52 protein-coding genes (1 of these 52 cut by a window edge) are annotated in these 53,931 nt (G+C 40.5%); 28 read left to right on the top strand and 24 right to left on the bottom strand.

The window, feature by feature from the left end; translation table 11 throughout:
- Window positions 1–135 precede the first annotated feature (135 nt).
- Window positions 136–1,425, bottom strand: coding sequence for a M16 family metallopeptidase (locus tag BMY70_RS23845; RefSeq protein ID WP_090339125.1), 1,290 nt, complete (start codon window positions 1,423–1,425; stop codon window positions 136–138).
- A 185-nt stretch (window positions 1,426–1,610) separates the two neighbouring features.
- Between BMY70_RS23845 and BMY70_RS23840 the strand changes: the two genes are divergently transcribed.
- Entirely contained in the window at window positions 1,611–2,609 is a 999-nt protein-coding gene (locus tag BMY70_RS23840; RefSeq protein WP_090339122.1) for a glycosyltransferase family 9 protein, read from the top strand.
- Between the two features lie 34 nt (window positions 2,610–2,643).
- Here BMY70_RS23840 and BMY70_RS23835 read toward each other — a convergent pair whose 3' ends face one another.
- From BMY70_RS23835 to BMY70_RS23795, 9 genes are all read right to left on the bottom strand, one after another.
- Entirely contained in the window at window positions 2,644–4,050 is a 1,407-nt protein-coding gene (locus BMY70_RS23835) for a tetratricopeptide repeat protein (RefSeq protein ID WP_090339120.1), read from the bottom strand.
- Between the two features lie 78 nt (window positions 4,051–4,128).
- Complete coding sequence (locus BMY70_RS23830) at window positions 4,129–5,127, bottom strand: NAD-dependent epimerase/dehydratase family protein (RefSeq protein ID WP_090339117.1); 999 nt, start codon at window positions 5,125–5,127, stop codon at window positions 4,129–4,131.
- Window positions 5,128–5,259: 132 nt separating this feature from the next.
- Window positions 5,260–5,829: a carboxymuconolactone decarboxylase family protein gene (locus BMY70_RS23825; RefSeq protein ID WP_090339114.1), complete on the bottom strand. Its 570-nt coding sequence runs from the start codon at window positions 5,827–5,829 to the stop codon at window positions 5,260–5,262.
- 90 nt (window positions 5,830–5,919) lie between these two features.
- Window positions 5,920–7,068: a DUF3179 domain-containing (seleno)protein gene (locus BMY70_RS23820; protein WP_090339111.1), complete on the bottom strand. Its 1,149-nt coding sequence runs from the start codon at window positions 7,066–7,068 to the stop codon at window positions 5,920–5,922.
- 84 nt (window positions 7,069–7,152) lie between these two features.
- A complete protein-coding gene (locus BMY70_RS23815; RefSeq protein WP_090339105.1) occupies window positions 7,153–8,403 on the bottom strand; it encodes an MFS transporter in 1,251 nt (416 codons plus the stop codon).
- Window positions 8,404–8,419: 16 nt separating this feature from the next.
- Window positions 8,420–11,185, bottom strand: coding sequence for a TonB-dependent receptor (locus BMY70_RS23810; RefSeq protein ID WP_090339103.1), 2,766 nt, complete (start codon window positions 11,183–11,185; stop codon window positions 8,420–8,422).
- 33 nt (window positions 11,186–11,218) lie between these two features.
- Window positions 11,219–11,779 (bottom strand): carboxymuconolactone decarboxylase family protein, encoded by a 561-nt coding sequence (locus tag BMY70_RS23805; protein WP_090339099.1) that lies wholly within the window; start codon window positions 11,777–11,779, stop codon window positions 11,219–11,221.
- A gap of 3 nt (window positions 11,780–11,782) precedes the next feature.
- Window positions 11,783–12,322, bottom strand: coding sequence for a carboxymuconolactone decarboxylase family protein (locus tag BMY70_RS23800; protein WP_090339097.1), 540 nt, complete (start codon window positions 12,320–12,322; stop codon window positions 11,783–11,785).
- 205 nt (window positions 12,323–12,527) lie between these two features.
- The gene (locus tag BMY70_RS23795; protein WP_229209750.1) at window positions 12,528–13,085 is read right to left on the bottom strand and encodes a hypothetical protein; all 558 of its coding nucleotides are present in this window, start codon (window positions 13,083–13,085) and stop codon (window positions 12,528–12,530) included.
- A 182-nt stretch (window positions 13,086–13,267) separates the two neighbouring features.
- On the opposite strand from BMY70_RS23795, the gene metG reads away from it, so the two are divergent.
- Window positions 13,268–15,340 (top strand): methionine--tRNA ligase, encoded by a 2,073-nt coding sequence (gene metG, locus BMY70_RS23790; RefSeq protein ID WP_090339091.1) that lies wholly within the window; start codon window positions 13,268–13,270, stop codon window positions 15,338–15,340.
- 78 nt (window positions 15,341–15,418) lie between these two features.
- Here metG and BMY70_RS23785 read toward each other — a convergent pair whose 3' ends face one another.
- The 4 genes from BMY70_RS23785 to BMY70_RS23770 form a co-directional block, all read right to left on the bottom strand.
- On the bottom strand, window positions 15,419–15,757 hold the full coding sequence (locus BMY70_RS23785; RefSeq protein WP_090339088.1) for a hypothetical protein: 339 nt from the start codon (window positions 15,755–15,757) through the stop codon (window positions 15,419–15,421).
- A 278-nt stretch (window positions 15,758–16,035) separates the two neighbouring features.
- Window positions 16,036–16,440, bottom strand: coding sequence for an Hsp20/alpha crystallin family protein (locus BMY70_RS23780; protein WP_090339085.1), 405 nt, complete (start codon window positions 16,438–16,440; stop codon window positions 16,036–16,038).
- A 334-nt stretch (window positions 16,441–16,774) separates the two neighbouring features.
- Window positions 16,775–17,050: an Rdx family protein gene (locus tag BMY70_RS23775; protein WP_090339083.1), complete on the bottom strand. Its 276-nt coding sequence runs from the start codon at window positions 17,048–17,050 to the stop codon at window positions 16,775–16,777.
- Window positions 17,051–17,136: 86 nt separating this feature from the next.
- Window positions 17,137–17,553: a hypothetical protein gene (locus BMY70_RS23770; RefSeq protein WP_090339081.1), complete on the bottom strand. Its 417-nt coding sequence runs from the start codon at window positions 17,551–17,553 to the stop codon at window positions 17,137–17,139.
- A gap of 555 nt (window positions 17,554–18,108) precedes the next feature.
- Here BMY70_RS23770 and BMY70_RS23765 point away from each other — a divergent pair.
- From BMY70_RS23765 to BMY70_RS23745, 4 genes are all read left to right on the top strand, one after another.
- Window positions 18,109–18,495, top strand: a complete 387-nt coding sequence (locus BMY70_RS23765; protein ID WP_090339079.1) for a hypothetical protein — start codon at window positions 18,109–18,111, stop codon at window positions 18,493–18,495.
- A 709-nt stretch (window positions 18,496–19,204) separates the two neighbouring features.
- On the top strand, window positions 19,205–20,065 hold the full coding sequence (locus BMY70_RS23755; RefSeq protein ID WP_090339073.1) for a sensor histidine kinase: 861 nt from the start codon (window positions 19,205–19,207) through the stop codon (window positions 20,063–20,065).
- Between the two features lie 4 nt (window positions 20,066–20,069).
- The gene (locus BMY70_RS23750) at window positions 20,070–20,726 is read left to right on the top strand and encodes a response regulator transcription factor (protein WP_090339071.1); all 657 of its coding nucleotides are present in this window, start codon (window positions 20,070–20,072) and stop codon (window positions 20,724–20,726) included.
- A gap of 199 nt (window positions 20,727–20,925) precedes the next feature.
- Entirely contained in the window at window positions 20,926–21,606 is a 681-nt protein-coding gene (locus BMY70_RS23745; RefSeq protein WP_090339069.1) for a type 1 glutamine amidotransferase domain-containing protein, read from the top strand.
- Between the two features lie 50 nt (window positions 21,607–21,656).
- Here BMY70_RS23745 and rfbC read toward each other — a convergent pair whose 3' ends face one another.
- Window positions 21,657–22,199, bottom strand: a complete 543-nt coding sequence (gene rfbC / locus BMY70_RS23740) for a dTDP-4-dehydrorhamnose 3,5-epimerase (RefSeq protein WP_090339067.1) — start codon at window positions 22,197–22,199, stop codon at window positions 21,657–21,659.
- Window positions 22,200–22,307: 108 nt separating this feature from the next.
- Here rfbC and pyrF point away from each other — a divergent pair, with 108 nt between their 5' ends.
- Together pyrF and lysA are read left to right on the top strand one after the other, a co-directional pair.
- Entirely contained in the window at window positions 22,308–23,135 is an 828-nt protein-coding gene (gene pyrF, locus BMY70_RS23735) for an orotidine-5'-phosphate decarboxylase (protein WP_090339063.1), read from the top strand.
- A 54-nt stretch (window positions 23,136–23,189) separates the two neighbouring features.
- The gene (gene lysA, locus BMY70_RS23730) at window positions 23,190–24,425 is read left to right on the top strand and encodes a diaminopimelate decarboxylase (protein ID WP_090339061.1); all 1,236 of its coding nucleotides are present in this window, start codon (window positions 23,190–23,192) and stop codon (window positions 24,423–24,425) included.
- Between the two features lie 82 nt (window positions 24,426–24,507).
- On the opposite strand, the gene BMY70_RS23725 is transcribed toward lysA, so the two are convergent.
- The 5 genes from BMY70_RS23725 to BMY70_RS23700 all read right to left on the bottom strand — a co-directional run bounded on the left by BMY70_RS23725 (window position 24,508) and on the right by BMY70_RS23700 (window position 30,024).
- On the bottom strand, window positions 24,508–25,890 hold the full coding sequence (locus tag BMY70_RS23725; protein ID WP_090339059.1) for an aldehyde dehydrogenase family protein: 1,383 nt from the start codon (window positions 25,888–25,890) through the stop codon (window positions 24,508–24,510).
- Between the two features lie 14 nt (window positions 25,891–25,904).
- A complete protein-coding gene (locus BMY70_RS23720) occupies window positions 25,905–26,678 on the bottom strand; it encodes a glucose 1-dehydrogenase (RefSeq protein WP_090339056.1) in 774 nt (257 codons plus the stop codon).
- A 277-nt stretch (window positions 26,679–26,955) separates the two neighbouring features.
- Window positions 26,956–28,335, bottom strand: a complete 1,380-nt coding sequence (locus BMY70_RS23710) for a glutamine synthetase family protein (RefSeq protein ID WP_090339050.1) — start codon at window positions 28,333–28,335, stop codon at window positions 26,956–26,958.
- Between the two features lie 13 nt (window positions 28,336–28,348).
- A complete protein-coding gene (locus BMY70_RS23705) occupies window positions 28,349–28,972 on the bottom strand; it encodes a DUF4230 domain-containing protein (RefSeq protein ID WP_090339047.1) in 624 nt (207 codons plus the stop codon).
- 44 nt (window positions 28,973–29,016) lie between these two features.
- Complete coding sequence (locus BMY70_RS23700) at window positions 29,017–30,024, bottom strand: bile acid:sodium symporter family protein (RefSeq protein ID WP_090339044.1); 1,008 nt, start codon at window positions 30,022–30,024, stop codon at window positions 29,017–29,019.
- A gap of 213 nt (window positions 30,025–30,237) precedes the next feature.
- Here BMY70_RS23700 and BMY70_RS23695 point away from each other — a divergent pair, with 213 nt between their 5' ends.
- The 7 genes from BMY70_RS23695 to BMY70_RS31020 all read left to right on the top strand — a co-directional run bounded on the left by BMY70_RS23695 (window position 30,238) and on the right by BMY70_RS31020 (window position 37,219).
- Entirely contained in the window at window positions 30,238–31,053 is an 816-nt protein-coding gene (locus BMY70_RS23695) for a glycoside hydrolase family 16 protein (protein ID WP_090339041.1), read from the top strand.
- A gap of 237 nt (window positions 31,054–31,290) precedes the next feature.
- Window positions 31,291–34,722: an isoleucine--tRNA ligase gene (ileS, locus tag BMY70_RS23690; RefSeq protein WP_090339039.1), complete on the top strand. Its 3,432-nt coding sequence runs from the start codon at window positions 31,291–31,293 to the stop codon at window positions 34,720–34,722.
- A gap of 168 nt (window positions 34,723–34,890) precedes the next feature.
- Window positions 34,891–35,331 carry a DUF6934 family protein gene (locus BMY70_RS23685; protein ID WP_090339036.1) on the top strand — a complete coding sequence of 147 codons (441 nt, stop codon included), beginning with the start codon at window positions 34,891–34,893 and terminating at the stop codon, window positions 35,329–35,331.
- 26 nt (window positions 35,332–35,357) lie between these two features.
- Entirely contained in the window at window positions 35,358–35,522 is a 165-nt protein-coding gene (locus BMY70_RS31025; RefSeq protein ID WP_177197125.1) for a hypothetical protein, read from the top strand.
- Window positions 35,523–35,543: 21 nt separating this feature from the next.
- On the top strand, window positions 35,544–35,729 hold the full coding sequence (locus tag BMY70_RS23680; protein ID WP_090339033.1) for a hypothetical protein: 186 nt from the start codon (window positions 35,544–35,546) through the stop codon (window positions 35,727–35,729).
- A 26-nt stretch (window positions 35,730–35,755) separates the two neighbouring features.
- Window positions 35,756–36,535, top strand: a complete 780-nt coding sequence (locus tag BMY70_RS23675) for a 3-hydroxyacyl-CoA dehydrogenase (RefSeq protein WP_090339030.1) — start codon at window positions 35,756–35,758, stop codon at window positions 36,533–36,535.
- Between the two features lie 528 nt (window positions 36,536–37,063).
- The gene (locus BMY70_RS31020; RefSeq protein WP_177197124.1) at window positions 37,064–37,219 is read left to right on the top strand and encodes a hypothetical protein; all 156 of its coding nucleotides are present in this window, start codon (window positions 37,064–37,066) and stop codon (window positions 37,217–37,219) included.
- Here the strand turns inward: BMY70_RS31020 and BMY70_RS23665 are convergent.
- Window positions 37,216–37,965 carry a DeoR/GlpR family DNA-binding transcription regulator gene (locus BMY70_RS23665; protein WP_090339022.1) on the bottom strand — a complete coding sequence of 250 codons (750 nt, stop codon included), beginning with the start codon at window positions 37,963–37,965 and terminating at the stop codon, window positions 37,216–37,218. The genes BMY70_RS31020 and BMY70_RS23665 overlap by 4 nt on opposite strands.
- 121 nt (window positions 37,966–38,086) lie before the next feature.
- Between BMY70_RS23665 and BMY70_RS23660 the strand changes: the two genes are divergently transcribed.
- From BMY70_RS23660 to BMY70_RS23650, 3 genes are all read left to right on the top strand, one after another.
- On the top strand, window positions 38,087–38,626 hold the full coding sequence (locus BMY70_RS23660) for a 5' nucleotidase, NT5C type (RefSeq protein ID WP_090339020.1): 540 nt from the start codon (window positions 38,087–38,089) through the stop codon (window positions 38,624–38,626).
- Between the two features lie 93 nt (window positions 38,627–38,719).
- Window positions 38,720–38,935, top strand: a complete 216-nt coding sequence (locus BMY70_RS23655) for a hypothetical protein (protein ID WP_090339018.1) — start codon at window positions 38,720–38,722, stop codon at window positions 38,933–38,935.
- Complete coding sequence (locus tag BMY70_RS23650; RefSeq protein WP_090339015.1) at window positions 38,922–39,221, top strand: type II toxin-antitoxin system RelE/ParE family toxin; 300 nt, start codon at window positions 38,922–38,924, stop codon at window positions 39,219–39,221. Before BMY70_RS23655 ends, BMY70_RS23650 begins: the two co-directional genes overlap by 14 nt.
- 25 nt (window positions 39,222–39,246) lie before the next feature.
- On the opposite strand, the gene uvrB is transcribed toward BMY70_RS23650, so the two are convergent.
- Together uvrB and BMY70_RS23640 are read right to left on the bottom strand one after the other, a co-directional pair.
- Window positions 39,247–41,265: an excinuclease ABC subunit UvrB gene (gene uvrB, locus BMY70_RS23645; protein WP_090339012.1), complete on the bottom strand. Its 2,019-nt coding sequence runs from the start codon at window positions 41,263–41,265 to the stop codon at window positions 39,247–39,249.
- Between the two features lie 77 nt (window positions 41,266–41,342).
- On the bottom strand, window positions 41,343–42,197 hold the full coding sequence (locus tag BMY70_RS23640) for a cupin-like domain-containing protein (protein ID WP_090339010.1): 855 nt from the start codon (window positions 42,195–42,197) through the stop codon (window positions 41,343–41,345).
- 434 nt (window positions 42,198–42,631) lie between these two features.
- Here BMY70_RS23640 and BMY70_RS23635 point away from each other — a divergent pair, with 434 nt between their 5' ends.
- The 8 genes from BMY70_RS23635 to BMY70_RS23600 all read left to right on the top strand — a co-directional run bounded on the left by BMY70_RS23635 (window position 42,632) and on the right by BMY70_RS23600 (window position 50,011).
- Window positions 42,632–43,441 carry a helix-turn-helix transcriptional regulator gene (locus tag BMY70_RS23635; RefSeq protein ID WP_090339008.1) on the top strand — a complete coding sequence of 270 codons (810 nt, stop codon included), beginning with the start codon at window positions 42,632–42,634 and terminating at the stop codon, window positions 43,439–43,441.
- A 67-nt stretch (window positions 43,442–43,508) separates the two neighbouring features.
- On the top strand, window positions 43,509–43,892 hold the full coding sequence (locus BMY70_RS23630) for a VOC family protein (protein WP_090339006.1): 384 nt from the start codon (window positions 43,509–43,511) through the stop codon (window positions 43,890–43,892).
- A gap of 51 nt (window positions 43,893–43,943) precedes the next feature.
- Window positions 43,944–44,510, top strand: coding sequence for a DUF1003 domain-containing protein (locus BMY70_RS23625; protein ID WP_090339003.1), 567 nt, complete (start codon window positions 43,944–43,946; stop codon window positions 44,508–44,510).
- Window positions 44,511–44,538: 28 nt separating this feature from the next.
- Entirely contained in the window at window positions 44,539–44,877 is a 339-nt protein-coding gene (locus tag BMY70_RS23620; protein WP_090339001.1) for an avidin-fold protein, read from the top strand.
- Between the two features lie 34 nt (window positions 44,878–44,911).
- On the top strand, window positions 44,912–45,442 hold the full coding sequence (locus BMY70_RS23615) for a YceI family protein (protein ID WP_090338998.1): 531 nt from the start codon (window positions 44,912–44,914) through the stop codon (window positions 45,440–45,442).
- 204 nt (window positions 45,443–45,646) lie between these two features.
- Complete coding sequence (locus tag BMY70_RS23610) at window positions 45,647–47,911, top strand: TonB-dependent receptor (RefSeq protein ID WP_090338994.1); 2,265 nt, start codon at window positions 45,647–45,649, stop codon at window positions 47,909–47,911.
- A gap of 32 nt (window positions 47,912–47,943) precedes the next feature.
- Window positions 47,944–49,326, top strand: coding sequence for an HmuY family protein (locus tag BMY70_RS23605; RefSeq protein ID WP_090338992.1), 1,383 nt, complete (start codon window positions 47,944–47,946; stop codon window positions 49,324–49,326).
- 82 nt (window positions 49,327–49,408) lie between these two features.
- Window positions 49,409–50,011 carry an HmuY family protein gene (locus tag BMY70_RS23600; protein ID WP_229209749.1) on the top strand — a complete coding sequence of 201 codons (603 nt, stop codon included), beginning with the start codon at window positions 49,409–49,411 and terminating at the stop codon, window positions 50,009–50,011.
- A gap of 95 nt (window positions 50,012–50,106) precedes the next feature.
- Here BMY70_RS23600 and BMY70_RS23595 read toward each other — a convergent pair whose 3' ends face one another.
- The gene (locus BMY70_RS23595) at window positions 50,107–51,147 is read right to left on the bottom strand and encodes a GNAT family N-acetyltransferase (RefSeq protein WP_090338989.1); all 1,041 of its coding nucleotides are present in this window, start codon (window positions 51,145–51,147) and stop codon (window positions 50,107–50,109) included.
- Window positions 51,148–51,406: 259 nt separating this feature from the next.
- Here BMY70_RS23595 and BMY70_RS23590 point away from each other — a divergent pair, with 259 nt between their 5' ends.
- Both BMY70_RS23590 and BMY70_RS23585 read left to right on the top strand, forming a co-directional pair.
- Complete coding sequence (locus BMY70_RS23590; RefSeq protein WP_090338987.1) at window positions 51,407–53,146, top strand: ABC transporter ATP-binding protein; 1,740 nt, start codon at window positions 51,407–51,409, stop codon at window positions 53,144–53,146.
- A protein-coding gene (locus tag BMY70_RS23585) for an ABC transporter ATP-binding protein (RefSeq protein ID WP_090338984.1) crosses the window boundary here: on the top strand, window positions 53,143–53,931 show its start. The gene runs 1,026 nt beyond the window's last position; 789 of the gene's 1,815 nt are visible here — the first part of the coding sequence; it begins with the start codon at window positions 53,143–53,145; its stop codon lies off the right edge, out of view. The genes BMY70_RS23590 and BMY70_RS23585 overlap by 4 nt, the downstream gene beginning before the upstream one ends.

Below are 53,931 nucleotides of genomic sequence, written 5' to 3'. Positions count from 1 at the left end.
AATGTACGTTCCAATCGGAACGTTTCGTGAGGTCATTTCATGAGTTGTCACCAATAAATTATTTCTATTTTAAGAAAAAAGTCATCCGTCGAAACGAATGACTTTTTAGATCAATATTCTTAAAAAGACCCCGAATTATTCGGGAATAAATGTCAGATAACTAAAATTCTCAGGATTAAACATTTCCTGTGCTATCGATTGTAATTGTTCCGAAGTAATTTCCTGAATCTCTGTAAATATTTCCGGTAAAGAATCCACGCGACCGGTATCAAGCAAACTTTTGGCCATCATCAGCATGAAACTCATATTACTCTCTTCCGACATCGCCAATTGTCCCATCAGCTGGACTTTCGTCTGATGAAGCTGAGAAGTTGTCAATGGAATTTCCCGGATTCTTTTTAATTCTTTATTGATCAAAGAAATACTTCTGGCCAGTTGTTTTTGCTCTGTTCCGAAGAATATCCCTAAAAATCCGGTATCAAGATACGGCGTGTAATTCGCCTCGATTGAATAAACAAACCCGTATTTTTCACGCAAGGATAAATTAAAGCGCGAATTCATTCCCGGCCCGCCAAGCAAATTCACCAACATAAAAAACGGCAAACGCTTATCGTCACCCAGCGCATACGCAGGTTGTCCCATAGCACATTGTGCCTGCGTGATCGAGCGTTCTTTCTCCTGAATAATAGGTGTGTAAAGACCGGGAGCCTGACGAATTCTCGTTGTTTTTTTATGAGGAATATTACCAAGATATTTTTCTGCAACACGAACTACTTTTGCAAAAGGCAAACGGCTTACAGAAGAAACAACAATTTGTTCTGTATCGAGATTTTCATTTATAAACTGGAAAAGCTCTTCGCGCCCAAAGGAATTAACGGTATCCGGTGTACCAAGAATGTTATTCCCAAGCGCGTGATTCGCGAAAACCAGCTGATCAAAGTCGTCCTGGATCGCATCTTCCGGAGAGTCGTTATACATCGACATCTCTTCAATAATCACATTTCGCTCCCGCTCAATCTGTTTGTCCGGAAAAACTGAATGGAAGGCAATATCCGCTAATAAATCCAGCGCTTTGTCAAAATGATCATCCAGAACAGACGCGTGAAAACAAATTTTTTCTTTGGTTGTATACGCGTTAAGTTCACCGCCAACATTTTCAAGACGGTTGATAATATGATATGAACTACGTTTTTCAGTCCCCTTGAAAGCCATATGTTCCCAAAAATGAGCCAGTCCCTGTTGATGAGGCTGTTCATCGCGGCTTCCGATATCAAGCATGATTCCTACGTGCGCAATCTGCGTGTAAGGAACTTGTTTATGTGCAATGCGAATCCCGTTGGCTAAGGTGTGTAATTTATATTCTTCTGTCAGCGCTAATGAGGGGGCTTCGGCATTCACATGTTTACGCATATTATTTCTCTTCATTCCTTATGAACACAAATTACCTGTCAATAATTTTCGGTGATGTCTGCAAAATTACAGACTTTTGTTTGAAAGACATTTTTTTTAGACCCGTCGGCAAAAAGCCTTCTTCTAAAAAAGAAATAAAATATTGAAAATCAATTACTTATTAATTTTAGCTAAATAATTTAATTTCTGACTCCAAGAATATGATTCCCAGGCGCATACTCGTTATTCAAACTGCCTTTATCGGCGACGTAATTCTTGCGACCTCGTTATTGGAGAACCTTCATCAGGGTTTGCCGGATGCCAAAATCGATTTTCTGGTTAGGAAAGGAAACGAAGGTCTTTTTGAAAATCATCCCTATTTAAACGAGGTGCTGATCTGGAAAAAGAAAGAAGGCAAGTTCAAAAGCCTTTTCCAGTTATTAAAACAAATCAGAAAATCGGAATACGACTGGGTTATCAATTTACAAAGGTTTGGCGGAACTGGTATGCTGACGGCGTTTTCAAAGGCTCCAAAGACTACTGGTTTTGATAAGAATCCATTTTCTTTTCTTTTTACCAATAAATTTCCACATAGAATTGAAAACGGAATCCATGAAACAACCCGCAATTTCGAACTGGTAAAAAATGAGATCGCAGGTAAACTTCTAAAACCGAGGTTGTATCCTTCGCCAGATGATTTCAATTTTGTAAAACCATATCAATCAAAATCTTATATCTGTATTGCGCCGGCCTCTGTTTGGTTTACAAAACAATATCCTGCGGAAGGCTGGATTAAGCTTATCAGTCAACTTGTAGATCGATATCAGATTTTTCTTCTCGGCGGGCCAGGGGATAATGAACTAGCGAGGACTATTCAGGATCAATTCCTATCAAAAGAAAACGTCCAGAACTTCTGCGGAAAACTATCATTTCTGCAATCTGCCGCTTTGATGAAATCTTCGGTCATGAATTTTGTCAACGATTCTGCACCGATGCATATCAGCTCATCCGTGAATGCTTCTGTGACAGCTGTTTATTGCTCAACAGTTCCGGAATTTGGCTTCGGCCCCCTGTCTGACAATTCACATATTGTTGAGGTTTTGGAGAAATTGACCTGCCGTCCCTGTGGACTTCATGGGTATAAGGCTTGTCCGCAAGGTCATTTTAAATGTGCAGTGGATATAAAAACAGAACAGTTTCTTGAAGTTCTACCTCAGTAGATTCAGGAAACTGTCTATCTTTTATAATCCAATACTACTTTTCGCGGTACTGCTCGATAATCCGGAACAATGCTTTTTGTTTTTCCAGTTCAGGAAAAAAGTCAAACAACTGTAAATGAGCATCGTAATCAAGCGTCAAAGCAACTTCAAGATTAACCAAAGCCTCGCGGTAATCTCCGGAATGAATCTGATAAACCGCCATACGATAATATAGATCCGCTTCTTCCGGCATCTCATCAATCGCAGCCTGTAAAAGGTCGCAAGCACGGGGATAATTTCCTTGTTCAAAAAGAACGAAGGACCATTTAAGCCAGATATCGGGATTTGATGGTTCAATTTCCGCCGCTTTTTCAAACGCTTCAAACGCAGAAATTACATTTCCAACACGGAATTCGGTTTCCGCCAAAGCCAGCCAGTAATCAGGATTTAATTCTGTGATCTGAATTGCCTTTCTTAAAAAACCCACTGCCTCATACCAGCGTCCAAGCTCGCTGAAACAGATTCCCAGACCATACCAGCCATCATCCCACTGACTATCCAGTTTTACAGCCTCGCGGTAATATTTTATTGCTGTTTCAAACTCACCAAGTTTCTCATAACAAGTTCCCAGACAGCAGCACGTTTCTGTCTGTTTGCCTTCCAGCTCAATCGCCCTGAGATATTGAATTTTCGCCTGCTCATATTGTTCCAGGCTCATGTATGAATTTCCAAGCTGAAAAAAGGCAGATGCAAAATCGTCCTTTACGAGCGTGGCATATTCGTACGCATTCACCGCATCCTCAAAGCGTTCAAGTTTGCTGAACGCGATCCCCAGGTTATACCAGGCATGATGCGAAAACGGATCGCGATCTACTAACTCGTGATAATAAGCAAGATGACTTTCCAGCTCGCCAATCAAATCCAGACAATGTGCGAGCTCGTATAAAGCACTTTCATTATTCAGATTATTGCGCAGCGAAAGCTTGTAATTTAAAATTGCATCATCATATTTACCCCAATTCTGGTAAGTCTGACCGATCTGAAAATAGATTTCATCTTTGTCTTCTACCTTGTTCAGCAAACCTTCCAGAATCGAAATGGCCTCTTCATATTCCCCCATCATATTGGCAATTCCAACCTGCATAAAAGAAATTTCAACGTCTCCGGGATGAAAAAGAGAGGCGCGCTCCAATATTTCCATTGCCAGGTCATGTTCGCCGCGATTGGCATGAAGCTGAACTTTGTTAAGCAATAAATCAAGTGAATATGGAAAATCTGCCAAACCTAACTCGCAAGCCTGATAAGCCTTGTCCCAATCCCCTTTTTCCAAATAATACTCCGTTACTTTCTCGTATGTATCCAAATCGAAAAACTCTGACTCATTGGTTTTCAACATTCTTTCAAACCTGAGCAATGTTTCTTTCATGTAATCTTTTCTTTCCCCGAAGTTTTTCTCCATCATACGAATCAGTAGGTTAGAGTTGAGGGTAAATTTACCACTAACTATAATAAAAGAAAGTTAAAAATAAATCCGGTCTATTCAAATCTTGCCAATTAAACTTTCACTCACCCGAGCGATCGTTTTTTCAATAGGCTGAAACTCAAACCCGATTGCTTTTTTTATTTTTCCGTTGTTATAACGGAATCGCCTCGCACTCGATTGTGCAGTCTCTTTTGTGATCAGCGGCTTCGTACCCATTAACCAGGTACGTATAGCTTCGACCCTCCAGATTACACCTGCTAATCCCGGACCAACTTTGAAAGAAGGTCGTTTTTTGCCCATCGAGTCGGCAATACTATTAAACAAAGATTGATAGGAAATGCTCCCCGCATTCAACAAAAATCTTTCTCCTGTGATATCCGACGAAAGTAATTGAACGACAGCCTTTGCCACGTCCTGGACATCAACATAATTCGCAATACCTTCGGTATAAAATGGTTTTTCCTGGTAAACATATCTGAAAATCTGAGTGCTGCTTTTGGACCAGTCACCCTCACCAAGAATTAACGTCGGATTTACAATCACAGCGTTCAATCCCTCTTCGATACCCCGCCACACTTCCAGTTCCGCCAGGTACTTCGATTTTGCATATTCGGAGTTTTCGGGAGATTCTTCCCAGCGCTGTTCCTCGTCAATAACCATGTCCTGGCCGTCAATGATTTTTCTGGAATCAGGTCGGCCTAGTGCAGCAATACTGCTCACATGACAGAGTTTTTTTATATCCGATTTCAGACAAACATTGACAACATTGGCAGTGCCTTCCATGTTGACTTTGTACATCATTTTCCGGTCTTTGGGAATAAAGGAAACAACCGCAGCGGTATGGACCACATATTCAACCTGCTCCATCGCTTCCTCTAATGACTTGATATCCAATATATCACCTTCAATCCATTGGATATTTTTTTCAATATCATCGAGAAGACTTCTGTCGGAACCTGAACGAACAAGTGCAAAAACAGTATGATTTTCTGCCAAAAGTTGTCTTGCAACGGTGCTTCCAACTAAACCTGTGGCTCCGGTAATAAGGATTTTCATGTATGTAGAACGAACAGTTGTTCACCAAAGTTCGCCGTAAAAACGGACATCTTGATAATCCGCTGCCAATATTAATCGGAATATAATTTTTCCTTAAAATTAACCCTATCGATTTGCCTGTAAACCAGCATTTTATTTTACCAAACTCTTCATCGGATCATAAGCCGCATACCCTTCTTCCACAATCCTCTTTCCTCTCGGAATGTAACTTTCCGGATCCTTAGAAGCCCAGGTTCCCAGACCATCCACGTAGCGATTAAACATGCAAAATGCTGCTGCGATCAAAACTGTGTCGTGTATCTCAGAATCTGTGGCTTCGTGATTTCTTGCCATTTCAATTTGTTCCGGCATGACAAACTTTCCGCCTTTTTGAACGCTTGCCGCAATAGACAGTAAACTTTTCATTTTATCAGAAATCGGAGCATTATCATAATGCTGCTTAACCTGATTTATCAAAGTTCCATCATCTTCCAAATAACATTGCGCTGCGGCTCCGTGTATACTTTGGCAAAATAAACAATCGTTAAGATACGATACATAAGTGGCTATCAACTCCCGATCACCTTTGGACAAATCGTTATCAGTTTTCCTCAATAAGGCCTCAGCCAGTTCATTTAAATGTTTGGCAGTTTCCGGACGGAAAGCCATCAGACCGCGAATACCAGGTAACTGCTCTTCTTCCGGAATTTGGATGTATGCCATTTTTTAAAGAAAGTTGATAATGAAAGTAAAATTTCGGCCGCCCGAAAACAGGCGACCGAGTTAAAAAGTCATGGCTAATAAATTTTATTTTTAATACTTCTCTGTTTTGGGGTGAAAAGTCTGCCAGCTATGCCAGAATTCCTGGTAGGCGTTTACAGGTTTTAAATTGTTTGAAGAATCAGTTGAAATGTTTTTCCCAAGTAAGTTATATCGTTTGTCTGCGCTAAACAGTGTGTCGTTTCTCATTGTGAAAATCTCTTGTTTCGAAGATCGTTGGAAAGCAAAGAAACTTTTGTCATCTGCTGCCAAAACCAGTACTGTCGGAGTATCACCGACTTCGCTATTGATGACTCTTTCTTTTTTTAAACGGTTCCAGTCGAAAGCCTTACTATCTGTATTAATCTGAATTCCAACCACCCACGATTTTTCTTTCCAGGAAAGAGAATCTGTTTTCGTCAGCGTAGACTTTCCTTTCCCACTTTCGTACTTACTCATGGAATCATATTTCATTTGAAAAGCAGGATCAGGCTGCATAATCTGGCTGTTTGGGTGAAGTTTCAGCCATTCGCCCAAAGATGTTTGTGTGCTTCGTACCTCCGGTAATGTTCGTCCTTTTAATGGACCGGCAATGGCTTCGCCATTTGCCTGCCTCCACCAGCTATGTGTTTTCCCATCTTCAAACATGGCGTTGAAGTGATCCATTCCGACTAATCGAAATTCATCTGGCTGATTATTTACAATTGGCTCAAAAACTCTTCCCGTCCTGCAAACGGTGCAATAAGTGACAATGATCGGCTTCCCATTCAATTGATCCTGGACCTGATGATGGTAACCTATAAACTGAATTGGATATGCCTTTGCCTCGCCATTTTCTTCGACGCCGATGACTAATCGGTCTTTTTCAACCTTATTATCGCTGGCGTTTTTTAGCAATAGCATTTTCGGTTGGTAAAACATGGTATCTGCCGCCATTTCAAAATTAGCAGCGTAGGCCACTCCCGCGACCAGCAATATCATCAAAGCCGGCAACCATTTTTTTCTGGTCTTAAGAACAGACGCAGAGCCCAGCAAAATGAGTAACATAAACAAAATCCTGAACGTCCATCGCCATGTATGTAGAAAGTAAGCGAGGTCGATACTGTTCATTCGCTGACTTCCCGGCATGGGCATAATGAAATAAACTTTGGCTATTTCAAAAAGAATAAAGCCGATAATACCGATGTAAAAATATTTTTTCATTTGAAATGTTGATATCCACAAGTTTCATAATTTTAGAGAAACGGACTCGTCAAATGACAAGTCCGTTTGCTTGAATTAATTAACCTATGATAAATTCTTTATAGTTTTATCCGTGTCTCTGCTGAACCAGGTGGCTGTTAAGGCAATCAGAAATGGTATCGAAAAAACCATTAACGCGTTACCAAACCCACCAAGTGTAGCGACCAACGCACCGATAAAAAAGACAGCAGTTGCGGTAAAAAAGCGACCGATATTAAAACAAAAGCCTGTTGCCGTTGCCCTGATGACAACCGGAAATAATTCAGGAATATAACTTGACAGAGCACCCTGGCTAATCCCAAAAAAAAGAGACAGCGCTGCTGTTTCCACGTATACAATGGTACCGAACGTGTGATTGGTAATGAATAAAATCCCGCACATGATGATACAACCGGAAAAGGTCATCATTAAAGTTTTTCTGCTTCCAAAGTTGCGGATCAAAAAACCAGACAGAATTCCACCGGTTATGCCGCCTAATCCCAGAAGGACCATCGTCAGCCCGCGTTGTCTCTGCCCGTCTTCACCAGCGGCAAGCAAAGTTTGAACCCAAGTTGGCAACCAGGAAAAGATACCCCAAAGCCCTATCAGAACAGAACCAAAAATCACTGAGCCGGCAATCAGATTTGGCCTGTTCATTTTGTCAAATATACTTTCAGGATTTTGGGAAGTTTGCGTTTTGGTTGACTGCCAGGATTTTGATTCGTCCGTTAGAAACAAGATCAAAATTGCAACCGCAATTGGAATAATACCCAGTCCAAATGCCGGTCTCCATTCAGCAAAAAGTATGTTTAAACTTCCCGTGGCGACAATACCAATTGGAAAGGAAACTGCAAGAATTCCCAGCATTACCGGGCGAGTCCGTTTTTCCCATATTTCGGAAATATAAACGGTCGATACCAGCAATACTCCGCCCACGCCCATTCCTGTTAAAAACCGAAGTCCCATTAAGACATACCAGTCCGGCACAAATACGACGAGGCAAGTCCCTACGCCCGACAATCCTGTCACTAAGGCGAGCGTTTTCACCCTTCCGATTTTATCACTAATCAGACCAAATAGTAATCCTCCTGACATCCACCCGTACAAAAAAGTCGCATTCACATAAGCACCGATTTCTCCTAATTCCGCCTCTGAAACGCTTCTGTTTAAAAGATCCGGAATGGCAACGGGCAAATAAACCGACATCAAAGTTGACATCGTGCCGCTGAGAATATAACTGACCATACACAAACCGAATGCGATCCGGCTTCTGGCTAGTACAGCACTTTTTGCTTCTTGTAATTCCAGGGTTTCCATAAATATTTTTATAAACCTATCTGAATATTTGATCAAAATTCAAGCTTACATAATACAACCCGCCGACTGCCGGAGAACCATACGCCTGCACGATATATTTATTGGTCAGGTTTGCCGCACCAAGTTTGACGATCGTTTTCAGCGAAGGAATTTTATAGCTGATTTGCGCATCCAGTAAATTGTAAGCATTTATTTTACCCGGACGCATTTCCGTAAAGCTGCCGTACCAATCGAACGAATCCTGCCAATGCCAAGCAATGCTGAACCCTAGATTTTCGGTGACTTTCGGATTACTGAATACCAGATTTGTCTTCCACTCCGGTGTGTTAAAAGCGGGAATATTATTAGGATTTGCGTCCAGAATATTAAAGCTCGCCCAAGTTGCATTTGCATTCAACCGATACGATTTCGGCAAGGAATAGGTAAGTCCTGCGCTTACACCCTGAATTGAAACTTTATCCGTTGCATTCGTATATAACTGAAAAGCCTGAATATTTCCGGCCGGGATATCGCCGGCAGCGGCCACATTTACAGATCCATCTGCCGCAAGAACATTTGAATTGGGACGAATGACTACCGTATTGATAATAAAATCTGTATACTGACTATAATAATAATTCAGGTCAACAAGCAGTTTTTTACCAAACAATCCCTTGTAACCAATCTCATAACTTTTCACTTGTTCCGCCTTGATGTAAGGAACGTCTGACTTTACGAGCTTATCCTTGTTGTTGGCAACCGCTTGCGGGAAAGGCACACCTTGCTGCACTTCTTTTCCAAAAGCAGAACCAAAGGCCGAAACCGATGCAGAGGTAAAAGAATTCTCATACGCATTCTGGCCAAGAGCATTGGATGGCGCTCCGCCAAGAATAATAATTGGCCCTACATTCAATTTGATGTACTGATCACTAATTGTGGGATTACGGAAACCAGTTTGGTAAGAAGCTCTGAAATTATGATCACCAACAGAATAAACAGCGGAAGCGCGTGGCGTAAACCGCCCATCGAAATTTTCGTTTTTATCGTAACGACCAGATAATGTAAGTTTCAAATGCTCTTTAAACAACGATTTTGAAGCTTGGGCGAAAGCACCATATTCATCATTGGTCAGATTTTTATCCTTATCGTCGAATAATGTCCCGCCGGTATTCAGGTAATATTTTCGATAATTTCCGCCAACCTGCAAATTGAAAATTTTAAGCAGCGAACTGAAATCGTACATACCTTCGATGTGCTCCAATTTACATTCACTCAAAATCCCGGCACCGGAAAGTCCGCGTACTTTGATCAGTCTTTCCTTTTCAGCATCAAACTCCTGGCTTCCCGGCAAAACCCGACCGCGATCCGCAAAGGCTCTCGCCGCGTTATTATCTTTTCCGGTCACACCGCTGATCGTTCCGTTGAATGCCGCTGCGTATCTTGTAAACCAGGTTGCATCAGCCTTGTCGGGCGTCACCGTAGTTCCATTCAAATCCTGAACCCAGGTCCGGTTTATCTGCTGTCCGAGCGCACGGGTGTTGTAGGAGTTTGTCGATAATTCTTGGTTTGAATAAGCGCGAATGTAAAAATTGCTTCCTTTTAATTCCAACCGGTGTTGAATTAACTTAAAATCATTGATCACAAACCGGTTACTACCTGTATACTGCGCAGTTCCCTGATTAAAATTCCCCTGATAAATCGCTTCGATTTTATCCGTAATTCTGTAATGAAGCGCGCCATTAAGTTTTAAACTATATACGCCATAACTGGCAAGATCTTTCTCTTCATAACCCGTGCGGGAAACGCGGCCAATCCCAACAAGGCTTTGCGCAACTTCATCTCCATAAATATTCAAAGAATTTTTGCCCGGATTATTCGGACCTCTGTTTTCAACAGGTGTATTTGGGTCGATATCTGTGTAATCATTAGCATACCAATCCGTTCCTTTCAAATAAGAGGCGTTAACCTTAAAGGCCAGTCGGTTATTAAAAGATTTTGCATAACGAATGGCCATATCATACATCGGTTTCGCACCCAGATCCGTGCCGTCTCCGATGTGGTTTACCCCAAATTTTGTCTGAACACTTAATCCCTGATACTCAAAAGGATTTTTTGTTCTTGTATATAACATGCCGTTAAAAGCAACCGGACCGTAAAGTGCCGAAGCCGCGCCTGGAATCAATTCGACACTTTCCACGTCAATATCATGCGGACCGAATAAATTCCCCATAGCGAAACCCAAACCAGCCGGCTGATTATCCACACCATCAACGAGTTGTAAAAATCGACCGTTACCAGTTGTATTAAATCCGCGGGTATTGATTTGTTTGTAAGTCAGGCTGCTGGTGACCATATCCAGCGATTTCATATTCACCAATCCGTCATAAAAATTGGCTGACGGCGTCTGCTGAACACCGCGCATATCCATTTTCTCGATACTGACAGGCGAACGAAGAATATTTTCTTCAACGCGTGAAGCCGAAATCACGACCTGATCTAACTCTTCTGCCGAAGATTTGAGAGAAATATTGATGAATGAATTAGAGTTAATTCTCACCTCCTGGCGATCGTAACCTACGAGTGAAATAATTAAAGTTGTTGATGAAGTTGTTATTTCAAAATTACCTGCGGCATTGGTGATGGTACCGGCAATATTTCCCTTCGCAACCACGGAGGCTCCCGCCAGTGGTTGCTTTGTTTCCAAATCCTGAACCAGGCCGGAAATTTTGGAAGTTTGTGCTTTTGCCAAAGTAGCAGAAAATAAAGCCATTAATAACAGATACAGGTAAAAGTTTCTTTTCATAAATTCAGGGTGAGCAGTTTGGATATCAGATTTTTATTTTTTCAGATGATCATAACCTTGTGGCAGGCGGTTGTAGCCATGGTTGACAATTCGTTCGCCCAGATATTCATAAAATTCCGGGTTTGTTGGCGTCACGCTTGCAAGTCCGTCTACATACCGGTTATACAGGCAAAAGAGCGCTGCGATCAGTACCGTATCGTGAATTTCAAGATCGGTTGCACCTTCTGCTTTTGCGATCGAAACAGCTTCTTCAGTTACCGCTTTTCCGCTTTGCTGAACGAGTTTTGCAATTTTCAAAAGCGCTTTCATCTTGCTGCTGACCGGCGCTGCATCAATATCTTTTTTAACCATCTCGCAGGTAACGGATTCTCCAAGAAGCAAATCAGCTGCGGCGGTGTGTGCTGTGGTACAAAATGTGCATTCATTATTATGGGAAACTACGGTCGCGACCAATTCCCGTTCACCCTGTGAAAGCGTTGAGTCGCCTCGCAATAAAATCTGGGTTAGCTCACGAATCGGATCCGCTGTATCCTGGCTATACTCCAGCAAACCGGTAATTCCCGGCAAATGTGACGGTAGAGGTATATGTGGCATCTATCAGTATCGGTTATAACCTACAAAAGCCATACGTTCACCCATTTCGCGATACGCATCGTTTTCCTTCGGAGCCCAAGTACCTAACCCATCAACATATCGATTGAACATACAGAATGCAGCCGCAATGAGTACGGTATCATGAATTTCCTCATCATTCGCCCCCGCTTCCCGCGCAGTCTGTATATCTTCTTCCAGTACATTTTTCCCGCCTTTTTGCACCTTGGTGGCGATTGCTAATAGTGTACGTAATTTCTGTGAAACAGGAATTGTGATAAAATCCTGTTTGATATCATCAAGCAGATTTACATCACAAGACAAATGCGCCATAGCAGCTGCACCGTGAGAAGTGTGGCAAAAATGACAATTGTTAAGATTAGAAACATAGGAAGCGATCAATTCGCGATCTGCACTTGAAAGAGAAGATGGGCCTCTGAGAAGTACATCCGCAAGTGCACCGAGCGGCTTGGCCGTTTCGGGACGAAAATTGAAAAGTCCGACAATACCGGGAAGCTCCTCATTCGGTAAGGATATATGCGCCATTAAGCATGAGCCATTTATTCAGTCGTAAAACCGACTGATCGAAGTTTCGCTGAAAAATGCGATAACATTCTTGTTTAGAAATAGTTGAAAATTTCAAAATATTTCCTGTCAGCCCAAAGCTGAATGAATTATTGTCAAATGGATACATGGCTTCTTAAAATCACCAAAGTATGGCCATCAGACTTCAAACAGGAAAATGGAATTTCTAAACTAAATCAGGAGGAGGAGATGGAATGCTCAGATAAGCTTGAAGTGCGGCAGAAGAATGGTAACGATCGACAGGATTCGTAGCCTGTTCAGACCATTCCATTAAATAGAAAACATATCTCCTGCTGGATGACATATAATCTTTGAGAAAACTCTTTAGAATTGTTGATGATGATTTTTTCTGTGAATCAGCATTGTCGCCCGCAACTTCATCATTGATATGGGAAACAAGCGTCATGAAACGATCTCTGGCATTCTGGTCAAATTCGCAATGCACATACATCGTGTCATTGATCAGCTGACGGGTTTTCATTTGATAATATTCACCTTCGTGTTCAATTTTACCCTCAGCCGGCTCAGGATTATCCCAGCTTGTCTGATAAGGAATTGAAACCGGAACCTTAATTACAATGTCTTTTGAGTAGGAATGTTTTTCAATAAAATCGCTATTCTCTGCACTCACGGTATACCTTTCCTCCAACAAATAGACCACAGAATAGCCCATCATGTTGTAGAGCAAAAGCCCGCACAGTAATATGGAAAGAATTCGACCCAAGGTTACAAAAGTAAAACTATTACTTATAATTGTACAAATATATGAGAAGCATTAGAATTTCCAAATACAGTTTTATTTTGTACAGGCCGGTTAATTAAATTGTGTACTTAATATACACTTATATTAAGAGGCAAACCGTTTTCACTAACTTTGCAGCATAAACTAAATAAGAGTTAAAATTAATGGCAATTATTGACCCTAAACGCTATACCGTAACGGCAGCATTGATTTATGCCAACGGACCTATACATATTGGCCACCTTGCCGGATGTTACGTCCCAGCCGACATTTACGTTCGTTATTTACGCTCTAACGGCAAAGATGTTGCGTTTATAAGCGGAACAGACGAACATGGTGTACCAATTACGATTCGTGCAAAAAAAGAAGGACTTACACCTCAGCAGGTTGTAGATAAATATTACACACAGATCGACGAATCTTTCAAGCAACTTGGAATTTCCTTTGATATTTATTCCCGGACCAGCAAGAAAATTCATCACGAAACTTCACAGGAAATTTTCAAGGACCTTTACGATAAAGGTGTTTTTATTGAGGAGACCACAGAACAATATTACGACGAAACGGCACAACAATTTTTAGCTGACCGTTACATTGTGGGCACTTGCCCGGTTTGCGCAAATCCGAATGCATATGGTGACCAGTGCGAGCGCTGCGGATCTGCATTAAGTCCGACCGAATTAATTGAGCCGCACTCCATGCTTTCCGGAGCAAAACCTGTAATGCGCCCGACGACAAACTGGTTTTTACCATTGGACACTTTGCAGCCTCAGGTTGAAAAGTACGTCAATAGTCATCCCGAATGGAAAACAAACGTGTTGGGACAATGTCAATCCTGGCTGAAAGAAGGTTTGAAACCGCGCGCCATGACACGCGATCTGGATTGGGGAATTCCTGTTCCGGTTCCAAACACAGAAGGGAAAGTTCTTTATGTATGGTTTGAAGCTCCGATCGGTTATATTTCTGCAACCAAAGACTGGCTTATCCAGAAAAATGGTACAGATGAAGGCTGGAAAAAATGGTGGCAAAAAAATGAAAATGGCGCCGAAGAAACCAAGCTTGTCCATTTTATTGGAAAAGACAATATCGTTTTCCATTGCATCATTTTTCCGGCTACAATTATTGCGGAAGGAAATCTTGTACTGGCGGATAATGTTCCTGCCAATGAGTTTATGAATTTGGAGGGCGACAAGATCTCTACGTCGAGAAACTGGGCCGTTTGGCTTCATGAATATCTGGAAGAACTTCCCGATAAGCAAGACGTGCTGCGTTATGTCCTTACTGCAAGTGCTCCCGAAACAAAGGACAGCGAATTTACCTGGAAAGATTTCCAGACACGTAATAACAGCGAACTGGTAGGAATTTTTGGAAACTTCATCAATCGTGCGGTTGTTCTGACGCAAAAATTCTGCGACAGTAAAGTGCCGGCCGCTGGAGAACTGACTGAAACAGATCAGGCCGTTTTGGATGAACTGGCTGCTTTCCCTGCGAAGATCGGTGATGCGATGGAAAATTATCGTTTCCGTGAAGCTCTGACTTTTATTATGGACCTGGCTCGTTTGGGAAATAAATACCTTGCGGATACGCAGCCGTGGCATGTTATCAAAACGGATCCGGAACGTGTTAATACCATCATGAATATCGCTTTACAGATTTCTGCATCACTTTCAATAGTATCGGAACCTGTTCTTCCTTTTACTGCTGAAAAAATTCAGAAGCAGTTGGGCGTGACAAGTAAAAACTGGCTTGATGCTGGAAAACCCGACTTATTGGAGGCAGGACAGCCAATCAGCGAAGCAGGCTTGCTTTTTGAAAAAATTGAAGATCATGTAATTGAAAAACAAATCCAGAAGCTGCATGATGCCAAACGCGCAAATGAGCTGGAAGGAAAAGTTGTGGCACCTGTAAAAGCAGAAATCCAATACGACGATTTCGCTAAAATGGATATCCGAGTGGCAACGATCGTTGAGGCGGAAAGCGTTCCGAAAAGTAAAAAGCTTTTAAAACTGAAAGTAGATATCGGCAGCGAACAACGTACCGTTCTAAGTGGAATTTCTGAACATTTCAAGCCGGAAGAAATTATCGGTAAAGCTGTACTATATCTTGCCAATCTTGCCCCGCGTAAAATGATGGGTATGGAAAGTCATGGAATGATTCTGATGGCAGAAGATAAAGATGGAAGTCTGGCTTTTGTTCAGCCAGGAAAAAATGTATGGAATGGCGGAACTGTTAACTGATCCTTCGAAAGATTTATATAATAATAAACCCTGCCGTGAATAGCGGCAGGGTTTATTATTATATCTGAATTAATATTTTTAGGATTCAAATTCTCTCTTTAACTTATCGTAGACTGCATTTACACGCTCAACCAGCACACGGCATTCGGCGTCTGACATATTTTCAATCGTATTGGTCACAGCATTTGAAACAATTCTCCCCTCTTCATTGATCTTCGCACCTAGTCTCTTTGTCGCTCCCAAAATATTTTCCCACTCCGGCATAAGATCTTCTGAAAAATACTTAGGCTCAATAATGTTGAAATATGCTGCCTGAGATTTAAGTTGATCTTTTGGCTGTTCAGCAGAATCAGAAATGCGAAGACCTTCTGCCAACTTCGAAAGTTCGATATAAGCAAAGATGTTAGATTTTTTCATAACGTTGTAGTGAATTATTTTGGAGGTATTTTCTACACGAATATACACATATCCAAATTTATTTGTTTAACCATTTAATCAGGTTAATTGTATCTTAACATTAAGTATTAGATGGATACAATCTTTTCACATCATTAGGTATTTCACAAGCCTTAAAACTGATAAAAATCAGTCTTTTTATTTAAAGAACGCATCCTTTGGCAATATTATTGGATAACAAAAATGCCTCACAAAAAATCTGTGAGGCATTTTATAATCTATTTCTTTTCCTTAGCCGGTTACCAGCGCTCAATATCCACTTTTCTGCGAAAATCATCTTGCTGGTGATTGAATGGAAGAAAAAGGACTAATTGACGTTTTGACTCGTCGTATCTTGCCGTGATATTATCCGCATCAACACCATCAGGTATTGTCAGCGTACTGATAAAACGAATTGTTTTCCACTGTTCTTCGCTGTCTTCGTTTTGTGCAAATATGGGTAGCAGATGATATAACCGCATTTTATTTTTCACAATTTCAAGTTCCAGATCATGCGAATCAATACCAGGTGCTTTTACTGTAACCTGATAGCCATCTGTACCTTTTTCGAGGTGTACAACCGGCTCGCTCATTCCTCCGTTAATGCTATTCGTAAAGTCAATATGCATTAACATTTCCCGTGGTATTTTTATCTTGCTATCCATGGTGTTCCGCGTTTTGTATTTACTTAGTTATAGACTTAACAAAAACTTTTGTACCAGAATTTCAATCTTGAAATCAAACTGCATTAAAAAACTCGATAAAATAAAATAAATCATTGATTTTAAGTACATTACAAACAAAATAGGAAATATAGAAAAATTTCAATTTCAATATCCTTTTTCCCGATACTGACATAATAACAGCCCGGTTAAATCCAAAATGCCATTATGTCCTCATATTCTATCTTTCTTATAGACTCAAAAACATTGTAAAGGTTTAAATACGTTATCCGGTTTTCTTCAAGATGATTCTATTGTATATACGGTTTTTTTAACCTTAACGATCATTGTGCCCCAAGTCTCGATCCGGAGCAATCTGGTCGCGAACACGCTGTTTCATTTCCTTTGGCTCAGGGAAATGGCCTTCGCGTTTACGATCCCACAACAGAAACTCATTCAGCTTGATGGTATATCTGCCGGCAACTTCGGACGGAATCAGGGTTACAGCATGTATATCATCTGCAAAAGTGGTTAGCAATTCCTGCGCCATCCAGGCAGAGCGTAATAACCAGCCGCATTTAGGGCAATATTCTATCGTAATCGTGGGTTTCATCTTTCAGGTTTTTTGATAAAGTTAGTGACAGATTTTTTCCCGAAAGACGTAAATTAATAAGCAGCACCCAAAAAGTATAGGAGCTATTATAGCTCGGAAGCAGGTAGTATTCCAACATTTCTGGCGACAACTTCCCTTTTTGTTACAGTTGTGATGTCAAATTTGTGAGTAAAACTTCTCTCTCCATCCAATAATTCGAAAGTGTATTGTCCATCCAGAAAGGTGGACAGATCAAACAATTTCTCATACTTTTTATAAACAAGTACTTTTTCAATAAAAAGTAAATTTCTGTTGTGATCGCTGATACGCACGAGAACCCGGTCGGTAGCAGGCCAGTTATAGGTTAACTGAAATTTCATCGGCCGAACCTGCATGACATAGAAATCCGAATAAAATGCGGCATCGTTTCTCTGATCAGAAATCTGGGCAAAAGCAACAGGACAAAAGAAAAAGAAACTAAGGAAGCAAAACAACGATAAGAATTTCGAAGAAATATTTTTCATAGAATACAGGTTTATTTACATAATAGAACTGATACTACTCAATAGAAATAAAACTATAAAATATTGAAATACAAGTCAATAGATAATTTACATGATTTTAAAACATTGCAACACAACCAAGCTTAATCTTAGAATTGTCCAGTAATTATACTTTCAGTCATGAAGATTATTGCTATAATGCAAAACGAAAAATCCGGGATGAATATTCATCCCGGATTTTGATACTAAACCTAACCTCTAAACCTAACAGTATGCTGAGAAAATATCTTTCATGGCTGATATAAAGGTAGAGTATCAGATTATTGGATTTTAGCGTGAATATCCCCGATTTTGAGATCGGGTAAATTGCATTCCTCAAAGTGGTAATATCCCCCGTTCTCATACGTAGATTTACGTGTTTTATTTAAACAAATGAGTTTAACTAATTAATAATCAATAAATTAGTTAAGGATATTCATTGACATCATTTATGCTGTCTTGCCAATGCATATACTTAGGATTAATTTTACGTATTATTATTTTTTTATTAACTCTTTCCCTTTTTCAACCACTCTCATGGCAAAGTTTACAGGTAATGAAGGCAGACTTATTTCCTCACTTGCGGCAAAAGCGTTGATGGAACCGCATCAGGCAAAGGAGAAATCAATTTATGAGCGAGGAGAAAATTATATCAAAGCTGAATTTTTCGGAATTAATACTTTTAAAAAATTAATTGAGCCGCTTGGTGATAACTGTGTAGGCTTTCGGGTATATTATGGGGCACAGGACGAAGACCATGAGGGCCCTGAGCCTGTATTCGGAAAAGGCAAACCGACGTCAAGGCTCGTAATCGTGCCCGTTGATGCTAATGGCAGAGATATTACCAAAGGAATGGGGCATAAAGATATGCCTGCCGACGACGATGCGATGGCGGGAGGTCCGACCTGCCCTTCTCATTGCTAGATATTATTATTAATCGAAACGTGAATGTTTGAGGGTTATTTATCTTTCTGTCAAAGACAGCCAATCGCAAGTGTTTCCGTTTTCATCACCATTATCCCAATAGTAGTGATATGGTATAGACGAGCCTTTATTGACCCAGCATTTAAGCTGCTTTTCGTCTATCTAATTTTAAAATTATGCATTGACCTGGTAATGTTTCATTACGCATCCATAAGAGTAAATAATATTTTATACTACAATATCGGCGTCCCCATTCGTTACACGCTTTTAAGTGGTATGTTCTATTATAAAATGGATATGAAGATTTTTAAAACTGGCATCTTGATATCCGTAGGTCTGTTCATATTATTTTTTATTTGGGATTTTTTGCACGTTAATCCATTACTTTCAGATTTGCATAATCATCGTATGGTACTTTATGCAACCACTCTGGAAAGCCTTTTAATGCTTTTTTGGGTACTTTTGTTTTTTCACCAAACAATTCAGGCGCTCAAAATCCCTAACATATTGACGTTCCCTTTCTTTTGGGTATGTTCAGGTTTATTGTTGTATTATTCCACCACCCTTTTTATTGCCCCAATTTTGAGTTATACTGAAAAATGGAATAATAAAATCGATATAGGTTTTCTACAGCATATCCCTTATATTTTCGAAAGTATCTCAATGATACTTTTTGGTGTCGGTACTTGGATCTTTTCTGTGCGGTATTATGCTCGAAAGTGATGAATTAAAGTGGGCTTTACTAATTGCAACTATGGCAATGTTAATGATGGCATTTTTTGTGATCCTTTTCGTTATGTTCTATCAGAAACGTCAATTGTCACAAGAAAAGAAACTTCGCGAAGTTGAAAAAGACTATCAGCGTCTGCTGCTCGATACTGCCTTAAACTCCGAAGAAACGGAACGACGCCGTATTGCGCAGGATCTCCATGATGATATCGGGACTATGTTGTCGCTTACCAAACTTAGCTTAAACCAACTCAGCAAACTGATCGTCGACAGTGGAGTAAAGGAGGATCAGATTATGCGAAAATCCCAATCGCTTTTGGAGGAAACCATTCTTCATGTGCGCCGGATTACACGCGATCTGGTACCTACTACACTAGAAAGGTTTGGATTGGCCGCTGCCATAGAAGAATTTATCAGCAAACTTGAAGAGGATAACAACTTAAAACTTTCTTTTCATTCCAATACAGAAGATGCTCCTCGCCAAAGTCAGAAAGTTGAACTTACGGTCTACCGGATTATGCAGGAACTTGTAAACAATTCGATCAAGCATTCGCAATGCTCGCAGATTGAAATTAACTTGCAGATCAATAGCAAAATAATCAGACTTCTGGTTACCGACAATGGTATCGGGTTTGATCCTGAGATGATTAAGGAAAATAACCTGGCAGGCCTGGGCTTGCTTGGAATAGAGAGCCGGCTGGCGATCGTGGATGGAACAATCACTTACGAAAAACCTGTAATAGGCGGCTGTAAAGCATATGCCCAGATACCGGTAGTACCTGCCGCCGCGACTAAACCAGAACCTTTACATCCATTTCGCCGAGAAAAAGCGATAATTTAGCAGTATGAAAACCTTGAAACTTGGCATTGCAGACGATCATGAATTATTCAGAAAAGGATTTATTTCCATGCTGAGTAATATCCCTGATTTTGATTTCGTGCTGGAAGCGGCAAATGGCCAGGAATTGCTTGACAAGCTTCCCGGAAATATGCCGGATATCGTTTTCATGGATCTGCAAATGCCAGTTATGGATGGAATTCAGGCGACAGAACTTGCTTTCGAACGATTTCCTGACATTAAGATTATCGTCGTTTCGATGTATAACGAAGACCGTTTTGTCATTCACATGCTGGAAAAAGGAGTTCAGGGATATCTGCTAAAAGATACCAGCCCGGATGAAGTTGAAAAAGCAATCCGACGTGTATCAGAAGAAGGATTCTACTATAATGATTTTGTCTCGAAGGCTATGCACCGGAAGATGGTGAACCGCCAGCCTAACAAGCATCCCTTTTTTCCAAATTCCTCAAATGTGGCTCTTTCCGCACGTGAAAAAGAAGTTCTTCAACTGATTTGCGATGGATTATCGACAACAGAAATAAGCGATAAATTATTCATCAGCATCCGCACCGTTGAAGGCCATAGACTGAGGGTATTAGAAAAGACAGGCACTAAATCCACTGCCGCCGCTGTCGCATTTGCTTATAAAAACCAGCTTCTTTAATAGTTTTCAGGTATTACCATTTATTGCGTAAAAGTATTTTTTTGCGCTGGGCTGCCCATTATAAATCTTGCTGTAACTTTTACATTCCACTCATTTTATTTTTATCTTTCGAAACCGTACCGACAAAGTACGTACACCAGGAATGGTATGAATTGCCAGCATTCAATCATCCAAAATTCTCTCATTCAATCATTAACAGATGAAAGTACTTATCGTTTGTACCAACCACAACACCTACCCGACTAAAACAGGAAAAACAGGATTATGGCTAAGCGAATTGACTCATTTTTATGATTTAATGACAGCCAGGCGAGTTTTGGTAGATATTGTAAGTCCAAACGGCGGGGCCATTCCAGTGGATGAGCGAAGTATGGATTTAAAAGATGAAATCAATCAGAAATATCTTACAGACCCTGTGTTTCTCTCCAAGTTTGAAAACTCCTTAAAACCGTCCGATATCGAAGCGCGGGAGTACCGTCTTATCTATTTTACAGGCGGCAATGGAGGAATGTGGGATTTCCCGGACAATACCGAGTTACAAAATATTACAAGAAGGATTTACGAAAACAACGGTATGGTCACCGCGGTGTGTCACGGCGTAAGCGGATTGTTGAATGTGCAGCTCTCTGACGGAAATTTTCTTATCCAAGATAAATACGTGACCGGATTTTCTCATGTTGAAGAGACACTGATGAGTTTTGTCAGCGAAGTGCCGTTTCATCTGGAAGACAGGCTTAAGGAGAGGGGCGCGCATTATACCAAAGCGATGATTCCATTCGTAGAATTTATCGAAATGGACGAAAGATTGATTACGGGACAAAATCCAAATTCCGCAAGAAAAGTAGCTTCAAAAGCTCTGGAAGAGTTATTTGAAAAATAAAGAGAGCGTTCAAAGATTAGGTTTGAACGCTCTTTTGTTAAATATATTTCTTAAAGCTGCTTTTCAAAAAGTGCTTTGAAAGTCGGCAGAATAATATCCTTTTCAGAGACAATCGGATTTTCAACGCCCCAGTCAATTCCCAAATCCGGGTCGTTCCATAACAGGCCCGACTCAGCTCCTTTGTTATAAACATTTGTGCATTTATAACTAAAAACAGAATCTTCCAATGCTACAAAACCATGTGCAAAACCTTCCGGGATGTATGCCATATTGTTGGTATCACTTCGTAATTCAAAAACCTCGTGTTTCCCGAATGTTGGAGAATCAGGACGAATGTCCACTGCCACATCTAAAACCCGGCCAGAAATAACCCGAACAAGTTTTCCCTGAGCAAACGGTGCGTTTTGGAAGTGCAGCCCTCTCACAACGCCTTTTATCGAAAATGACTGGTTGTCCTGAACAAAGTTTGTTGGCAAGCCAAGTTTTTTAAACAATTCTTCATTGTACGATTCAAAGAAAAATCCTCTGTCGTCCTGAAAAACGCGTGGGAAAATTTCAACTAAACCGGCAATAGATGTTTCACGGATCTGCATAATGACTTTTAAAATTACCCTTTTTAAGATTGTAACAATTTAATGTGCGCTCAAATTTATGAATCTATTTGCAGACGTTGTAATTTCGGCACATTATTTCGAAATAACATGACATACGAAGCGCTTTTTGACCAAATTTCCCAAAAGAAATCCTACCTCTGTGTCGGCCTTGATACCGATATACGTAAAATCCCTGCTCATTTGCAAAAAGAGAGCGATCCAGTTTTTGAATTTAATAAGCAGATTATTGACGCCACAGCAGATTATTGCGTCTCATATAAACCAAATATCGCTTTTTATGAAGCCCTGGGCGCGAAAGGATGGGAAAGTTTGCAAAAAACGGTTGAGTATATTCCAAAAAGCCACTTTACTATTGCCGATGCAAAAAGAGGTGATATCGGAAATACATCAGGACTTTATGCCCGTACGTTTTTCGATCCGTCTTCCTCGGGTTTGAATTTTGATTCGGTTACGGTCGCGCCGTATATGGGAAGCGATTCGGTAACACCGTTTCTTGATTTTGAAGGAAAATGGGTAATTCTTTTAGCGCTAACATCTAACGCAGGAGGATCTGATTTTCAAAGGCTTGAAACCGATGAAGGCTTGTTATACGAACAGGTTTTGAAAACTTCACAAACCTGGGCAGGACATGACCGAATGATGTATGTGGTTGGCGCAACGCAAGCACATGATCTTGCCAATATCCGCACCATCGTTCCTGAGCATTTTTTACTCGTTCCGGGTGTAGGTGCACAGGGTGGAAATCTCGAAGAAGTGTCTCGTTATGGTATGAACAAATCTTGCGGACTTCTTGTGAACGCTTCTAGAAGTATTATTTATGCCAGCAGCGGTCTGGATTTTGCTCAAAAGGCAAAGGAAGAGGCTCAGACGCTGCAAAAGGAAATGGCTATTTATCTTGACGAGTATTGTCAGTAATCAGTTTCAGTTTTTACAACATTCATTTTTGGTACTATACAATATAATTTCCCAATGCATCTTTCAGAACAAAATTCATATACGATACAAAATATTGACCCAATTCAGCTTGTTGAGCAGTACGGAAGTCCACTTTATGTTTATGACGGCGGCACAATCCGTCGTAAAACCCAGGAATTACAAAACGCTTTTTCTGGTATTAACATGAAAATTAAATTTGCCTGTAAATCCAACACCAATCTGGCTATTTTACGTTTAATGCGTGAAATAGGTGTTGAATTAGATGTCGTTTCAACAGGTGAACTTGAAATGGGTAAACTGGCAGGATATGATACCGGACAAATCACTTTTACGCCGAGCGGAGTGCCCTTTCATGAAGTAAAAACGGCGGTTGAAGCAGGTGCTATTGTAAATGTTGACAGTATTCCTTTGTTGGAATGGTTTGGACAGACGTATGGAAATACAAAACCATGTCTGATTCGTCTGAAGCCAAATGTAGCAGCAGGCGGCAACATCAAAATCATGACAGCGCATGCTGATTCCAAATTCGGAATCTCAGTGTTGCTTTTAGATCAGATTCTGACAGTTGTAAAAAAATACGATATTAAAGTCATTGGTTTACACCAACATACAGGTTCCGACATCAAAGATGCCGAACCATTTTTGCAGGTAGCAGATATTGTTTTTGAAGCTGCTTTGCAATTCCCAGACCTTGAAATTATTGACTTGGGCGGAGGTTTTAAAGTTTCTTACAAACCCAATGACCCAATCACAGATATGCAGCTTTTGGGGAATAAAATTTCCGAACGTTTCAAAAATTTCTGTGAAAAATATGGACGTGAACTACAATTATGGTTTGAGCCAGGGAAGTTTTTGGTAAGCGAATGTGGTTATTTATTGGTAAACACTACCGTGGTTAAAGAAGATCCCGCGCGCACATTTGTCCATATAGACTCTGGTTTAAATCATCTGATAAGACCTATGATGTACGGTTCTTATCACCATATTCTGAACATTTCAAATCCGGCAGGAGAGAAAAAAGACTATACAATAGTTGGCTATATCTGCGAAACGGATACGTTCGCAACCGACCGTCCGTTGCCAGAAGTACGTCAGGGAGATGTTCTGGCATTTTTAAACGCAGGTGCATACGGCTTCACCATGAGCTCAAATTACAATGCCCGCTTCCGCCCGGCAGAAGTTTTAATTGATAACGGTGTTGCAAAACTCGTTAGAAGACGCGAAACTTTGGAAGACTTGCTGCTTACACAGGTCGGTTTCACAGAGTAACACGGAGTAAAAAAGAGTGCCGCAGAGTTGACAATAACTGAAACTCTGCGGCACTCTTTTACCTCCCAATCCTCTGCGTAACTTACCCTATTTTCAAGTGGAAAGATTTTGCTTTTGTCAAAGCTTCATATCCAACTTTTGATAGCGTAACCCCCCTACCAGAGTTTTTAACACCGGTCCAGGCAAGAGCAGGGTCCAGATAATCACAGCGGTTCATAAACCACGTTCCGGTTTCAACCTGCGCCCCTATTTCCAAAGCTGCGTCAATATCGTTTGTCCAGATAGAGGCCGTCAAGCCGTATTGACTGTCATTCATTAGTTGAATCGCTTCCTGATCACTTTTCACCGACATAATTCCAACAACCGGAGCAAAAGTTTCTTCCGTCATCACCTGCATGGTATGATTTACATTGACCAGAACCTGCGGTGCCATATAGGGAGTACCTTCTTTATGAGCGGGAAAAAGTGAGGTATCAATTAGGGCTTTCGCTCCCTGACTCACGGCTTCATCAATTTGTTTTTGAGCAAAAGCAGCAGCGGAAGTTCTCACCATTGGGCCTAAGGTTGTATCAGTGCTAAGCGGATCACCCAAAGTGTAGGTCTTTGTTAGCGCGACGAATTCCTCAACAAACTTTTCATAGACATCTTCATGAACATAAATCCGTTCAATACCACAACACGACTGGCCGGAATTAAAGAATGAACCGTCCACAAGATTTTCGACCGCATCGGCAAGGTTAGCATCTGCACGAACATAGGCCGGATCTTTACCGCCCAATTCCAGTCCGCCCACAATAAACCGTTCGTTAATTGATTTCTGAACCGCGTGTCCTCCTTCTACGGAACCTGTAAAGGCAACATACGACGTACGAGGGTCAGCAATAACCGTTGCCACTTGTTCGTGGCTTAAATGTAGATATTGAAAAACACCATCCGGCAAACCTGCATAAGCGAACGCTTCGGCATATCTTTCGGCGCAAAGTGGTGTTTGCTGAGCATGTTTTAAGACAACTGCATTTCCCGCCATAATTGCCGGAATAACAGAATTTACAGAAGTCAGGTAGGGATAATTCCATGGAGCAACTACAAAGACAACACCCACCGGATCACGCCTGATAAACCGCTTGAATCCTGCTATTTCCTCAACCTCAACATCAGCCAAAGCTTGTCCAGCAACTGAAATCATATATTTTGCCCGTTCCTGAAATCCCCTGCGAATCTCATTGGCGGTATAACGAACCGGACGGCCCATTTGCCAGGTCAATTCTAAACCTATTTCATCTGCGTGATCGAGAAAATATTCAACCGCTTTGAGACAAAAATCGGCGCGCTCTTCAACCGTTGTTTTTTTCCATTTTTTTTGCGCTTCGGTCGCTTTTGCCAAAGCATTTTCTGTCATTTCGTCTGTTGCCAAAGGCCGTTCAAGATACACGGATCCATCGACCGGACTGATTGTTTTTTGCATAATAATCCGTGAATTTACAGAGGAGTTACATAAGCAGAAGTGATTCCGCCATCAACCAAAAAGTCAGTTCCTGTGACAAACGAGGATTCGTCTGATGCTAGGAACAAAACTGCCGAAGCCATTTCTTTTGCTTCTCCAAACCGGCCCATAGGAATATGTACCAAACGGCGTTGTTTTTTTTCTTCTGTATTCAAAAATTTCATCAGCAATTCTGTCCGAAGCGGGCCAGGGCATAATGCGTTAACACGAATATTTTCACGTGCATGGATAATCGCTAATTCTCTAGTCAGTGCCAAAACGGCACCTTTACTGGCTGTATATGCGACTTGTGGCGTGGCAGCACCCAAAATGGCTACAAATGAAGCAGTATTGATAATGGAACCCCCTCCTGCGCGCTGCAAAGCCGGGATACCATATTTACAGCCAAGAAAAACCCCTTTTGCATTAATATTCATCGTCAGATCCCAGATGGATTCTTCCGTCGTCACAGCATTATCATCATCGCTGTGCATGATCCCAGCGTTGTTGAACATGACATTTAACTTTCCAAATTTTTCTTCGGTAAACGCTACCATTGCTTCACAATCAGCAGCCTTGGATACGTCAGCGTGAAGATAAAAAGCCTCGCCTCCTTCTGCTGTGATCATATCAGCCGTTTCCTGCCCGGCCTCGTCATTGACATCTGTAACAACAATTTTTGCTCCTTCTTTTGCAAACAAAAGAGCAGTTTCCCGGCCGATTCCACCACTTCCACCTGTGATGAGGGCGACTTTGTTTTCTAAACGCATTGGATGGTGTTGTTTAAAATTATAGTAATTGAGTTTATTATCGATATAAATTTTCTGGTTTTTCAAGGAGGCTCCTACGGAGCCAGACATTGGCTAGGATTAGTCCCATTCTATAAACAGGAAGCCGCTAAGTGGCTGGACAATTCCTGGCTCCAAATATTAATTCCATTCAATAAATTTCCTTAAAATCCCGCTCCTTAGGACCGTCCCGTTTATATATTTTTGCCAGATAAAATTCCGGCTCCAGCGGAGCCTCCGCTTAACTGTTAAATTTCTCCTATATTCTTTCAAAATACCGCTTCCGCTCCCAATCCGTAACCGACATATCGTAGGCTCTCTGCTCCGTTTTAAAGAAATGTGAATAATGCTTCACCACATCCTCTCCAAAAGTCTCCTTAGCAAATGTGCTTTGTTCAAAAAGAGCTGTTGCTTCGGCCAGTGTATAAGGAACTCTTGGCAAATGCGCCGCTGCGTATATATCACCGACAAAACACTCCGGGGGTTCAATCTTATTTTTTATCCCAGCCAAACCCGACGCAAGTGATGCTGCAAAAGTCAGATAGGGATTACAATCCGCTCCTGGAATCCGGCATTCGATACGCAGACTTGCTCCATGCCCCACAACGCGAAAACCAGCTGTGCGATTATCATAACTCCACGCAAGCCGCGTCGGAGCCCAGGAGCCGTCGACAAAACGCTTGTATGAATTCACTGTCGGTGCGTAAAACGGCATAACGTCGGGCACATGTTTTATCCATCCGCCCAAAAACCATCGAAAGATATCAGAACCTTTTACAGGCCCGAATTGCTGATCACCAGCAAAAGCGTTTTTACCATCTTTCCACAAACTCATATGGATGTGGCTGCTGGAACCAGCTTGTCCCGTTGCAAACTTTGCCATGAAAGTCACTGAAAAACCCATGGCATCCGCAACTTCTTTCATACATTGTTTGTATACAACATGGTTATCAGCCATTGGCAATGCCTCCGCATACTTCACATTTAATTCATGCTGTCCCAAACCCCATTCTCCTTTCGAAGTTTCGATGGCAATACCTGAATTTTTCAAATGCCTTCTTACCGTGGAGGTAAATTTTTCATTTCTGGTTCCTTGCAGAATATGGTAATCTTCCAGGTAATATCCGGCCGGTGTTAAATCCTGGTAATGCTTTTGGAACGCATCTTTATAGCTATTTTCCAAAAGGTAATATTCCAGTTCAGACGCTGCAAAACATTTCAAACCGTCAAAATCATTCGCATTGGCAAGTTGTTTGTTAAGAATAGAACGTGGAGCAACTGAGACCGAAGCATGTGTTTTTTCATCGAAAATATCACAAATGACCAACGCCGTTTTTTCAAGCCAATCAGCCATTCGCAAGGTTGACAAATCAGGCACCATATGAAAATCTCCATAGCCCAACTCCCAATTGGCATAAGTATACCCTGGAACCGGCTCCATTTCCATGTCCGTTGTCAGCAGATAATCACAGCCATGCGTTCCCGATTTCAGAACACTTTCGATGAAATATTCAGCGTCTACCCGTTTTCCCAACAGACGCCCGTAATGATCTGTAAATCCTACGATTACAGTCTCTATTTCTTCAAGATCAACTTTTTTTTCAAAATCCTCCTGTGTGAGAAATCCTTTGACGGGCATAAGAAAGTGGTTGTTAGCGTAATTTATCTATTTTCGTACTCATCGGAAATTTTAAGATAACCTTTTTACCCGACGCTTTTTCAAGCATGGGTGTTAATATTTTCGTTGCATTTTCCTTAGTCTGTTCTAAAATCCCCATATCCAGGGCCGACTTCTGAATTTGCTTTTCGGCTTGTAAAAATGCCTCATTCACAAGTTTACCCTCTTCCATAAAAGCATATTCCGTATTATAAACCTTTGAATGTTCGTGGTCAATTTTGAAAACACATAATTCCGGTTCAGGCATGTTCACTACTAAAATTTCTTCTTCAGAGGTTATATCAGCAATCTCAATTTTTGTCAAATCCACACAACCAATTGCTTCGCCCTGGACGATTATTACTGCTTTTGCATTTGGAAGCCAGGTTTTGACAACTTCCTGTTCCACCACATCTTTAAAATTATATTTTACCAGTTCCAGTTTACCCATTGATGTCATCTCTTCCAGCACCAAAGTGTGAACCGTCTCCGTCTTATCTTTTCCTGAAATCCAGCCCGGAATCCAGTCTCCCGTACTGAAATTATCCCACATTGACTTTAATCCGACCAGAATAAGTACGAATAAAATAAATCGGATTAGGAATGGAATTAAACGCATAAATGTCTTTTTAATGAAAAACTCTCTTTATCAAACCGCGATAACTACTCAGAATCTGTAATTTTCAAACTTTCTCTGGCCATTCGTTGCGCCAGGACGCTGGCTGCAATTAGTTGTAACGCATGATAAAGCATAATAGGTAATAACATGACACCTGCATAAGCTGCGCCGGAAAATAAAACTTTTGACATGACAGCTCCCTGAATCAGAGATTTTTTCGAACCACAAAATACTGCTGTTATTTCATCTTCTCTATTAAAATTCAACAACCGACTAAAAAAAGTCAGCACCATGTAGATCAGAAAAAACAAAGAAATCATTCCTATTCCTAAAAGTACAATATCTTTAATCTCAAATCCACTAAATAAATGCTCACCAAAAGATTCACAAAATGAGGTGTAAACGATCAATAAAATGGTAGATTGGTCGAAATACCGGATTTTTGTTCTATTTTTTTCAGCAAAATACCCCCATTTCTTATTCAAAAATAATCCCAGAGCCACTGGTAATACTACTTGCAAAGACAATTTTCCGACTACTCCCATCAAATCAAAGTGCCCTGAAGCCGTGTCAAGCACCAATCCCATCCATAGCGGTGTGATAAAAACGCCCATCAAACTCGATATGCTGGCATTAAAAATAGCTGCTGGAATATTTCCATTTGCAATAGAAACCATAACTACTGCGGATGAAACCGTTGAAGGAAGTGTTGTAAGAAAAAAAATGGATAACCAGAGCATTTCATTTTCTTCTCCAACAAAAAGCGGGCGACAGGCCAGGGCTATTAACGGAAACAAAACAAAAGTAGAAAGATGGATCATAGCATGCAGGCGCCAGTTGGATAATCCCGCACGTAATTTTTCCGGACTAAGTCTTAATCCGTAAAAGAAAAAAACAACCGAAACACCATAAGTCGCAATATCCCCCAAAGGCACCGGACTTGATTTCATTCCTGGATATGGCCATATATAGGCCAAGCCAATCATACTTATAAGCAATAATAGAAAGCCATCCAAACCTGCTTTCTTTGCTATACTTGCGATTTTATTCATCTCATTTTTACTCAATTCCGAAATGTGAAACCAAGATTTTTAGATTATTAATAAATTTTCTTTCCAAAATTCTGTTCAGAAATTAAAAAATCAATCGGTTCTTTTGACAATGAAATATAACTGATTTAAATCTTTCAGGCTTGGTTGTTCGATCAGGAATAATCTGTTATCATAGCCGATAAAATCAAACTCCTAATTTTTTAACGCTACAAAATGAAAATCAGTTACCCATTTATTATTTTATTAATACTCTTTAATTTGTCCGCCAAGGCCCAGTGGAAACTCGTTTGGTCTGATGAATTTAGTGTAGACGGAAAACCTGACCCCAACACCTGGAAGGCGGAAAAAGGATTCGTCAGAAATCACGAGGAGCAATGGTATCAGGCCGAAAATGCTTTTTGTATAGACGGAATGCTCATTATCGAAGCGCGCCGGGAAGAGGTAAAAAATCCAAATTTTGTTGCCGGAAATAAAAACTGGAAAGAGGAAAGAAGTTCTGCACATTATACTTCGGCGAGCCTTATAACACAGGGAATGCAAAGTTTTAAATATGGTCGTTTTGAAATGAAGGCTAAAATAGACACCCGTGCTGGTATGTGGCCAGCCTTCTGGACATTAGGAAATGAAGGCGAATGGCCGGAAAACGGAGAAATTGATATCATGGAATATTATCGCGGAACCATCCTGGCTAATGCGGTATGGGGTTCTATGGAAAAATGGAAAGGTATCTGGAGCACTATAAAAAAGCCGATTTCAGAATTCAACGATCCGGAATGGTCTAACAAATTTCATGTCTGGCGAATGGATTGGGATGAAAAAAGTATCAAACTTTATGTTGATGATTTTTTGATGAATTCCATTGACCTTGAAAAAACATACAATGCAAAAGAACCGCACAAAAACCCTTTCCGGCAGCCACATTATATTTTAGTAGGTATGGCGATTGGTGGTGATAATGGAGAAGATCCGTCTAAAACTGAATTTCCAGCGCGGTATGAGATTGATTATGTGCGGGTTTATCAGAAATAATGAATATTCGCTTGTTCAGTTTCATGCCTTGTCATGATTGCTTCGAACGATACAATTATCCACAATTCCTGTTAAACATTCCATAATGTATCAAATCAGCGATTAATCATTAGCAAACCTCCTTCCCTTTCACCCAAAAAATCCGTAAATTTGCGGTCTGAAATTTAGGAAAAGCCAAATAACAAAGCTTAAAAGCGACAACCGTGTGACGGACCATGCTGATAGCTAACTGCCAATATGAACTACAAAGAGTATAAAAACCTCAGTTATCCACAGATTGGTGATGATATACTGAAATTTTGGAAAGACAATAAGATATTTGAAGCGTCCATTGATACGCGCGAAGGTTCGCCTTCCTTTACTTTTTATGAAGGTCCGCCTTCGGCAAACGGAACGCCGGGCATTCACCACGTAATGGCACGTTCAATCAAGGATATTTTCTGTCGTTATAAAACTCTTCAGGGCTTTCAGGTGAAGCGTAAAGGAGGTTGGGATACGCACGGACTTCCGGTAGAATTGCAGGTTGAAAAAGAACTTGGGATTACCAAAGATGATATTGGAAAGACAATTTCAGTAGAAGAATATAACGAAAGATGTCGCCAGACGGTCATGAAATTCACTGACCAATGGAATGATCTTACCGAAAAAATGGGTTATTGGGTGGATCTTGAAAACCCGTACGTAACCTACGAAAACGAATATATTGAAAGTCTTTGGAGTTTGCTTAAAAAGCTTTACGACAAAGGTTTACTTTATAAAGGTTACACAATACAGCCTTATTCTCCGGCAGCGGGAACAGGACTTTCGTCGCACGAGTTGAACATGCCCGGCACATATAAAGATGTGAAGGATACAACGATTGTGGCGATGTTCAAGGTAAAATCGGTAGAAAGTTATCCGGTTTTTGCTGACGTTAACGGCTTGGTTGATCTGCGCATTTTGGCATGGACGACAACGCCCTGGACTTTGCCAGCAAACTCAGCTTTGACTGTCGGTGCCAACATCAATTATGTATTGGTAAAAACTTTCAATCCTTATACCTACGAGCCTGTTGAAGTGGTTTTGGCGAAGGATTTGATTGGAAAATATTTCACTGAAAAAGGAAAAGACGGAGATTTCGAAGGTTATGCTGCGAGCGATAAAAAATTGCTTCCGTGGACTGTCCTGAAAGAATTCAAAGGAAAAGATCTGGAGGGTGTTGAATATGAGCAATTGATGCCATACGTTCAGCCAGACAAACCTGCTTTCCGTGTGATTATCGGTGATTTCGTAACCACAGAAGATGGTACAGGCGTTGTGCATACTTCCCCGACTTTTGGCGCGGATGACTTCCGGGTTTCTCAAGCGAACGGAATTCCCGCCATTATGGTGAAAGACGAAACCGGAAAAGAGGTGCCGATCGTTGATCGTCGCGGACGATTTGTTAAAGAAATTACGGATTATGCAGGCCGTTTTGTGAAGCCAGAATATTACTCGGCAGAAGAACAGGCTGATCCGGAATTCCGTGCAACAGACGTTTTGATCGCGATAAAACTGAAAGAAGAAGGAAAGGCGTTCAAGGTTGAAAAATACGAACATACGTATCCGCATTGCTGGCGTACGGACAAACCGGTTTTATATTATCCACTGGATAGCTGGTTTATCAAAACGACGGCGATGAAGGATAAACTGGTTGAATTGAATAAAACAATCAACTGGAAACCGGAAAGTACCGGAACAGGCCGTTTTGGAAACTGGCTGGAAAATCTCGTTGACTGGAATTTGTCCCGCTCCCGTTACTGGGGAACGCCGCTTCCGATCTGGCGCAGTGAGGATGGAGAGGAAGTTTGTATCGGTGCAATCAGTGAGTTGAAAGAATTGCTTGAAAAGGCGAATTCTTCCGGCAAACTTTCTGCTGAACAAACGGAAAGCAACTCAGTATATCTTGCCAAACTAGGCGAAGGAGATTTCGATCTTCACCGTCCTTATGTTGACAATATTTATTTTGTTTCATCACAGGGAAATATCATGTTCCGCGAGCCGGATCTGATCGACGTTTGGTTTGATTCAGGTGCGATGCCTTACGCTCAGTGGCATTACCCGTTTGAAAATAACGAAATATTTAACGAAAGTTATCCGGCAGATTTTATCTCGGAAGGTGTTGACCAGACACGCGGATGGTTCTTTACTTTGCACGCGATCGCCGGAATGTTGTTTGATTCGGTAGCGTTTAAAAATGTTGTTTCAACGGGTTTGGTTTTGGATAAAAATGGAAACAAGATGTCCAAACGTCTTGGAAACGCTGTTGATCCATTCGAAACACTTGGAAAATATGGTCCTGATGCGACGCGCTGGTATATGATTACCAATGCAGAACCTTGGGATAACCTTAAATTTAACATCGACGGAATCCAGGAAGTACAGCGCAAGTTTTTTGGAACACTGCTTAACACTTACAACTTTTTCGCTTTATATGCGAATCTGGATGGTTATAATTTCCATGAAGCTACGTCTGTTCCTGTGGAAAGCAGAACGGAACTGGATCGCTGGATTTTGTCAAAACTAAATACGCTGATCAAAGAAGTTGGCGAGCAGTTTGACGATTATAACCCGACAAAAGCAGGACGTCTGGTTCAGGATTTTGTGACGGACCAGCTTTCAAACTGGTATATCCGTTTGAACCGCCGCCGTTTCTGGAATCCTTCAAGCGAGAATGCTGGCTTGACAGAAGATAAAAAAGCGGCTTATGAAACGTTGCAGCATTGTCTGGTTACGGTTTCTCAACTGATGTCGCCAATCGCTCCGTTTTTTGCGGAATGGTTATACAAAAGTTTGACGGATGGAATCAGAGAAGAATTGATCAAAGCGGATTCTCATTTGAAATACGATTCTGTTCATTTGTCGCACTGGCCGAAAGTCGAATACAATGAAATCGATCTTGACCTTGAAGAAGCCATGGAAATGGCCCAGTCGATCAGTTCGCTGGTTCACTCGATCCGTAAAAAACATAAACTAAAAGTACGTCAGCCGCTTTCGAAAGTTTTGATTCCGGCGTTGACAGAAAAAACAAGTCGACAGATCCATCAGGTGGCTTCGATTATTTTATCGGAAGTTAATGTGAAGGATGTTGACGCGATCAATGACAACGACGGATTTTTCCATAAAAAAGCAAAACCAAATTTCAAGGTTTTGGGTAAGAAATTTGGAAAAGATATGCAGGCTGTTGCGGAGAAAATCAAGCTTTGGGACAATACTGAAATCAAACAACTGGAAAAAGACGGTCAGTTTTTGATCACTGATCTTCATCCGGTAGCTGCGATTTTAATTGACGAAGTTGAAATTTACACAGAAGACGTTCCGGGTTGGCTGGTTGCAAGTGAAAATGGCTTGACGGTTGCACTGGATATTACCGTTACTGACGAACTTCGTCTGGAAGGTATCGCGCGCGACTTCGTAAACCGTGTTCAAAATCTTCGTAAAGACAGTGGATTTGAAGTAACAGATAAGATCAAAATCACGCTTCAAAATAATGATGAATTGCTGGCAAGTGCTGTAACTGCGAATAGAGAATATATTTGTCAGGAAGTTCAGGCATTGGATCTTAGTTTGGTAGGCGACCTCAATGGTTCTGCCAGCGAGATTGAAATGGATGAGTTTTTGTTGAAGGTAAAAATTGAGGTTGTTTCCTGATTTATAGTTTAGGAAACACAGAGTTAGGAAGAGTTTAAAAGGAGTTTCACAGAGATTTTTTGTCTTTGTGGGGCTCCTTTTTTCTTTTGGTTTTGTAACTTATTTTGATGTGTTACGTACTAGATGTAGCAAATACAGTTCAGTAAGGTCTAATGGCTTTGTTAAGTAATGAATTATAAACCATACGCACTAGATATAAATAAAGACCATACTCGGTTTCAATTTCAGAGCGTTGGCAAACGAGGTGTTTTTGAAAAAGTGATTTTATTCCAATTATTAGCTGATGATGTTTATAATCTTGCTTTATTAGATTACAATCCTACTTCTCAGGAATACAGTGATTTATCAGTAACTAACAATGGTGATATGGCTGAAATTTTTGCCACAGCGATAACTGCTGTAACAGCGTTTTTAAACCAATACCGAAATAGGAAAATTTACTTTGAGGGAAGTACTTCTCCAAGAACTAGACTATACCAAATTGTTATAAACAAAATCTATAACTCTGATAATCAAGATTTGATTATACTGGGACTTAGAAATCGAGAATGGTATCCATTCGAACCTAATATTAACTTTGAAGGTTTTTTAATTAAAAAAAAGATTTAATTTAGAAGAAATTAATTTTCATAGAAATGAAAGTTGTAGAAAAAAATATCACAAAAGAGAGCGAGGGAGGAATTATATATAATCCTTCTTTAGACAATTTACCCGTTCCACAAATCGCCTTGGAAAAAGCTGCAAAAGCAAAAGAAACATTGAGAAAGTATCCTATTCCTTCTCATTTTAAAAGAAATTAATTTTAGACATAATTTAATATTATGGGATCAATAAAATCAAAGGGTAGTAAAAAAACACCTAAATATGGTGAAGTAATTATCGACAATTCACTACCCGATCTTTCACAGCATCCTGTTGTTTTGAAAAAAGTTAGCGAAGCCCGCGCATTTTTAGAAAAACATCCAATTCCGGAGCATATATTGAATCGACATAGAAGTGACAAGTGATTAACAGTAATTAGCCTTCACACTTCATGCAACTACAAAACTCCACAACACTCATCACAGGCGGCGCTTCCGGGCTCGGTGAAGCCACCGCCCGACTATTCCTTTCACAGGGAGCCAATGTCGTTATCCTTGACCTCAACGAAACTTCCGGAAAAGCACTTGAACAGGAATTCTCCGGGAAACTTAAATTTGTAAAAACAGATGTATCAGATGAAGTCGATGTAAAATTGGCTGTAAATGCTGCTGTTGAGTTATTTGGTTCGATTCAGATTGTTGTGAATTGCGCAGGTATTGCGATTGCCCGGAAAACCATTGGAAAAGTGGATGGCGTTTATGGTCCCCATGCGCTCGATGCTTTTGAAAAAACAATTCGTATCAACCTGATCGGAACGTTTAATGTGATTCGTTTGGCGGGTTTTGCCATGGAGAAAAATGAACCGAATGCAGACGGTGAACGTGGCGTTATTATTAATACCGCTTCTGTTGCCGCTTATGATGGACAAATTGGACAAGCAGCTTATGCGGCCAGCAAAGGCGGTATTGTCAGTATGACTTTGCCAATAGCACGTGAGTTTGCAAAAGCTGGGATTCGGGTGATGACCATTGCGCCGGGCTTATTTGAAACACCGCTACTAATGGATTTACCCGAGGAGGCCAGAATTTCTCTTGGGCAACAAGTACCGTTTCCATCACGTTTGGGAAAACCATCTGAATATGCTTTGTTGGCAAAATCAATTGTTGAAAATCCGATGCTGAATGCTGAAGTAATACGACTAGATGGTGCAATAAGGATGGGAGCAAAATGATCAATACATGAAACAGAGACAAAATTTCAACCTACAACTCCCAATTTTCAGCTGGCTGTTTTTTCTGTTTCTGTCATCCGGAATTTCGTACTATCACAACAATCTCCAATTTGGAAAACCTGTTCAGATTGAACGGGTTGATCAGTTAAATTCCAATAGCAGGAGAAAAGTTGTTGCATTTTCGGTAATAACTCAAAAAAGCAATTTATATCAGAAACTTAATTCACAATATCTTTTAATAAAACTATTGTCAGATAGATTGGAGAATTCTGTTCAAATTATCTTAAACAGACAAACTTGTCTTTTTCAAAAATTACTCCAAACTACAATTCTTCACTTCCGAAGCTTAAGCCAGGCTTCTAATTCCTCTGACGATTTCCCTGGTTCCATTTCCTAGGCAGATATTACTTCTGCACGATTTCTAACATTCTATTTGTCGAAAAGCAAAGCGATTTTTCGCTTTGATAATCTTTATTTCCTATTCGGAAAGTAAGTCTTCGGCTAGTTTTATACTTCAATTCAGAAATCATGAAAATCAATAAAATAATTCTCGAAGCCATAAAATGGCTCAGGTATATCACCATTGCCTATATGCTGGGTTTTGCCAATGTTTTAAATCAGGAAACAAAAACGATGGACGATACTTTTAATAAGATCGAACAAACTTCGGAAGATGAAGACTAAACCATTTTAATTCCCATCACTTTATAGATTTCAAATGCATCCAGATTGTCCGGCTGATCGGTTATAATTGTCGTTAACTGATTGGTCGGACAAACATAATATGCCTCGGCGGTTCCGAGTTTTTCCAAAGTAGAGAGCGCTATAATTTCCCTTGAAGACTCAACCATGGCTCTTTTCACCTCACTTTCTTCATAATCCGGACCAGTTACACCCAGTTCAGGATGAATACTGCATATTCCTGAAAAGCATATATCTGCTCTGAATTTTCGGAAATATTGAATCGTTTCATTTCCAATGGTAACAAAGGAGTTTTTCAAAAGCCTGCCGCCGGCAAATAACACTTCTACTTTTTCATGTTCTTCCAAAATACTGGCGATTGGAAAGCTGTTTGTTACGACCGTCAGTTGAATATCTTTCGGCAAAGCCTGCGCAATTAACATGGCAGATGTTCCTCCGTCAAAAATGGCAACCTGCCCGTCTTTTAGAAAACGTAAAGCCTTGTTTGCAATAATTTGCTTTTGATCATTTCCATACTCAACGCGATCTTTAAAACGATGCGGACCAGGCGAGTGAGGCACAGCCCCTCCCCTGACAGATTTTAACAATCCCTGATCGGCAAGTTCCTTAATGTCACGGCGTACCGTATCTTCTGATACTTTCAAAACATGGCTCAGATCAGTTAGATGAACCTTCTGATCTTGTCCAAGCTGAGTAAGAATCAACTGAAACCGTTCTTCTTTAAGCATAATATCAATTCAACTTTTTGCAAATATAATAATATATTAAATATTAAAGTTGCAAATTATTGCAAATAGTATTTACATTTGTTGCATAAAATCGCATAAAAATAAAATCTTTAACAGAAAAATGAAGAAAACAGTAGCCATCGACATGGATAATGTCATAGCCGATATTGAAACGAACTGGATAAATTTATACGAACAGGAATTCGGTGTTCGCGTTGATAAAAAAGATCTGTTGGGAAAACCAGAAGATTTTGCTTTCCCCGATCCTGATAAGGCGAGAAGTCTTTTATACAAACCCGGTTTTTTCCGTAATGCGCCGCTTATGGCAGGTGCCGTTGAGGCGTTGAAAGAAATACAGAAAGATTTTGAAATCTATATCGTGTCGGCGGCGATGGAATTCCCAAATTCACTACTGGAAAAACACGACTGGCTGGCTGAACACTTCCCGTTCATTTCCTGGAAAAATATTATTTTTTGCGGAGATAAAAGTGTGATCAGTACTGACTTTCTGATTGACGATCATTTAAAAAATCTTGATTTTCATAAGGGAATGCCAATCCTGTTTACGGCGGGCCATAATATCAACGTGAACAAACACACGAGAGTTAATAACTGGACTGAAGCTGTAGCGTTATTGAAAGAAAATATTGAGGTGGTTTGAAATAGCCCTTAACCTATAAATAAGACAGTATATTCAGCTCATTATTTTGTATATTGTACTATAAACTGACGATTTTTAGCAAAATGTTGTAATATGGTATCTGTAAATCTTTCAATCGATCAACTTATTGAGACTATTAAAGGCTTGAATGAGGAAGAAAAAATACAAATCAAGTTTGCCCTTGACAATGATTTTTATGTTTCTGATGAAAAACTGGCAGATCTTGTTAAGCGGAAACAAGATTTAATCGAAGGTAAAATAGGATCCAGATCCTGGGAAGAAATAAAAAGAGAATATGAGTCAGTATAGCGTAGAGCTCATTGCTGATGCTGAAATTGAATTATCAGATGCATTTGATTGGTACAATGAAAAACAATCCGGATTAGGAAATAGATTTTTCAACGAGGTTTCCAGTTCGTTGAAACGCATCAGTGATAATCCATTCAAATTTGCAGTTAAATCTGAAAATGAATTACGTTTTGCACCTTTAACGATTTTTCCATATCTGATTTGTTATTGGATTGACGAGAAATTAAAAACAATTTTTGTTATTTCTATTTTCCACACAAGTCAAAATCCGGATAAATTTAAATAATCATTTATCCGGATTTACTCTTACACTAAACCTTCTCCTTAGCCCGCTCCTTCAACTGCAACAGCTCGTCGCGCAGCCTCGCAGCTTCCAGAAAGTCCATATCTTTTGCAGCACTTTCCATTTTTTTCTGGGTTTCAACGATCAGTTTTTGTAGATCATTTTTACCCATGTATTGAACAACAGGATCTGCCGCTATACGGATTTCAGATGGCTCAACATATATTTTTCTTGGTTTCGAATCGGCGACGGACGTTTGTTCCATAATCGCTTCTTTCGATTTCAGAATTGTCTTTGGCGTAATGCCATGCTCCTCATTATATGCCAACTGAATAGCACGGCGACGATTAGTTTCTCCAATGGCCTGTTCCATCGAACCAGTCATGACATCAGCATACATCAGAACTTTACCGTTTTCGTTACGGGCCGCACGACCGATTGTTTGAATCAATGATCGGATATCTCTTAGAAAACCTTCTTTGTCGGCATCCATGATCGCCACCAGAGAAACTTCAGGCAAATCCAATCCTTCACGTAAAAGGTTAACTCCGACCAATACGTCAAAAACTCCCAGACGTAATTCGCGGAGAATTTCAACCCGATCCAAAGCCTTAACTTCCGAATGGATATAGCGGCATTTGATACCCACACGATCCAGATATTTGCTCAATTCTTCGGCCATCCTTTTAGTCAAAGTCGTGATGAGAACGCGGTCGCCTTGTTTGATACGGATTGTAATTTCTTCCAACAAATCGTCGATCTGATTCAAACTTGGACGCACTTCAATTTCAGGATCGAGCAAGCCTGTCGGACGAATAATCTGCTCAACCACAACACCATCCGAACGTCTTAATTCATATTCTGCCGGTGTTGCACTAACAAAAATCGTTTGTGGCGTAAGGTCCTCAAATTCCTGGAAAGTTAACGGACGATTGTCCAAAGCCGACGGTAAACGAAAACCATATTCTACCAATGCTTCTTTTCTGGAACGGTCTCCTCCCCACATCGCTTTAAGCTGTGGCATAGTAGCATGACTTTCATCAACAACCATCAGAAAATCTTCAGGGAAATAATCAAGCAAACAGAAAGGCCTCTGACCAGGAATTCTTCTATCAAAATACCTCGAATAGTTTTCAATACCTGAACAGTACCCAAGTTCCCGCATCATTTCCATATCAAATTCGGTGCGCTCTTTCACACGTTCCGCTTCTGATACTCTTCCATTGCTGGTAAAATAATTGATCTGTTTTACCAGGTCATCCTGAATTTCTTTAATGGATTGAGAAAGTACATCACGTCCCGTTACGAAGAGATTGGCAGGAAAAATAGAGACCGCTTTTTCACTGGAAATTTTCTTTCCTGAATCCGGTTCGATACGCTGAATCTCTTCAATCTCATCCCCAAAAAAGATGAAACGATATGCAAAATCTGCATAACCAGGATAAACATCGACCGTATCGCCTTTGACTCTGAAAGTTCCGCGACCAAATTCCACTTCAGTACGGCTGTAAAGAATTTCTACCAGTCTGAACAAAAACTGGTTTCGGCTTACGATATCACCGAGCTTTGCTTTTACAATACTCTTTTTATATTCATTCGGGTTTCCCGCACCATAAATACAGGACACAGAAGCAACGACGAGCACATCCCGACGTCCGCTCATAAGCGAAGAAACGGTATGTAACCGAAGTTTATCAATTTCCTGATTGATCATCAGGTCCTTTTCGATATACGTATTTGTGCTTGAAATAAAAGCTTCCGGCTGATAGTAGTCGTAGTAACTAATGAAATATTCAACCGCGTTATTTGGGAAAAACTGCTTGAACTCGCCATAAAGCTGGGCCGCCAAAGTTTTATTATGGCTCAGTACCAACGTAGGACGATTTATTTCCGCCACGACGTTCGCTACTGTAAAAGTTTTCCCGGAACCCGTTACCCCCAAAAGTGTCTGGGCAGGCTCGCCGGCTGCAATTCCCTCTAAAAGTTGTCTGATTGCCTCAGGCTGGTCTCCCGTAGGCTGGTATTCGGAAGTTAGTTCAAAATTCATATCAAAACATAAAAGGAATACAAATCATAACGCATTCCAAAGATAAAATAGTTTCTTCGGAATGCGTCAGAATTCCTCTATGCTTCCTGAGCAATCAGCTGCTGTGCTTTTTCCACTGCTTTCTTCTCTTTCCAATGCTGCCATTCAATACCTAACAGAGAGGCCATACCCTTATCTACGAAGGTGTGACGAACAAGATTCATACCACCACGAACCGCAGTAAAAACTGAATTATTTGCTCTCAACGCAAGACTGAAACCTCCATCAATATATCGGATATAGTGCCACCAAAGCGAAGGAATAAATATTGTTTCGCCATGGTATAAAGTTGTTTCAAAACCTGTCGCACCTTTCATTGCCGGGAAGCGCTCGTAATCCGGATTGATTGGATCCACTTTACTCATTACCGTGAATGGGTGCTGATAAAGCCTTGTGCTTTCCTCAGGAGAAAATAAAATAACCTGCTTGCGGGTGTGGAATTGGGTCAAAAATACATTTGAACAATCCATATCATAGTGCAGGTTGGTAATTGAACCTTCACCTCCAAAAAATACAAATTTATAATATTTCAAAAACCCGTCCATGATGGTTGGAAAACGGATATCCTCTGTCAGAGATGGTGCTTTTTTAAATATATCAAAAAGGAAAAGTCTCAAATCCGTCGGCCCTTTTTCGATAAGCGACAAGTAATCGCCAAACTTCATGGTCTTGGCTATCTGGAAATATTTATCCGCATCGTGCATGTGATTATCAACCAATGGAATTTCAATTTGACCATGGTTCTCACGAAGCCAATCAAATGTCCATTTTTGCATGGCAGGCCAGTCTTTTGCTAAATCTGTAAAAACAACCGGGCGGCTTGGTTTAAGATAATTTTCGATAAATTCTTCCCGGGTAAGTCCGGTACGCTTTTCTATGGGCACTAATTTCATGACAGAAACTGAGTATAATTAGTAATCGACTGAGTAAAGAAACTTGTTATCAGCTTGCGGCTATTCCAGCAACTGCTATTAGTAACAATTCTAATTTGGATATTAGTTCTAAAAAAATCAAGATTTGAAATTCAAATTGTTCAACAAAATGACGACAATTCAAATTCCGGCACCTACTGATTTAAATCACCATCCCCAATTTTTCATCAAATGTATTAAAGGAAATCGGAAATATACCTATCGCGTTTTGAGATAAAAGTCAGTTCATCGATTTCCTTGTGTTTACATTACAGGCAGTTATAAAAATAAATTCTGGCAAGCTAAATGATTCACTCACGAAAAAATATGATCAAAATCAGATTCAAAACTATACATTAAACGTATCTTCACTTTTAAATATTGAATGGTTTTCATGACAATTCATCTGCTGATCTATGAAATATTTAACCGTTGCGCCGCCACCGAAACTTGCCAAATTTGTCCGTTTCTTCTGGATCCTCGAAGACGAAGTGGATACGGAAAAACCATATGTACACCGGGTTATGGCCGACGGCTGCGCGGAAATGATCTTTCATTACCAGGCGCCTTTTGATGAAATTTTTGCCACTGACAAAACTGAAACCTCTTTTTATTCAGGATTGCACGGGCAATCACAGCATTTTCGCCGGTTTATTGTTCGCCAAAACTTTGGGATTTTTGGCGTTTATCTTTACCCCTTTGCAATACCTCTCCTATTTTCGATGCCTTCGGATGAGTTAACCAATGAAATGCCTGATCTGCCAACTTTACTAGGACAACACGGAACCGATCTGCAAGAAAGGATGATGCTGGCAAAAAATAATGATGAGCGTGTCGTCATTATTTCTGAATTTCTGGAAAAACAGATTGCAAAAAATTATCACGAAGAGCCTGCCGTATTTTCAACGATCAGTTATATAATTCAAACAAAAGGAATTGCTAATGTTCAGCAATTGGCTGAACAAAGCTGTTTGTCGACACGCCAGTTTGAAAGAAAATTCAAAGCATTTTCAGGATTTAGCCCAAAGTTATATTCACGGATAATCCGGTTTCAGGCTGCGATGAATATGTATGGAAATCCTGAAAAATCATTAACCGAGATTGCTTATGAATGCGGGTACTACGATCAGTCTCATTTCATTCATGATTTCAAGGAATTTTCGGGGCAACACCCCAAACTGTTCTTTTCCGGCAAAGCAGAAGGCTCAGAATACATGGAAGCATAATGTCGCGTTTTTCCAATTTCCAACTTTCCAGGTGTGCTAAATTTGATCAAACATTAAACAAAAAGTAATGAGCACAATGAAAATCCCCAATGGACACCAGGCAATCATGCCTTATCTGATGCTGGAATCATCTGAAAAGTTTATCGATTTTACTACAAGCGTTTTTGGCGCAGTAGTAACTTTCAAGAAAATGCGCGACGATACAGACGTCATAATGCATTCAGAAATCCAGATCAACGGAAGTACAATCATGTTTTGCGACAGTACTGAAAAATGGAAAACGGAAACTGCCAATCTTTTTATTTATGTTGACAATGCTGACGAAACGTATAAAAAAGCATTGTCGCAAGGTGCTATATCCATTATGGAACCAGCTGATCAGGATTACGGCCGCAGCTGCGGGGTAACTGATCCCAGCGGAAATGTTTGGTGGATTACGTCTGTCAAATAATTTGCAAGCCATCTTTAATTCGTACTTTTAAAAGAAAAACACGAATTAAAGATGGCCGAAGTTATTAATGAAGTTGACGACATTCTTGCCAACCAAAATGAGCAGATAAAAAAATTACATGATATTGTTACCAAAGCTTTTGCAGAAGAGCAACTCATTGTTGATAACCTGGCCCATCCGCCGCAGGAAATTCTCACCCAGGGCCAGCGGGTTTCCGATAAAGTGGCAAGATTTGGAGGCAGCTGGACATTTATTATTATTTTCAGCGTTGTCCTCGTGTTATGGATTATCTACAATTCAACACTTCCTAAAGCGGAACAATTTGATCCTTATCCATTTATTCTGATGAATCTGGTACTTTCCTGCGTTGCGGCCATGCAGGCGCCTATCATTATGATGAGCCAGAACAGGCAGGAAGAAAAAGACCGGATCCGGGCGGAAAATGATTATCTGATCAATATGAAATCAGAATTGGAGGTGCGAAGCCTGCATCAAAAAATGGATCTGCTTTTGGAAGAACAAATAAAAACACTCTTTGAAGTGCAGGCGAAACAGCTGGAATTGTTAAAAAAATTAACCGAGCGTGTTGACAGTCTTTGTACTAAGAATGATCTTTAAAACAATTAGTAAATATAATTTAGTATCAATGATCAATTACGACGGCAAAATTTTTATTCCACTTTCCAACTCTGAAAATGGTGAAGTGGACCTGGGAATGCAGTTTCATTACAAACAATCAGGCAACCTTCTTACCTCGGAATACGTAGGTGCTAATATCCGTTCAGGACATTTAATTGCACTTGTTGACGAAAATGGTTGCCTGGATATGCGATATCATCAAATTAATGATCGCGGCGAAATCACAACAGGCATATGTAAATCGACACCAGAAATTAAACCTGACGGAAAAATACGTTTGTATGAAAAATGGCAATGGACATCGGGAGATTTGTCGGAAGGAGATTCAATTCTGGAAGAATTATAAAATCCTGCATGGCTGTAACCTTAAAAATTCACCTATGAAATTTAAATTCGCTGTTTTAATCTTCGCTTTTCTGGCTTTTTGCCAGGTACATGCTCAAACATCAAAAGTGGTTTCGGGTTCTACGGATTTTAGCGTAAAGTTTATTCTTGGAACTTGCAACGGCACATTCGATGCGCCAAAAGGTACGGCCATTTTTGATCCGAATAATTTGAATGCTTCCGCCTTTAATCTGACTGTTACTACAAATTCGTTTAAAACGAATAGTAACGCTCGTGATAAGGATATGAAAAGTGATAAATATTTTGATGTTGCAAAGTATCCGGAAATTCGTTTTAAATCTTCTAAAATTGAGAAGAAAGGTGATAAGTATCAGGCAATCGGTTCGCTGGCAATTAAAGATGTTTCTAAATCTGTAACCCTTCCCTTTGAAGCAAAAAAAAATGCTGATGGCAGTTATGCTCTTTCCAGTACTTTTGAAATTAACCGGCTTGATTATAAAGTAGGAGAAAGTAACTGGAAATTGAAAGACATCGTAACAGTTACTATGAAGGCTGTAATCAAATAAATTTTTTCTCTTGTTGAAAAAGCACCTGAATCTTAAAAATTGATTCAGGTGCTTTTTATTTTGGCAGGAAGCAATTAACATCTTTCCTTGAAATATATCTTTCTAATGAACAAGTAAAAATTATCCCCAGGGATTACTTTGTAATTAGTCTAATTAACCTTTTATTTGTAAAATATAATTGGTCTAAATTGATATAACCTTCCGATGAAACATTTTTTTGCAGTCACCTGGATTTTCGTTTTATCCTGCACACAGGCAATTTTTGCGCAGAATGGAGAAATCATAGGAAAGATTCTGACACAGGACAGCAAGTCTTTTGAAGGTGTAAACATTACCTTAAAAGATACTAAGTATGGCAGTACGACAGGTAGCGATGGAAAATTTCGCCTAAAAGCACCTGCAGGAAAATATAATCTGATCATCGGTATGCTTGGTATCGAGAAACTTGAAATACCAGTGGAGGTAACAAGTGGAACGCCAACAATTTTGAATGACATACAACTCCGGGAATCGGGCATATCCCTGGATGACGCCGTGATCACGGGACAATTTGGAAAGCAATCTTTACGTAATTCGGTATATCAGGTTCGTACAATCGACAGCGAACGAATCAAGGCAAGAGGTGCTACTAACATCCAGACTATTCTGAACACGGAACTTGGAATAAGATTTTCAAATGATCCAACATTAGGAACGACGGATATTCAGCTGATGGGCATGTCTGGTCAGAGTGTTAAGATTTTACTTGACGGAATTCCGATGGTAGACCGCGGTGCGACGCGCGAAAGTCTTGGCCAGATTGACATCAACACGATTGAACGTATAGAGATCGTCGAAGGTCCTATGTCGGTGATTTATGGAACGGATGCGCTGGCCGGTGTTATTAATTTAATTACTAAAAAAGGCGACGGAAGTGACAATCTTACAATTTCGGCACGCGCACAGGAAGAAACGGTAAGTGACGAATACAACGCTTTCACGGATAAAGGAACGCATAATCAGAATCTTGGAATCGCCTGGCAGAAAAAAGGATTTCAACTATCCGGCAGTGTGACCAGAAATAACTTTGGTGGCTGGCAGGGAGATTCTGCTGGAAGATTAAAAGCCTGGATGCCTAAAGAACAAATGTTGTATACTGCAGGAATTGGTTATTCAAAAGAAAAATGGAACATATGGTATCGTTTCAACGGGACAGACGAGACGATTAAATACTTCGGAAGAGTCAGCGCCGAAAACAAAGCTGCGGACAAAGATTATATAACCAAACGCTGGTTTCATCAGGCGCAGGGCGAATTTAAGGCAAGCGAAAAACTAGGCTTTACAGGAGCACTTTCTTATACCGATTACAGCCGCAGAACACTGAGTACTGTTTTAGATTTAAACACGAACCGCAGAACACTTTCACTCGACGCGGCTGCTCAGGACAAATCAATTTTTACAACGGTGTTTTTTAGAGGAACAGCCTTATACAAAGTCAACGATAACGTGACGCTGCTTCCAGGTATTGAGGTCAACAATAATAATAGCAGCGGACAGAGGATTCTGGGTTCGCCGACTATCAATGAATATGCTTTTTTCATTTCGTCCGAATTGAAAATAACCTCTGCCATAAAACTAAGTCCGGCTGTTCGTTTTATTAAAAATTCAGTTTACAACGCGCCTCCGGTGATTCCGGCGCTGAATGCCAAAATAATCCTGAATAAAGTTTTTGATCTGCGCATGGGATATGCCCGTGGTTTCCGCTCGCCAGCTTTACGTGAATTGTACTTTGATTTTCACGATGCATCGCATTCGATCAATGGCAACGTTAATCTGAAAGCAGAATATTCAAACAGCTTTAATTCCTTCCTGACCTGGCGCGCAGTTGAAAAATCAGTGCTTCGGCTGACCTCGACACTTGGTGGATTTTACAATGTTTTCCATGATCGGATTGATACCGGATTTGACCCCAATAATCCCACGCAAACGACTTATCTGAATATCAGTTTGTACAAAACCACTGGACTGACGTTCGACAATAAACTTTACTGGAAAAATATTCAGGCGTCGTTGGGTGCGACTTATATCGGAACATACAATGAAATAAGTGAAGAAGGGGAACTGAATGAGAAACTTCCTGAATTTGTCTGGTCTCCCGAGATTAACGCAAATCTGCTTTACAGCTTCCCAAAAATTGGAACGAGTGTTAATTTATTTTATAAGTATACCGGTAAAAAGCCGGCCTATGCACTCATGAGCACCAATCCCGTTACAGCAAGCCTGAGGGAAATCAGCGGATACAGTATGGCCGACATCACGGTGACAAAAACAATCGGGAAATATGTAAGTCTTATCGGCGGAGCGAAAAACCTCTTTGATCTGACTTCAATAAAAAATACAACAATTGGTTCCGCCCACGATGCCTCAGGACCTGGTTTCAGCGGCCGCTCTTATTTTCTGGGATTGAATATTCAATGGTCTAAAAGATAATACACCTACATATTTTATTTAAACAAACAATTATGAAACGATTAATTAAACCTCTACTCATCTTTGCAATTTTAGGAATATTTAATGCTTGCAGCGACGACGATCCACCGCTTCCGGACAATCTCGCCGGGTTCGAATCCACGGCACAAGGTTTTGAAGGAGAAAGTGCTGATCTGAAAATAAACCTGGGAAGGGCGGCTGAATCTGCGGTTTCGATTTCGGTTGCCCTGACGCCAAGCCTTTTGACATATGGCACTCAGTTTACGACAGAGCCCGCTGCCACAAATAATGCCATTGCATTGACGGTTCCTGCCGGACAAACCAGCGTAACAATCAAAGTGTTAAAAAAAACAGGCGTCCTTTTAAATGGTGATGAAAGTATTCTATTTAAAATAGCATCGGTTTCCTCACCTGCCATGATTGGCACAAACGCGGAATTAAAATTAAGCTTCAAAGCAATCGTTTCGGACGGGACGCAATTGCAGTTAAACGGAATCGCGGGTGCAGAAGCAGGTGCAAGTGCAGCCAATTCAGTATACCTGGATTTGAGCGCAAATACCCAAACGCCGGTTCTTCGTGACAGCTGGGATTTAGGATTCAACAGCGGGGCTGATTTCCGCGTAATTCTAAACAATACCAACGGCGCAACGGCAATTGAGATCAATAAATCTGATATCAACGCAGTTTCAGATAAAGATATTGACATTAATACGCTAGCAGTTGGGCAAGGTGCTGGAACTTTCGCCTTGTATGATGGCGTATCCGGCGACCTTACAAAGACGGTAATCAAAGAAATTTCCGCAACCGATGCCGATAACAAAGTGTACGTAGTTAACCGCGCAGGTGGTTCAGGATCAGTTTTGGCAGTTGATAAAATTTATAAAGTCCGTGTACTTCGTAAAGGAACAGGCTATACACTTCAATATGCAAAATTGAATGAAACCACTTTCAAAACACTTGATGTAACAAAAGATGTTACATATAATTTCCAGTTTGCGTCGCTTGAAAAAGGTGCAGCTGTAAGCGTGGAACCAACGAAAGCACGTTGGGATATCGTTTGGGGTTATAGCCTTTATTTCACAGGAACAACTCCTTATTCATTCTCTGACCTGGTTTTCATAAATCACCATGCCGGCGTTACTGCAGCAGAGATCTTGACGTCCACAACAAGTTATGACGCATTTGCTGAAAGTAATTTATCCGCAGTTACGTTCCTTGCGGATCGGGACGTAATCGGTTCAAAATGGAGAGTGACATCGGGCGGTACCGTCGGTGTGAAAACAGATCGTTTTTATCTGATCAAAGACGCAGCCGGAAATGTTTACAAACTTAGATTCCTGAGCTTCCACGCAAATGACGGCGGAGAAAGAGGCAAGCCAAAACTGGAATACAAACTTGTAAAAAAAGGCGCTTAGTCATTTTAACTATTCTAAACCCGTCAGAGAGATAAAGCCCACGCTTTTCTCTCTGATTTTTTGGAATATAACAAACACCCAAATGCTTAAATCCATCATTTTTTCCATCTCGACACTGATGATTCCGGTAATGCCGGAGGCTCGTGATATTCTGCCAATCAAAACAAGTTTAGAAATAATCTCAAACCCGGCTAAACCAGAAATAAAGGTTATCAAAGATTTCAGTGCCGCGACGAAGCCTAATACCTATAACTATATCAGTCTCTTAACCGGGGCAGAAGTGTCTCAGGAAGATGCCAGAACAAATAAGTGGGACCTAGCTTTTAGCGGCACGACAATTCTTGTAAATGGCGGAACGAGCGGACCAGGAAAAGGGGCTGCTCTAATTTTAGAAAAACCTTTTGATACCGTATCAGAAGCTCCGAAAGAAGGATACAAAACGGACGATGGTTCAGGAAACGCAATTGCAAGCGGTAGTGGAAATTCCTGGTATAAATATGACATGAACGTTCATGCGATTTTACCAATAACCGGCAGAACTGTCGTGGTTAGAACTGCGGAAGGCAAATTAGTCAAAATTGAATTCATCAGTTATTACAAAGGAGCACCGGAAGATGTGCCGACTGAAGAGTCCAAATACTATACCTTCAGATATGCTCTGGCCGACGAAAGCGGTAAGTTCTGATTTAATCAGGCCAATTTTTTTTGCCACGGATCCACGAATTTTCACAAATAATTTTTAACACTATTTGTGAAAATTAGTGGATCCGTGGCGAAATTTTATCCTTCTAAAATCTTCTTCAGATTTTTTAATCCGTCAGAAAAATCTTTCCCGACGGAATCCTCCATGCCCATAAACGGAAGAAATACATTCATTGGAATTGGCATCGCGCCGGTGAAACCCCATTTTACCCTGGTCTGCTCCGGACCAATAGCTTCCGTGATCATGTAGGCATCATTCGTCGATTCAAAAGGTTTGATAAATCGCAGTTCGGTATCGATCCTCTCACCTTCTGTAATTTTTTTAATTTCCTGCTCTCCAACACCAACCTCCTCGTTGCCCTCCCACCGGGACGTAAAACCAACCGTTTCGTCCATACCTTTAAATGTTTTTTTTACATCCGGATCTTTGGCCATCCACACACTCCAGTTGTCCTGATTTTTCAGAGGTTTCAGGTAGGCAAAAACTTCGGCTTTTGGCTTATTAATTATTATTTCTCTTTCAACCGCATAGTTTTTCGGCATGAGTGTCGCCGCAAGAATAAAAATGGCAATGATTCCAAGAAGAATGTAGAGCGCTTTTTTCATAAGAGGATTTGTTTGAGGTGAAAAACTGAACTTATATTTTATTTCGTCAAGATCTTCAATTCGCTCCAAATTGCTCATTCCCGCCTTTTCCAAAACTCTTATAGAAGCCGCGTTTTCCACATTGACAAATGCGATTACTGCAGGTGGCTGAAATTTGCGGATAGAAAAAACCAGCAAAGCTTTGGCTATTTCGGTTGCAACACCTTTTCCCCAATATTCTTCTAAAATCCGGTAACCTATTTCAACTTCTGCTCCATATTCTTCCAGTTTCGCAGCTCCAACCAGCTTTCCGGTCCTTTTCTCTTCGATCAAGTATCTCCCAAAATACGTTTCCGTTTCATTTTCTTTCAAAATCCTGTCAAACATTTCATCCGATTCCTGGCGATTCAGCGCGTGGCCGGTAACAAATTTCATCACATTCTCATTGTCGCTGAGTCTAAAATATTTGTCGCCGTCAGAGGCTGTCATTTTTGTTAAAAGGAAACGATTGGTCTTAATGGAAAATATTTTCATAATAAATACCAGCTTGCATAATTTGCAAGTAACAAGCACAAATTCAAATAATTAAATAAAACTGGTGATGATTTTATAAATATACGTTTTGCCAAATAAATTTAGAATAGATTCAGCTCATTTATTTTTTTGGCAACATCCGGATTAAGGTAAGAGAGATTCATTGAAACAGGCAGGATATTTGTACAATCCTCCGGGATATATTTCTATTTTGCATATTCCTCCACAAGAAATTCTTTTTTCCGTCTGATAAAAGCTGATGAAACGATATTTCCCTTTTATAAAAAAATACCGGTCTGCCATGATTTTAGGGCCACTGCTGGCGATTATCGATGTTTTTGGCGAGATCGTCCAACCCATGCTCATGTCTGACATTGTCGATATCGGCATTAGAAACCAAGACACGCATTACATTCTGAAAATGGGCGCGCTGATGATCGGACTTTCGATTGTTGCCATCGTCGGCGGTGTCGGCAATGTATATTTTTCTTCGAAATCATCGGTCGGTTTTGCCAGTGAATTGCGGCAGGGGCTATTTAAAAAAATACAGGAATTTTCGTTTTCCAATATCGACACATTCAGCAGCGCATCACTGGTGACCAGGTTAACAAATGATATCAATACACTTCAACAAGTGGTAATGATGTCTTTGCGACTTTTAATCCGCGCCCCGTTAATGCTCGTTTGCGCTGTAATTTTCGCCTTACAAATTAATAAAGAACTTACCATCATCATTGCTGTCGCTATTCCGGTTTTAAGCTTTGCCATTTTTTTTATCATGAAAAAAGGCATTCCTTATTTTACAAAAATGCAGCAAAAACTGGACCGTGTAAACGCAGCCATTCAGGAGAACCTGACCAATATCCGCGTTGTCAAATCCTTTGTGCGCAGTGATTTTGAAGAAGAAAAATTTTCTGTTGCCAACCGGGATTTGATGGATATGTCTGTCAAAGCATCAACAATTGTGGTTTTGATTATGCCAGTTATGATGCTGATCATGAATGTTTCAATCGTGGCGGTTGTTTGGTTTGGCGGAAACAAAGTAATGAAGGGAGATTTGCAAGTTGGGCAGCTTATGTCTTTTATCAGTTACATCACGCAGATTTTGATCGCGCTGATGCTGCTTTCCATGACCATTATGATGTTTTCCAGAGCGAGCGCCTCTTCTAAACGGATTCTGGAAGTGCTCGATACCGACGTTGATATAAAAGATACTTTTACTGCAAACGCTGAAAATTTTCACATCAAAAAAGGTGGAGTTGAATTTCGTGACGTTTGTTTTAAATATAAATCTGAAAGTGATTTTTTTGTTTTAAAGGATATCAATCTGAAAGCTGCTCCGGGAGAACTGATCGCAATCATCGGTGCAACCGGTTCAGCAAAAACCAGTCTGGTCCAACTTATTCCACGGTTATACGACGTGACGGAAGGCGAAATTCTGATCGATGGAATTGATGTCAGGAATTATTCTCTAAAACATCTTCGTGAAGCCACTGCAACAGTTTTACAAAAAAACGTATTGTTTTCGGGTACAATTAAAAGTAATCTGAAATGGGGCAAGCCGGACGCAAGTGATGAAGAAATAATTGCAGCTGCCAAAGATGCCCAGGCGCATGATTTTATCATCTCATTTCCACAACAATATGAAACCCTTCTGGGGCAGGGCGGTGTCAATCTCTCAGGTGGTCAGCAGCAGCGGTTATGTATTGCCAGGGCACTTTTGAAACAGCCGGTAATTCTAATTTTAGATGACAGCACCAGCGCCGTCGATACTGCAACAGAAGCTAAAATCCGGACTGCTTTACAAGAAAATCACAATAATACGACCACGTTTATCATTGCACAGCGGATCAGTTCTATCGAAACGGTAGACAGGATTGTTATTCTGGATGATGGCCGGATCATCGGGGTCGGGACACATGACGAACTTATAAAAACGAATGCAGTTTACCAGGAAATATATCAGTCACAGCAGCAAAATGAAGCCATAGCCTCATGAGCGAAAAAAGTACAACATCATCAGCTGCACCAGGCGGCATGCCAGGATCAAGCTCAGGAAGGCGTTTTTCTGTGGAAAAACCTAAAAATATGGGTCTGACAATGCGCAGGCTTTGGGGGTATCTTGAAAAAAACAGGCTCGGTTTATTTACTGTTGTCTTATTTATTCTGGTCAATACTGCGGCTTCCTTAACTGGTTCGTATTTGCTTCGTCCGCTGATCAACGATTACATTATTCCGAAGGACGTTGACGGTTTATTGCATATGCTCGGCATTATGCTGGTCATTTATCTTGCAGGAGCAACCGCAGCCTATCTGCAAAGCAGGTTTATGATCATCATTTCCCAAAAAACCGTGAATGAAATGAGAAATGATCTGTTTAAAAAACTGCAATTGCTACCCTTGCAATTTTTTGATACCAACAGCCATGGAGAATTGATGAGCCGGTTCACAAACGACGTCGATCTGATCAGTGAATCACTGAATAATAGCCTCACACAGATTTTCACGAGTGTTATCACACTTTCCGGAACATTTCTGCTTATGTTATATATCAGCCCCTTGCTGACTTTGGTGACCTTAGTAATGGTTCCGCTTATGCTGTTTCTGGCTTCTCAGGTTATCAAACGCAGTAAAAATTATTTCCTGGCTCAGCAAAAAGCAGTTGGTATCACGAATGGATATATCGAAGAAATTATCACTGGAATTAAGGTGGTTAAAGTTTTTGGTTATGAAGAAAAAGCTGAAACAGACTTTGAAAAACTGAATTTTGATCTGCGTGACAAA

The organism is Dyadobacter koreensis, from assembly GCF_900108855.1.
GTDB lineage: Bacteria > Bacteroidota > Bacteroidia > Cytophagales > Spirosomataceae > Dyadobacter > Dyadobacter koreensis.
This window is presented reverse-complemented; position numbering and strand designations above follow the sequence as displayed.

Coding starts and splice junctions, on each gene's coding strand:
- BMY70_RS23845 (WP_090339125.1), bottom strand. CDS start 1,425: ATGAAGAGAAATAATATGCGTAAACATGTGAATGCCGAAGCCCCCTCA.
- BMY70_RS23840 (WP_090339122.1), top strand. CDS start 1,611: ATGATTCCCAGGCGCATACTCGTTATTCAAACTGCCTTTATCGGCGAC.
- BMY70_RS23835 (WP_090339120.1), bottom strand. CDS start 4,050: ATGATGGAGAAAAACTTCGGGGAAAGAAAAGATTACATGAAAGAAACA.
- BMY70_RS23830 (WP_090339117.1), bottom strand. CDS start 5,127: ATGAAAATCCTTATTACCGGAGCCACAGGTTTAGTTGGAAGCACCGTT.
- BMY70_RS23825 (WP_090339114.1), bottom strand. CDS start 5,829: ATGGCATACATCCAAATTCCGGAAGAAGAGCAGTTACCTGGTATTCGC.
- BMY70_RS23820 (WP_090339111.1), bottom strand. CDS start 7,068: ATGAAAAAATATTTTTACATCGGTATTATCGGCTTTATTCTTTTTGAA.
- BMY70_RS23815 (WP_090339105.1), bottom strand. CDS start 8,403: ATGGAAACCCTGGAATTACAAGAAGCAAAAAGTGCTGTACTAGCCAGA.
- BMY70_RS23810 (WP_090339103.1), bottom strand. CDS start 11,185: ATGAAAAGAAACTTTTACCTGTATCTGTTATTAATGGCTTTATTTTCT.
- BMY70_RS23805 (WP_090339099.1), bottom strand. CDS start 11,779: ATGCCACATATACCTCTACCGTCACATTTGCCGGGAATTACCGGTTTG.
- BMY70_RS23800 (WP_090339097.1), bottom strand. CDS start 12,322: ATGGCGCATATATCCTTACCGAATGAGGAGCTTCCCGGTATTGTCGGA.
- metG (WP_090339091.1), top strand. CDS start 13,268: ATGGCAATTATTGACCCTAAACGCTATACCGTAACGGCAGCATTGATT.
- BMY70_RS23785 (WP_090339088.1), bottom strand. CDS start 15,757: ATGAAAAAATCTAACATCTTTGCTTATATCGAACTTTCGAAGTTGGCA.
- BMY70_RS23780 (WP_090339085.1), bottom strand. CDS start 16,440: ATGGATAGCAAGATAAAAATACCACGGGAAATGTTAATGCATATTGAC.
- BMY70_RS23775 (WP_090339083.1), bottom strand. CDS start 17,050: ATGAAACCCACGATTACGATAGAATATTGCCCTAAATGCGGCTGGTTA.
- BMY70_RS23770 (WP_090339081.1), bottom strand. CDS start 17,553: ATGAAAAATATTTCTTCGAAATTCTTATCGTTGTTTTGCTTCCTTAGT.
- BMY70_RS23765 (WP_090339079.1), top strand. CDS start 18,109: ATGGCAAAGTTTACAGGTAATGAAGGCAGACTTATTTCCTCACTTGCG.
- BMY70_RS23755 (WP_090339073.1), top strand. CDS start 19,205: ATGCTCGAAAGTGATGAATTAAAGTGGGCTTTACTAATTGCAACTATG.
- BMY70_RS23750 (WP_090339071.1), top strand. CDS start 20,070: ATGAAAACCTTGAAACTTGGCATTGCAGACGATCATGAATTATTCAGA.
- BMY70_RS23745 (WP_090339069.1), top strand. CDS start 20,926: ATGAAAGTACTTATCGTTTGTACCAACCACAACACCTACCCGACTAAA.
- rfbC (WP_090339067.1), bottom strand. CDS start 22,199: ATGCAGATCCGTGAAACATCTATTGCCGGTTTAGTTGAAATTTTCCCA.
- pyrF (WP_090339063.1), top strand. CDS start 22,308: ATGACATACGAAGCGCTTTTTGACCAAATTTCCCAAAAGAAATCCTAC.
- lysA (WP_090339061.1), top strand. CDS start 23,190: ATGCATCTTTCAGAACAAAATTCATATACGATACAAAATATTGACCCA.
- BMY70_RS23725 (WP_090339059.1), bottom strand. CDS start 25,890: ATGCAAAAAACAATCAGTCCGGTCGATGGATCCGTGTATCTTGAACGG.
- BMY70_RS23720 (WP_090339056.1), bottom strand. CDS start 26,678: ATGCGTTTAGAAAACAAAGTCGCCCTCATCACAGGTGGAAGTGGTGGA.
- BMY70_RS23710 (WP_090339050.1), bottom strand. CDS start 28,335: ATGCCCGTCAAAGGATTTCTCACACAGGAGGATTTTGAAAAAAAAGTT.
- BMY70_RS23705 (WP_090339047.1), bottom strand. CDS start 28,972: ATGCGTTTAATTCCATTCCTAATCCGATTTATTTTATTCGTACTTATT.
- BMY70_RS23700 (WP_090339044.1), bottom strand. CDS start 30,024: ATGAATAAAATCGCAAGTATAGCAAAGAAAGCAGGTTTGGATGGCTTT.
- BMY70_RS23695 (WP_090339041.1), top strand. CDS start 30,238: ATGAAAATCAGTTACCCATTTATTATTTTATTAATACTCTTTAATTTG.
- ileS (WP_090339039.1), top strand. CDS start 31,291: ATGAACTACAAAGAGTATAAAAACCTCAGTTATCCACAGATTGGTGAT.
- BMY70_RS23685 (WP_090339036.1), top strand. CDS start 34,891: ATGAATTATAAACCATACGCACTAGATATAAATAAAGACCATACTCGG.
- BMY70_RS31025 (WP_177197125.1), top strand. CDS start 35,358: ATGAAAGTTGTAGAAAAAAATATCACAAAAGAGAGCGAGGGAGGAATT.
- BMY70_RS23680 (WP_090339033.1), top strand. CDS start 35,544: ATGGGATCAATAAAATCAAAGGGTAGTAAAAAAACACCTAAATATGGT.
- BMY70_RS23675 (WP_090339030.1), top strand. CDS start 35,756: ATGCAACTACAAAACTCCACAACACTCATCACAGGCGGCGCTTCCGGG.
- BMY70_RS31020 (WP_177197124.1), top strand. CDS start 37,064: ATGAAAATCAATAAAATAATTCTCGAAGCCATAAAATGGCTCAGGTAT.
- BMY70_RS23665 (WP_090339022.1), bottom strand. CDS start 37,965: ATGCTTAAAGAAGAACGGTTTCAGTTGATTCTTACTCAGCTTGGACAA.
- BMY70_RS23660 (WP_090339020.1), top strand. CDS start 38,087: ATGAAGAAAACAGTAGCCATCGACATGGATAATGTCATAGCCGATATT.
- BMY70_RS23655 (WP_090339018.1), top strand. CDS start 38,720: ATGGTATCTGTAAATCTTTCAATCGATCAACTTATTGAGACTATTAAA.
- BMY70_RS23650 (WP_090339015.1), top strand. CDS start 38,922: ATGAGTCAGTATAGCGTAGAGCTCATTGCTGATGCTGAAATTGAATTA.
- uvrB (WP_090339012.1), bottom strand. CDS start 41,265: ATGAATTTTGAACTAACTTCCGAATACCAGCCTACGGGAGACCAGCCT.
- BMY70_RS23640 (WP_090339010.1), bottom strand. CDS start 42,197: ATGAAATTAGTGCCCATAGAAAAGCGTACCGGACTTACCCGGGAAGAA.
- BMY70_RS23635 (WP_090339008.1), top strand. CDS start 42,632: ATGAAATATTTAACCGTTGCGCCGCCACCGAAACTTGCCAAATTTGTC.
- BMY70_RS23630 (WP_090339006.1), top strand. CDS start 43,509: ATGAGCACAATGAAAATCCCCAATGGACACCAGGCAATCATGCCTTAT.
- BMY70_RS23625 (WP_090339003.1), top strand. CDS start 43,944: ATGGCCGAAGTTATTAATGAAGTTGACGACATTCTTGCCAACCAAAAT.
- BMY70_RS23620 (WP_090339001.1), top strand. CDS start 44,539: ATGATCAATTACGACGGCAAAATTTTTATTCCACTTTCCAACTCTGAA.
- BMY70_RS23615 (WP_090338998.1), top strand. CDS start 44,912: ATGAAATTTAAATTCGCTGTTTTAATCTTCGCTTTTCTGGCTTTTTGC.
- BMY70_RS23610 (WP_090338994.1), top strand. CDS start 45,647: ATGAAACATTTTTTTGCAGTCACCTGGATTTTCGTTTTATCCTGCACA.
- BMY70_RS23605 (WP_090338992.1), top strand. CDS start 47,944: ATGAAACGATTAATTAAACCTCTACTCATCTTTGCAATTTTAGGAATA.
- BMY70_RS23600 (WP_229209749.1), top strand. CDS start 49,409: ATGCTTAAATCCATCATTTTTTCCATCTCGACACTGATGATTCCGGTA.
- BMY70_RS23595 (WP_090338989.1), bottom strand. CDS start 51,147: ATGAAAATATTTTCCATTAAGACCAATCGTTTCCTTTTAACAAAAATG.
- BMY70_RS23590 (WP_090338987.1), top strand. CDS start 51,407: ATGAAACGATATTTCCCTTTTATAAAAAAATACCGGTCTGCCATGATT.